Raw genomic sequence first — 57538 nt, forward strand, 5'->3', positions numbered from 1 at the left:
AGTAGCCCGGCGTTGTGGCAGGACCTGCAGCGCCCGGTAGGCGGGCGGCGGCGGGGTGCAAATCAGCTATGCCGTAGCTTCAAACTGATCTGCGATGAGACAAAAAAATCCATCACTTCCCGGTACCTGCCTTACCCACAGATTACTGCCCACGGACTCGTCCGAGCCCAGCGCCACGTGAGCGATTCCATCACCACGCTGCGCTGGGTGTTGTACCAGGGAATTGTGATGGTCTTATACAGTAGACGGCGATATTTTTGACACAATAGTACTAGCTCATGATGCAGGGGATGCCAGATCCTGGTGGACTGGGCGCCGCGACTGACACCAGGCCACCAGGGCCATGGCCAACAGGCCGACACCGCTGGTCAGCGGCTCGGGAACCACCATGGCCAGTCCGGCCGCCAACAGTACCAGGCGTTCCCAGGGCAGGGAATCTCTGACGAAATGCCCGATCAGGGCGCTGCTGACGCCCATGATGCCGAGCAGCGAGAAGAGCACCGCCGCCAGCAGGCCGGGCAGGGTGGCATCCACCATCACCAGCATGGGGTTATAGATAAAGGCGTAGGGGATGATAAAGGCGCCGATGGCCAGCTTGACGGCGGTAAAGCCGGTCTTCATGGGGTTGGCGCCGGCGATCCCGGCGCCGGCGAAGGCCGCCAGGCAGACCGGCGGGGTGATATCGGCGATGATCCCGAAGTAGAACACGAAGAGGTGCACCGCCATGGGCGGCAGGCCGAACTCGTTGATCAGGGCGGGCGCGGCGATGGTGGCGGTCACCACGTAGTTGGCCGTGGTGGGCAGGCCCATGCCCAGCACGATACAGGCCACCATGGTGAACAGCAGCGCCAGGATCAGCACGCCGTCGGCCAGGCTGATGATGCCGGCGGCGAACTTGGAGCCCAGGCCGGTCATGCCGACGACCCCGGCGATGATGCCGGCGCTGGCGACGGCGGCAATCACCGGCAGGGCCACCCGGGCGCCTTGCTCGAAGATCTTCACCAGGCCGGCCAGGGAGGGGCGGGTCTCCTTGCGGATCATGCCCACGGCGAAGGCGCAGGCGATGCCCAGCAGGGCGGCACGCTGGGCGGTGAAGCCTAGGCTGATGGTGCCGACGATCACCAGCAGCGGCAGCAGCATATAGCCCTTCTCCAGCATCAGCTTGCGCTTGCTGGGCAGTTGATCCTTGGGCAGGCCGAGGATACGGTGACGCCTGGCCTCGAAGTGCACGCCGATAAAGATGCCGGCGAAGTAGAGCAGCGCGGGAATCAGCGCCGAGAACATGATCTCCCGGTAGGAGACGCCCACGTACTCGACCATGATAAAGGCGGCGGCCCCCATCAGCGGTGGCATGATCTGGCCGCCGGTGGAGGCGGAGGCCTCGGCGGCGCCGGCGACTTCGGGCTTGAAGCGGGCATTCTTCATCATCGGGATGGTGAAGGAACCGGAGGCGACGGTGTTGCCGATGGAGCTGCCGGAGATCATGCCCTGGAAGGAGCTGGCCATGACCGCGGCCTTGCCGGCGCCACCGGTGAAGCGGCCGGTGACCGCGAAGGCCAGGTCATTGAAGAAGCGGCCCACCCCGGTGTGCATCAGCACCACGCCGAAGAACAGGAACAGGAAGATAAAGCGCGCCGAGATTTGCAGGGGCGTACCGAAGACGCCGCTCTCGCGGAACCACAGGTAGGGCGACACCTCGCCGAGGGAGAAGCCCGGGTGCGAGAGCATCTGGCTGGGAATATGGTTGCCGAACAGGGCATAGCCGATGGCCAGGGCGGCCATGATCACGATGGGAACCCCCACGGTGCGGCGGGTGGCCTCCAGCACGAAGAGCACCCCCAGCAGGGCGGTGGCCAAATCGAGGGTCGAGTAGCCGGTGACCCGGGCGCGCAGCACCTCTTCGTAGAAGAGGATCTTGTAGTAGGCGGTAAAGGTGGCGGCGAAGGCGAGGATCACGTCATACCAGGGGACGCGGGCGCGACTGCCGCTGCCCCGGGTGGCGGGGAAGAGGATAAAGATCATGCCCAGGGCCAGGCCCAGGTGAACGGCGCCCTGTTGCTGGGAGGGCAGGGTCCCGAAGTAGCCGGTATAGAGGTGGAAGCCGGTCAGCGAGACCCCCATCAGGGTCACCAGCCAGGCCCACTTGCCGAGATGAAGGCGGGTAGCGGATTCGCGATCGTACTGATCTAGTACGGACGCATCGTCAGCGGTTTTTTTTTAACCACGGTTCAAGGCCTCACGAAAGGCGGCGCCGCCGGAGGGCCCGGCGGCGCCGCGGGGGGATCGAATCAGTTGGCGAGATCGTCGAAGGCGGTGAAGTCGGAGCCTTCCCGGGAGACGATCTGGAGGACTTCCGGATAGATGTGGCCGATAAAGGCGACGTTATCCACCTGGGCACCCTCGAATTCGCCCTGGCCGGCCACGGCGTCCTGTGCCGGGGCATGCACGGTCATGCCCAGGTCCATGCGACCGTCGCGGATGCTGACCAGGTTCTCGATGGAGGCGCCGGTCTCGATATTGGTGAAGTTCTGCTCATCCAGGTAGCGATTCCAGATGGTGGCCATCTCGCCGCCCAGCGGATAATAGGTGCCGCCCTGGCTGCCGGTGCCGAGGATGAACTCGCGCTTCTCCTCGCTCTCACCCAGCTCGGCCACCGGATTGGTCACGGTCAGGCCCTGCTCCTCATAGTAGCGTTTGGCGCCCGGGTGGATCGGCAGGCCCTCGGAGCCGTTGAGGGCGTTCTCCAGGGTCATGAAGGCCGACTGGGCGTGGGTGTTCTCTTCGGCATGCTCATGCATCAGGCGCGCCAGCTCGTAGCCCAGCTCCTCGCCGATGGTGTCGGTGCTGCCCACCAGCACGGCATAGGCGGTGACGGTATCGACGTCCTCTCCCTGGAAGGCGTAGCTGCCGGCGGGAATGGTAAAGCGGCGATAGGCGCTGTTGGTCTCGAGGTAGTCGATGGCCGCATCGCTGAGGCCGATCAGGCGCGCATCGCCGCTGGCAGCTTGAAGGTTCTCGATGCTTCCCGAGGGCAGGCCGAGTAGGCCGATAGAGACATCGATATTGCCATCCTGCACGCCGTCCAGGGCGGCCCCGAAGCCTTCCTGATAGGTGGTGTAGGCGTCTTCGCCGATACCGTAGGCATCGAGGATCAGCTGTGACACATTCTGGGCAGTGCTGGCGGGCGGGCCGATGGCGATATTTGGCTTGCTGCTGGTGTCATCGCCGCAGCCGACCAGCAGGGGGCCGGCGGCGAGGCCGACCATGGCCAGGGGGAAAGAGGGCTTCATATCGTCTCTTGTTACCTGAAATATCTTTCTTATATCTCCCCACGAGGAGATATCGTAGAAGGTGATTGGCTTGCCGTCCTCTATGGACTAACTGGCTAGTTAGCAGCGGTAATCCTCGCCATCCCGATCGAGCAGCCTAAGAAGGGCCGTCCATTCTCGGTCCAAATGCACTGTATCTAAGTAAGCATAGTCGTCATGTTGCTTAGCAGCGTGCTCGCAGACTTCTTGGGAGGGGATGGTGACCTGCTTGCCCATCGATAGCGTTTTGACTTGAATGTCACAAGCCTTGTCCAAGTAAAACATTCGTGTAAAGGCTTCTGCGACAGACCGGCCTGTTGTTAAAAGCCCATGGTTCCTCAAGATCAAGAAATTCGAATCGCCTATCGATGATACGATGCGCTCACGCTCGTCTAGGTCCAGTGAGATTCCTTCGTAATCATGGTAAGCAACACGATTGTAGAATTGCATGCTAATTTGGTTGAGAGGTAAAAGCCCGCATTCGAGCGCTGCAACAGCCATACCAGCTGTCGTATGTAAATGCACAACACACTCAACATCATGCCTGGCCTGGTGAAGGGCACTATGAATTGTGAAGCCCGCTGCATTGACCTCAAATCGTTGGTCGTCAATTGGCCTTCCCTCAGTATCAATTTTTACGAGGCTAGAGGCCGTGATTTCATCGAAGAACCATCCATGGGGGTTGATCAGGAACTGATCTGTTGTCCCCGGTACGCGTACGGACAAGTGCGTATAGATGAGATCAGTCAAGCCAAACCTGGCTGCTAACCTGTAGGCTGCGGCAAGCTGGACGCGAGCTTCCCATTCGTCAGGGCTAATATTGCTTGGAATACGATTCCGATTGGGGTCTGTTGAACTAATCATTTTAAAATATCCTTATGCTACTGGGTTCAAGCAGAATGGGCTGCGTTGCCCGGCTTCAGATTGGCTATACGCTGGGGGTCACCAATATTTTTAGTTACTGCTCGTTCGTCTCTGTCCTCGGAATGATTGCTCATCAGCGGAGTCAGAGCCTCGGGCGATATGTTCACATCGGGAAAATTGCCTTGGTTCCGATATGGGCATGAGCAGCAGTATCTGTATGCTTTGGAGCTGATCAGCCTCCGATCACCATCACGCGGCGTTACCCGATCGTTTTCGTTTCACTAGATCTTGCGCCCAGGCCGGGAAGTGGATAAATCAAGAAAATCCGCATTTTGACAAGTTTTTCTTGTCGTTGTTGTGGCCCGATTAAAGCCTGTCAACGCGGTACTCAGGGATGGCGAGGTCATCACCTGCCGGGTACACATCAAGAATAACTGGCTTATCTTAGCGTCGTGCACCAAGCGGCGAGCCACGGCGCCGCTTGCTGGCGGGACGCTTGAATGAGTCGAGGGCGGGAAGGAGGCGCGGATATGGAGCGCGCACGGCCTGAGACAGAGGACGATCGCTTGACAGGAGATATCACTAGCGGGAAAGACCCGCCCCGGCCGATGGTGTGGCGGCTGTTTGAGGGAGCCTGGTGACTTGATCCCATCTCGAATCCACTACACCCGATGGCCTAAGTATCAGATTTGACTACATGCTCGCTGGCGTAAGCTTCCAGGTGTTGCCAGTCTTCGCCTAGCTGATCGTCCCCCCTTGTCAGGCTGAAGCGGATGAAGCCTGCGTCGGTGGGGAATAGGGCCTCGACGGCATGCCCGGCACGCCGTCCTGATGGAGAAGCCTGGGGCGGCCACACGACATGCAGCTGGATGAAGTACACAAGATCGTCTATCAAGGGGCAGGGAGCCATGGCCCATAGTTAGCCGCCGATGATTACTGACTCAAGCCTTGCCAGGGTTTGATTAGTCACGGGAACGTAGTGTGATCTTGCCAACGAATTTGGACACTTCCTGGGTTAATGCTTTGAGTCGTGTGGGTAAGCAGCGTCGAAAAAATCCCTGTCAGAAATTTAAAAACCTAGATCTCATCTGTCGGTCGTCTGTACTTGGCGGTATCTACCGTTTGACTTGTGTGTTCACACGTGCCGTTTGTGTCCTCTGGTTTGTTTTTAGGGCAAGATATTCTTTCCTAATTGTAGGGTTAATTGATTTATTCCCTTTTTCGACTTCGCCAGGGTTTAAGGAGTGATGCCGCCAACCTGAAGAGCGCTGCGCTAAATACTATTCTATCAACAGCGCCCTTCGAGGTGTCGGCATCCCCCATCGCTTATTACTTCAATAACTCATAGATGGAGATTCTAATGACTTTCCTGCCCCTGTTGCGTTCCGTGACGCTGGCGGCTGCCGCTTCCCTGGCAGCTTTCCCCGCCCTTGCCGATACCACCTGGATCATGGCGTCGGGCTACCCCGAGAGCAGTTTCTTCACCCAGAACCTGCGTCAGTTCACCGAAGCCGTCGAAGCTCGCACCGATGGCCGACTGAAGATCGACCTGCGTTCGAATGACAGCTTGATCAAGCTCGATAGCATCAAGCGCGCCGTCCAGGCGGGCCATATACAGGCCGGCGAGATTCGCCTCAGCGTCTACGGGAACGAAGACGAGCTTTACAACCTCGACAACATCCCCGGAGTGGCGACCACCCTGGAGGAGGCCCGGCAGTTGATGGAAGCCCAGGCCCCCCTATTCGATGAGCGTTTCGCCCAGGATGGCATGCGCATTCTGGCCTATGAGCCCTGGCCGGGGCAGGGGTTCTATACCAGCGAGTCCATCGACTCCCTAGAGGACCTTGAGGGCATCAAGCTGCGGATCTATTCGCAGCAGACTCAGCAGTTGGGGGAGGGGCTCGGCGCCGATGCCATCATTCTGCCGTTCGCCGAGGTGCCTCAGGCCTTCGCTACCAACATGATCGAAGCCTTGTGGACCTCCGCTCAGACCGGCACCGACATCCAGGCCTGGGAGTATCTCGATGTGTTCACCTATACCGGCACAATGCACCAGAAGAATGCCGTTATCGTGAACGAGCGGGCCTTCCGCTCGCTGCCCGAGGACGTACGGCAGGTGGTGCTCGAGGAGGGCCGACGTGCCACCGAACGAGCTTGGGAGATGGCCGAAGCCGCTGGAGAGGAGCGCGTTCGGGTGCTCGAGGAACATGGCATGCAGATCGCCGAAGCCCCGGAAGATGTACTGGCGCGCATCGATGAGATCGGTGAGGAGCTGATCGCGGAGTGGCTCGAGGATGCCGATCCCGATGAGCAGGCTGTCTACCGAGCGTATCGGGCGTCGCTCGACTGATACCTTTACCTGCCACGGGAGGCTACGACGATGAGACATACTCTGGATAGGCTCTACTCGGCGGCGGGCTTTCTTGCCGCACTCTTTTTGGTCGGGATCGGCGTGACCATCGTGATCCAGTTGGGTTGTCGGATGCTGGGTGTGACCTTCGAGGCCACCGAGCTGGCCGGTTTCTGCCTGGCCGCCGCGACTTTCCTCGGTCTCGCACATACTTTCCGCGCCGGAGGCCACGTGAGGATCACCCTGACGCTGGATCGTCTGCCGCGACGTGCGCGCCGTGTCGTTGAGATCGTCAATTGCACCCTGGCCATCGTGGCCATCGCCTTCCTTGCCTGGCACGTCCTCACGCTGACGGTGCAATCCCATCGCTTCCACGATGTGAGCCCCGGACTACTGGCCATCCCGTTCTGGATTCCCCAGGCCGGGGTGACGCTGGGCATCACGCTCTTCGCCGTCGCTCTACTCGAAGAGTTGATTGGTATGTTGCTGGGGCGTGCCCCTTGCTACGACACGGATGGCGATTCCCCTCTTTCCGAGTGAGGACAATGATGGATACCACGGCACTTGCTGCAATCATCCTTGCGGTGTTCGTTTTCGGCTTTCTCGCCTCCGGGATCTGGGTATCGGTGACCCTGCTGTCGGCTGGGATGGTTATGATGGCGCTGTTCACGCCCGCCCCGATGGGGGCATTGATGGCATCGACCCTTTGGGATGCCAGTTGGAGCTGGGCGTTGACCTCGCTGCCGCTCTTCGTCTGGATGGGAGAGATCCTGTTCCGCTCCAATCTGTCACGCCACATGTTCCAAGGGCTAGCCCCCTGGGTCGGGCGGCTGCCGGGCGGACTGCTGCACGTCAACATCCTGGGCTGTGGCGTGATGGCGGCGATCACCGGCTCCTCGGCGGTGACCTGCGCGACCATTGGCAGGATGAGCGTGCCAGAGCTCAACCGGCGAGGCTACCCGATCCGTCAGACGATCGGCACTCTGGCCGGCTCCGGTACCATGGGGCTGCTGATCCCGCCCTCAATCATCATGATCGTCTACGGGGTCTCGGCGGAGCAGTCGATAGGCCGCCTGTTCATGGCTGGCATCGTGCCCGGTCTACTGCTGATCGTCCTCTATATGGGCTATGTCGCGATCTGGAGTCGGCTGAATCCGGATGGCATGCCCGAGCGGGATCAGCGCACGAGCTGGCGCAGTCGACTCGCGGTTCTGCCCCAGTTGCTGCCCTCGATCGGGCTGGTTGTCTTTGTGATCGGCTCGATTTATACCGGTATCGCCACCCCGACCGAGGCGGCAGTCATCGGCGTGATCGGGGCACTGATGCTCTCCACCCTCTACCGGACCCTGAACTGGACTAGCTTCCAAGAGGGCCTGATGGCAGCGGTCAGGACCTCGTGCATGATCTCTTTTATCATCGCGGCCGCTTCCTGCCTGTCGATCGCCGTCGCCTTTATCGATCTGCCCCGGGAGCTGGCCGGCTGGGTGGGAAGCTTCGGCTTCTCGTCTTACACCTTGCTGCTGGTGATGGCGCTGTTAATCCTCATCATGGGGTGCTTCCTCGAGGGCATTTCCATCATCGTGCTGACATCTTCCGTGATGTTGCCCCTAGTGGAGGCTGCCGGCCTCGACCTCATCTGGTTTGGTATCTTTGTCGTGATTCTCATCGAGGCTGCGCAGATTACCCCGCCCGTGGGATTCAACCTGTTCGTGATGCAGAGCCTGACAGGCGAGAACATCCTGCTCATCGCCCGGGCGGCCCTGCCGTATTTCCTGCTGCTAATCGTGCTGCTGGTCACGATCACTCTATTCCCGGCCCTGGTGTTGAGTTTGCCCGAGATGATGCGCTAGCGCGTCGCCGTTTCCCGGGGACGGGCTTGTCAGGGACGCTGCGGCGAGCCGCGACGATCAATCACTGGCGATGAAGGGAAGCGCCACTCTTACCACGGGCCGCTCGAGCGGCCCGTGGCTCTGGCTGGCTTCGTGGTCGTTTTCAGTGGCTCGTCTGAGCGGAGCACGATGACGATGGCCGTGAGCCGGCTTGGCGGTCCGGACGAGAGCATGAAAGGCTATGACAAGAAATTCTTGTGTGTCACAGCGGAATGTTGATAGAGGGGCTCTGAGCGTGTGGCTAGCATTGGCGGGGAATCCCTGGCACAGGAAGGAGTTCAAGAATAATGAAGGCTCTGGTCCCAGTTAAACGTGTAATTGACTACAACGTGAAGGTGAAGGTAAGGCCGGATGGCGAAGGGGTGGATCTCTCCAATGCCAAGATGGCCATGAACCCCTTCGATGAGATTGCCGTCGAGGAGGCGGTTCGCCTCAAGGAGAGCGGCGTCCTGGAAGAGGTCGTGGCGGTCTCCATCGGCGTCAAACAGGCCCAGGAAACCCTGCGTGCAGCCATGGCAATGGGCGCCGACCGCGCCATCTTGGTGCTGGCCGAGAGCGGTGAGGCCCAGGATATCGAACCCCTGGCGGTGGCCAAGATCCTCGCCAGGGTGGCCGAAGAAGAGCACCCGGACCTGATCATTGCCGGCAAGCAGGCCATCGACAATGACATGAATGCTACCGGCCAGATGCTGGGCGCGCTGCTTGGCTGGGGGCAGGCCACCTTCGCCTCCCGGGTCGAACTCCAGGATGGCAAGGCCAACGTGACCCGTGAGGTCGACGGTGGCCTGCAGGTGGTATCCGTGGACTTGCCCGCCATCATTACGACCGACCTGCGGCTTAACGAGCCGCGCTACGCTTCGCTTCCCAACATCATGAAGGCCAAGAAGAAGCCCCTCGAAGAGAGGACGGCCGCCGACTTCGGTATCGATCTCATGCCGCGCCTCCGGGTTATCAAGACGCGTGAGCCCTCCGCTCGTGCAGGGGGTGTCCTGGTCGGCTCGGTCGACGAGCTGGTGGGTAAACTGAAAGCTGAGGGGGTGGTGTAATGGCGGTTTTGCTGCTAGCTGAGGTGGTCGAGGGTGCGCTGGCGATCGATGCCACGGCCAGGGCGCTGACTGCCGCGAGGCAACTCGACGATGAGGTTGTGGTGCTGGTGGCCGGCGACGGCGTCGGCGAGGCTGCCGCAGTGGCGGCCCGGCTGGGTGGGGTCTCGCGAGTGATTCGCGTCGACGATCCGCGCTATGCCCATGGCCTGGCGGAGCCGATGGCCGAGCTGGTCCGTGCGATGGCCGGCGACTTCAGTCACGTAATCGCCCCCGCCACGACGACGGCCAAGAACATCATGCCGCGGGCGGCCGCGCTGCTCGATGTCATGGTGATCACCGACATCACCGCCGTCATCGACCCGGCGACCTTCGAGCGTCCGATCTATGCGGGTAATGCCCTTCAGACTGTGACTTCCAGCGATCCGATCAAGGTCGTGACGGTGCGAACCACGGCTTTCGAAGCCGCCCAAGAAAGCGGTGAGGCCTCGGTGGATGATGGCCAGGTGGTCGCAGTGTCGGACTCCTCCCCGAGTCGCTGGGTCGAGGACTACTTCGATCACAGTGATCGGCCAGTGCTGACGTCTGCTCGCGTGGTGGTGTCCGGTGGTCGAGGCGTGGGCTCCAAGGAGAGTTTCAGCGTTCTCGAACAACTGGCCGATCGTCTCGACGGGGCCCTCGGCGCGTCGCGGGCGGCTGTGGATGCGGGGTATGCCCCCAATGACTGGCAGGTCGGCCAGACCGGCAAGGTCGTGGCGCCGGAGCTCTACATCGCCTGTGGTATCTCCGGCGCGATCCAGCATCTGGCTGGCATGAAGGACAGCAAGATCATCGTCGCCATCAACAAGGACGAGGAGGCCCCGATCTTCCAGGTGGCCGATTACGGCCTGGTGGGCGACCTCTTCGATGTCGTTCCCGAGCTGACCAAAAAGCTCGGCTGACGATGCCAAGACGGGCCACGCCTGGCGTGGTCCGCACCCCCTCGGGGCGCAGACGATCATTTCCTGGCGATAAAGCCGTGGCGCCTCGATCCCACCTCGAGTCATCAAGCGTGCCTCCGGTACCGGGGCTCCATCGAGTCGGAGTGCCTCGTTCGCCGGGGCGACGCTTCACGGGCGACTTAAGTAAGGCTATCGCCCCCGACTCGCGGATAACAGGCTTCCAAAGACTCCCAACAAGAAGGGGGAAGGTATGACCGATCCTCAGCGAGAATCGATGGAATGTGACGTGCTCATCGTCGGGGCCGGACCCGCGGGGCTGTCGGCATCCATCCGCCTCAAGCAACTGGATGGTGATCTCAACGTCATCGTTCTGGAGAAGGGCTCTGAAGTCGGGGCTCACATCCTTTCCGGCGCCGTGCTGGATCCGGTTGGCCTGGAGGCGTTGCTACCCGACTGGCGTGAGCGGGGCGCTCCGGTATCCGTTCCCGTGACCGATGACCGCTTCTATGTGCTGAGCGAGACCGGGAAAACGCGGCTGCCTAACTGGGCCATGCCGCCATCAATACACAATGAGGGCAACTATATCGTCTCGATGGGCAACGTCTGCCGCTGGCTGGCCGAGCAGGCCGAGGCGTTGGGTGTCGAGGTGTTCCCCGGGATGGCCTGCTCCGAGCTGCTCTATGGTGCCGATGGTGAGGTCAGTGGCGTGGTGGCCGGAGAGTTCGGCAAGCAGTCCGACGGCACACCGGGGCCGGCCTACGAGCCCGGCATGGAGCTTCACGCCAAGTACGTCTTCCTGGGCGAGGGAGTGCGGGGCTCGCTCTCCAAGGAAGTGATTAACCGCTATGGACTCTCCGAGGGACGTGAGCCTCAGAAGTTCGGCCTCGGCATGAAGGAGATCTGGGAAATCGATCCCGCCAAGCATCGTGAGGGGACGGTGATCCATGGCATGGGGTGGCCGCTGGGCGACAACGCCGGTGGCGGCGCTTTCCTGTACCACGGCGAGAACCACCAGGTCTTTCTCGGCTTCGTGGTTCATCTTAACTATAAGAACCCGCACCTCTATCCCTACATGGAGTTCCAGCGTTTCAAGCATCACCCGATGGTGGCGGCGCTGCTGGAGGGCGGTCAGCGCGTGGCCTACGGGGCGCGGGCCATCTCGGAGGGCGGCTGGCAATCGATGCCCAAGGCGGCTTTCCCCGGCGGCGCCCTGCTGGGCTGTTCGGTGGGCCTGGTCAACGTGCCACGTATCAAGGGCAACCACAATGCGATGCTGTCTGGCATGGCGGCCGCGGAGGCCGCCCATGAGGCGATCCAGGCGGGTCGGCAGGGCGATACCCTGACGGCCTATGAACAGGCTCTGCGTAACGGTCCGATCGCCGACGACCTCAAGCCGGTGCGTAACGTCAAGCCGTTGTGGACGCGCTTCGGCTGGAAAGGCGGGTTGGTGCTGGGGGGGATGGAGCTTTGGTTGCAGCGGCTGTTGGGTCGCTCACCGTTCGGCACGCTCGGTCACGGCGGAAGCGATGCCGAGGCCACCGGCAAGGCGGTGGACCATGCGCCGATCGACTACCCCAAGCCCGACGGCAAGCTCTCCTTCGACCGGCTTACTAGTGTCAGTTACGCCATGACAAACCATGAAGAGCGTCAGCCCTGCCACCTGAGACTTGCCGATCCGGATATTCCCGTACGTCGTAACCTGCCCGACTTCGCCGGGCCATCCGCCCGTTACTGCCCGGCAGGCGTCTACGAGTTCACCGGAGAGGGCAGCGAGACACGATTCCAGGTCAACTTCGCCAACTGCGTGCACTGCAAGACCTGCGACATCAAGGATCCCGTGCAGAACATCACCTGGACCGTGCCTCAGGGCGGCGATGGTCCCAACTACCCGAATATGTGATGACGATGGCAAGTATTTCTTGTGGGTTTCGGGTGTCTTCTTCGCTGTCCGGGGCATGTCGATATGGCAGCCTGGCTCGTAGTGCAACGGTGTTTGGAGGCCATGGCGATGGAGGAGACGCATGGGGGGCTGGTCGGAGGTGCCTGGCGCCAGGCCGAGCACGGGCAGGGACGCTCGAAGTTGGCCCTGGTGGAGCGCCTGCGAGAGCCGGTCGAGGGTCAGTCGATGCCCTGCATCAAGCAGGCCGTTGACCCTCAGTGAATCATGAATCCCGGGGTCGGTACGGTTTCCGGGTGATCTCGACCTTGGGGGTGACCATGAGTGAAATCCTGATCGTCAAGGAGTCGATGGTGAACGTTTAATGAGGTAGAGAATTTTTCTCGTGAGACTATTCAACAATAAACAATCGAGAGGTGGGTTATGAGTAGTATTGCTTCTAACCAAGACAAGAAACAGATATCACTGTTTATGGCCATCGTGCCTATCGTTTTAACGCTTTCCCTTCTGATAATACAGATATTCATCTTTCATGGGGATCCGCATATCCCATTAGTGATCGGTGTGGCGATCACCGCGACCATTGGCTTGGGCCTTGGCTTGAGTTGGAAGGAGGTTGAGGAGGGGATGATCCATGCGGTCAAGCCGGCGATTCCCGTCATCGGCATACTGATGACGATAGGAATGCTAATCAGTACCTGGATCGCCGCCGGTACCGTCCCCTACCTGGTCATCGTCGGTGTCGACCTGATCTCGCCACTGTTTTTCCTGCCGATTGCTTGCCTTATCTGCTCCATTGTGGCCCTGCTGACGGGAACTTCCTGGGGGACGACCGGTACGATTGGCCTCGCGTTGATCGGCATCGGGGAAGTACTTGGCGTGCCGGCCGCTTATACGGCGGGGGCCGTCATCTCGGGGGCCTTCTTTGGTGACAAGATCTCTCCGTTGTCCGATACGACCAATGCCGTCCCTGTCATGGTGGGAACCGATCTCTGGACCCATATTCGCAATATGCTTCCCTCCACCGTGCCGGCCATGCTGATCGCCTTCATTGCCTATGCTGTGATCGGCTATGGTGCAGTAGATGAGCAAGCGAGCCTGGCTCGGGTGACGGAAATAAAAGACGCCATCAATGGATTCTTCAACCTGAACTTGGTGCTTTTGCTTCCGGCCATCGTGACGGGGGGAATGTGCTTCAAGAAAATGCCGGCATTGCCTGGAATGTTCTCCGGGGTCCTGGTGGGCGGCATCGTGGCACTGTTCGCGCAGGGTATTTCTATCGGAGCGCTCTTTGATGCCATGTTGAATGGCTATCAGGTCCAGACCGGCATGGAGTATCTCGATGCTCTTCTTAGCCGAGGCGGCCTGATGTCGATGATGTATATCATTTCCCTGATGATCATCGCGCTGATGTTCGGGGGCCTGCTGCTGAAAATCGGCAGCATCGAGAGAATCGTCATTGCCATCGTGTCCAAGCTCAACACCCGGGGCAAGCTGGTGACGGGGACGGTATTGACGTCACTTGGACTCACCGGGGTCAGCGACCAATGGGTGGCCTATACCATTGCGGGACAAGCCTTCTCTCCTGCTTTCCGAGGGCAGGGGCTGTCGACCTCCAACGTCTCCCGCATCGTGGAAGACACGGGGACGCTGTGTGCCCCGCTGTTTCCCTGGACGTCTGCGGGCCTCTTCATCGCCGGCGTGACCGGCGTGCAGACGATTCTCTATGCTCCGTTCGCCTTCGCTTGCTGGCTGAGCCCGCTTTTCGATCTGCTGTGGGGATGGACGGGATGGTTTGTTCCCAAGGCAACGCCTGAAGACCTTGCGCGATGGGAAGAGAACGAAGACCCCGTCCTGGTGGACGGCGAGTGGCAGTCTGGCAAGGTCGACTCGGAACTGGCCGACTATATCCACGATGTCTCACGCTCGCGCCTCTAAACAGGTGTCGCAATGAACGGCCTGTTACGGTGTGAAATGGCGGCATGTGTTCGATGTGAACAAGCCGCCTAGGACAGGCGAAGCGATGGCGGCCCCCATGAGGGCCGCCATTGGGTGATACGGCAAAGGAGGCGGCCATGAGCAAGGCGTTAGTGACGGGGGCTACCAGCGGCGTGGGTCATGCCATCGCCATCGAGCTGGCGCGGCAGGGGCACCAGGTGATGGCCTTGGGGCGCAATGCCGAGGTGTTGGCACGGCTCCGGCACGACCACGGGATCACTCCGGTGGCCGCGGACCTGACCGACCGCGAGGCGGTGCATCAGGCGTTGGATGCGGTGGAAATCGACATCCTGGTCAACAACGCGGGCATGATGCCGCCGCTGGGGGCGTTTCAGGATGCCGATCCGGTGGATACCGAACGGGCCATTACGATCAATTTCAGTGCCCAGGTGGCGCTGACGCACTTGATCGTTCCGGGCATGTGCCGGCGCGGCCATGGGCATGTGTTCTTCACCGGCTCGACGGCGGGGCATACCGCCGTGGCCAAGATGGCGGTCTATTGCGCCACCAAGGCGGCAATCGGCAGTTTCGCCCAGGCCCTGCGGCTCGATGTGGCCGACCATGGCGTGCGGGTCACCGAGATCGTGGCTGGTCGTATCGAGACCAATCTCTACCGCGACATCCTGCCGGAAGACACACGCGCCGCCATGTATGCAGGTCATTCGGCGGTACAACCGGAGAATGTGGCCGAGATGATCAATGCCGTGCTGGCGATGCCAGCGACGGTAGATGTCTCGCGCTTCGATATCGTGCCGACTCGGAAAGTGGCTGCTGCCGGTCAACAGAAATAGGGAGCTGATCAAGATGAAAGGCTTATCAATCGTCGTCGTCGGTGGTGGCGCGGGGCTGGGTGCCCTGATCGCGGAAATGGCGGTGGAGGCCGGCGCCGCCGCACTGGGTATTATCGACCTGAACCCCGAGGCGGCCGAGGCGGCCTTGGCCCCGGCCAGGGAGAAGGGGGTGCCGACGGCATGGACCAGTTGCGACATTCGCCATGGTAAGGCGGCGAGAGAGGCATTCAATGAGGTTGCCGAAGCCCTGGGGCGCGTCGATACCTTGATCAACTCCGCAGCGATCTTCCCGCGCAAGCCGATGCTCGAGATTACCGACGACGACTGGGATGCCCTCAACGGCGTCAACGTCAAGGGCACTTACCACATGGCGGTGGCTGCGATTCGCCATATGCGTGAGCAGCCTCCTCTCGACCGGGTGCGCGGACGGATCGTCAACATCACCTCGGTAGATGCCTTCAAGGCGCATCCTCAGAATGCTCACTATGCCGCCACCAAGGCCGCGGTGGTCAGTCTCACGCGCAGCTTTGCCCAGGAGGTGGCGGCGGACGGCATCCTGGTCAATTCCGTCGCGCCCGCTGGCATGGCCACGCAGCAGGCCAGGGAGCAGGGGTTCCTCGACGAACTGGCCAAGGCCAGCCCGCTCGGCCGGGGCGGCGAACCTCGGGAAATGGCGGAATGGGTGCTGATGGCGGGAGGGCCGAAGAACACTTATATGACGGGGGAGAACATCATCGTGTCGGGCGGCTACATCTATGCTTGATGTCCCGCGTTTTGAACGCTCGGCTTTCCCGGCAATGGCCGTGTGTCGATAGGTGACGAGCCGCACTGGCGTTCGCGGTCACATCGACAGACGCTAGACGCCCGTTACGCATGAGGCATGACCATAGGTCACGCCTGATGTTGTCTGAGCCCTTCGGCAGCCCGCTCCCTCTGGAGCGGGCTGTCTTCACTTCTGTTCCGAGGCTGTTTGCCCATCCGCGATCACCCAAAAGCGAGGCTGGGGGCACGCGGCGATGGTTCTCCATTGCGACGGTGCAACCCCCGATGGCCTAACTCCATCGGTCAGTTCTACTTGATGGATAACCGACTGTTTTTCCCGCTGTAGCCCCGAAAGGCCTGTGGATGAAGAGCTTTAGGAACTCTTTAAGGGCAAGAAAAAATTGTCAAAGGGCGGATTTTCTTGATTTCTCCGCTTCCCGCCTCGGGCGCATGATCTAGTGAAACGAAAATGATCGGGTAGCGCCGTGTGATGGCGATCGAAGGCCGATTGATTTCCTGGTTCGGGTTGCCTGCAAGGCACGGTTTTATGACAGCGAATCACAAAGGACAAGAGCACATGATGCGCAACGGAGGACAGTTACTTGTCGACAGTCTGTTGGCGCTGGGGGGCAGCGTCATGCAGGCCGGGGCTCAGCCCATCGTGCTGGTCCTCAACAATGGCATCTACGGCACCATTCGTGCCCATCAGGAGCACCACTATCCGACGCGGGTCGTCGGCACCACCATGGAGCAGGACCCGGATTTCGTCACGCTGGCGCAGGCCTATGGCTTTCATGCCGAACGCGTCGAGCAGACGGACGATTTCCCGGCGGCCTTCGAGCGCGCGCTGGCGTCTACCAGCGGCGCGCTGCTCGAGTTGACCATTTCCCTCGAAGCGCTAACCCCTCGCCAGACGCTCAGCCAGATGCGTCAGGCGTCCCTCGACGCAAAGGACTTCGTATAATGACAAATCAAGATATCCGTTTGGGTGCCGATATCGGTGGCACCTTTACTGACATCGCCTTGGACGTGCGCGGCACGCTCTACTCGACCAAGGTGCTGACCAACTACACGGCCCCCGAGCAGGCCATCCTGGATGGGGTGGAGATCGTCACTCGCGATGCCGGCATCTCGGCGTCGGACATTGACATCATCATCCATGGCACCACGCTGGCCACCAACGCCCTGATCGAGCGGCGCGGTGCCAAGACGGCCTTGGTGACTACCGAAGGCTTCCGGGACGTAATCGAGATGCGGACCGAGAACCGCTTCGAACAATATGACCTGGACCTGGTGCTGCCGACGCCGCTGATCTCCCGCGAGGATCGTTTCCCCATCGCCGGTCGTATCGGGGCCCAGGGCCAGGAGCTGGCTCCGCTGGACGAGGAGGCCCTAGAGCGGTTGGCCGATACCCTGGTCGAGCGGGGCTATGGGGCGGTGGCCATCGGCTTCATCCACTCCTACCTCAACCCGGAGCACGAAAAGCGTGCCCGCGAGATCTTGTCGCGCAAGGTATCCGTGCCGATTTCGATCTCGGCCGAGGTGTCGCCGCAGATGCGCGAATTCGAGCGCTTCAATACCGTCTGTGCCAACGCCTATGTGCGTCCGCAGATGGCCGATTATCTGTCGCGCCTCCAGGATCGACTCAAGGAGATGGGCGCCGGCTGCCCGGTGTTCATGATCCATTCCGGCGGTGGCCTGATCACGGTAGAGACGGCCTCCGAGTTCCCGGTGCGCCTGGTCGAGTCAGGCCCCGCGGGCGGCGCCATCTTCGCCGCCGACGTCGCCAACCGTTTTGACATCGACAAGATGCTGTCCTACGACATGGGGGGCACCACCGCCAAGGTCTGCCTGATCGACGACTTCCAGCCGCAGACCGCCCGCACCTTCGAGGTCGCGCGCACCTACCGCTTCTGCAAGGGCTCTGGCATGCCGATCTCGATCCCGGTCATCGAGATGATCGAGATCGGGGCCGGCGGCGGTTCCATCGCTTCCGTGGATGCCATGGGACGCATCCAGGTCGGTCCCGAGTCGGCCGGTTCCGAACCCGGTCCGGCCTGTTACCAGCGCGGCGGTGAGCGCCCGGCGATCACCGATGCCGATCTGGTCCTCGGCAAGCTGGACCCGAACAACTTCGCCGGTGGCAAGATCAAGCTGTCGGTCGACGGTGCCCGAGAGGCGATTAGCCGCGACGTCGGCAACAAGCTTGATCTGGATGCCAAGGCTGCGGCATTTGGCATCTGCGAGATGGTCGACGAGAACATGGCCAATGCCGCTCGAGTGCATACGGTCGAGAACGGCAAGACCATCGATGAGTACGTGATGACCGCCTTCGGTGGGGCCGCGCCTCTGCACGCCGCTCGCTTGTGCGAGAAACTGGGCGTGTCGCGTTGCCTGATCCCGAAAGGTGCCGGCGTCGGCTCCGCGATTGGCTTCCTCAAGGCCCCGTTCGGCTACGAGGCCCTGGCGTCCAACATCATGAGCCTGTCGTCCTTCGATCCCGCTGCCCTCAACAGTATGCTCGGCGACCTTCGCACTACGGCCGAAGGCTTCGTACGGGCAGGAACCGACGGCGAGGTACTCTGCGAGGTGACCGCCTTCATGCGCTATGCCGGCCAGGGCTGGGAGATCCCCGTGACTCTGCCCAACCGGGATTTCACAGAAGCGGACAAGGAGATGATCGAATCGCGCTTCCGAGAGCGCTATGCCCAGTTCTTCGGTCGCGCGATTGAAGGGCCAGAGATCGAGTTCGTCACCTGGTCGATCAAGGCACAGGACGAACGTCCCGAGCCGACCAAGGTTGCCCTCGAGCACCACGGCCAGCCCGTCGAGGCCGAGACGCATCGGGATGTCTTCGACCCGGCGAAGGGCGCCTATCTACCGACCGCGATCGTACCTCGCGACACCCTCCAGCCGGGGGCGCGAGTCGCGGGTCCGGCTGTCATTGTCGAGCGTGAGACCTCGACCATTGTGACGTCCCCCTTCGATGCCGTCGTGCAGAACGATGGCGCCATTCTTCTTGTTCGTAAAGGGTTTGTGGCATGAGCGATATGGACGAAATCCGTTTGCAGGTGATGTGGAACCGGCTGATCTCGGTGGTCGAAGAGCAGGCCATGACGCTGTTGCGTACGGCCTTCTCGACCTCCGTGCGCGAGGCGGGTGACCTGTCCGCTGGTGTCTACAACGCCAAGGGCGACATGCTGGCCCAGGCGGTGACCGGTACGCCGGGCCACGTCAACACCATGGCCGAGGCGGTCATGCACTTCATCGCCGAGATTCCGCGGGAAGAGATGTATCCCGGGGACACCTACGTCACCAACGATCCTTGGAAGGGCACCGGCCACCTGCACGACATCACCATGGTGTCGCCGTCCTTCAAGGGTGACGAGCTGATCGGTTTCTTCGCCTGCACCGCCCATGTGGTGGACATCGGTGGCCGTGGCTTCGGCGCGGATGGCCAGTCCGTGTACGAGGAGGGCGTCCAAATCCCGATCATGAAGTTCGCCGAGCGCGGCGAGGTCAACCAGGACCTGCTCAAGATCCTGCGCCTCAACGTGCGCGAGCCCAACCAGGTCATCGGTGACTTCTACTCGCTGGCGGCATGCAATGATGTGGGCCACAATCGCCTTATTTCCATGCTAGATGAGGTGGGGCTCGAGAACCTCGACCGCCTCGGCGACTTCATTCTGTCGCGTACGCATACCGCGATCATGGAGCGTCTGGCCGACCTGCCGCGGGGCGCCTGGTCGAACGACATGCTGACCGACGGCTACGACGAGCCCGTCAAGCTGGCCGCCGAGGTCAGCATCGGCGAGGCGGGACTGAACGTCGACTTCACGGGCACCGATGCCATGAGTCGTTGGGGGATCAATGTTCCGCTGATCTACACCAAGGCCTACGCCTGCTATGCGCTCAAGAGCGTGGTCGCCCCGGATATTCCCAACAACGCCGCGTCATTGGCGGTATTCAGCGTCTCTTCGCCGACCAACATCCTGAACGCCGAACGTCCGGCGCCGGTCTCGGTGCGTCACGTGATTGGCCACATGGTGCCCGACCTGGTGCTGGGGGCGCTGGCCCAGGCACTGCCGGGCAAGGTGCTGGCCGAGGGGGCTGCGGCGCTGTGGAACGTTCATATTTCGGCTCGCCCCGCCGGCAACGCCGAGGGCCGTCGCGCCGAGGTGCTGATGTTCAACTCCGGTGGCATGGGCGCGCGCCCGACCCTGGACGGTCTCTCGGCCACCGCCTTTCCCTCTGGCGTGCACACCATGCCTATCGAGGCCACCGAGCACACCGGGCCTATCGTGGTCTGGCGCAAGGAGCTGCGGCCCGATTCCGGCGGTGACGGCAAGTATCGGGGGGGGCTGGGGCAGATCATCGAGATCGCGCCGGCGGATGGCCATGAGTTCAACTTCTCGGCCATGTTCGATCGAGTGAACGCCGCGCCCCGCGGCCGCGACGGCGGCGCCGATGGCGCGCCCGGCAAGGTGTCGCTGGACGATGGCACCAAGCTGCGTCCCAAGGGCTGGCAGCACGTGCCGGCAGGTCGTCGCCTGGTGCTGGAGCTGCCGGGTGGCGGTGGCTACGGCGATCCGGGCGAGCGGCTGGCCGAGGAGCGCGACGCGGACCGTATCAAGGGCTATGTCACTGAGGGTCAGGCATGATCTCTATCGCCGATCGTCTGGCGGTAGTGAAGCCCTCGGCCTCCATGGCCGTTTCCCTGGCCGCCAAGGATCTGGCGGCCACCGGGGGCGACGTGATCGACCTCGGAAGTGGTCCTCAACGAAGCGATTGCTCGCATCGCGGCGGCGATCGCCAAACTCGAACGATAGGAGGCCAATCTGATGGCGAAACCCTACAATCGTATCCTGATCACCGGTGCCGCCGGGCGCCTAGGTAGCGAGTTGCGCAAGGGGCTGGCGCCGCTGGCCAACCACCTGCGACTGACCGACCGGGTCGAGATCGCCGACCTCCAGGATCATGAAGAAGCCCTGGTGTTCGACCTTTCCGATGAGACCGCGGTCCTCGACGCGACCCGTGATGTCGACGCCATCGTGCATTTTGGTGGTGCCCCGCTTGAGCGGCCCTGGCAGGACATTCTGGATTCCAACATCCGGGGCTCCTACCACATCTACGAGGGGGCGCGTCAGCATGGCGTCAAGCGTGTCGTCTATGCTTCCTCGGTGCATGCCATCGGCTATCACCAGATCGATGATCACATCGATTGCGATGCCCGGCCACGTCCGGACAGCCTATACGGGGTGTCCAAGAACTTCGTCGAGTCGCTCTCGAGCCTCTACTGGGACAAGTTCGGTATCGAGAGTGCTTGCGTCCGCATCTTCTCGTCCTTCCCCGAGCCGGCCGATCGCCGCATGCTTTGGTCCTGGCTGTCATTCGACGATTGCGTACGCCTGGTCAAGGCCTGCCTGACCGCGCCGCACTTGGGCCACACCATCACCGCAGGCATGTCCGATAATAAGGTCAAACCGGTCAAGATGGACAATGCCGGTCACCTCGGCTATGTGCCGCAGGATAGCTCCGAGCCCTATCGCGAGGCGCTCGAGGCCAAGACCGCCCCGACTGATCCGATGGACCCTTCGACCCGCTGCATCGGTGGCTGGTTCGTCAACCTGGGCCATCCCGACGACGAGGAGACAAAATGAAAGAGCAATATGATGTCGTGATCGTGGGCGGAGCCGTCATCGGCTCCTCCATTGCCTACTTCCTCGCGGCGAATCCCGACTTCGACGGCTCGATCCTCGTCGTGGAGCGCGATCCGACCTATGTGACTGCGGCAACCTCGCTATCCTCGTCGGCGATCCGCAATCAGTTCTCGAACCCGATCAACGTCAAGATCAGCCAGTTCGGCACCGAGTTCATCAAGCAGTTTGCCCAGACCATGAAGGTCGGCGATGACGAGCCGGACCTCCACTTCCACGAAGGTGGTTACCTGTTCCTGGCTAGCACCCCCGATCAGGTGCAGACCCTCAAGGAGAACCACGACGTCCAGCGCGCCTGTGGCGCGGATGTGGTGCTGTGGAACCGCGATGAACTGGCGGAGGCCTTCCCGCATCTGCGGGTAGAGGATATCGAGCTGGCCTCTTATGGCCGCTCCGGTGAAGGCTGGTTCAACAACACTGGCATGATGCAAGGCTTCAAGGCGAAGGCGCGTGCCCTGGGGGCCGACTATGTCAAGGACCAGGTGGTCGGCATAGAGCGCGAGGGTGATCTCATCACTGGTGTGAGGCTTGAATCGGGAGGCACTGTCCGGGCGGGCACCGTCATCAACGCCTCGGGCACGCGCGCCTCGCTGACTGCTCGGATGGCCGGACTCGACATTCCCGTCGAGCCGCGTAAACGTACGCTGTTCGTCTTCGATTGCGCCCAGACGCCGGAAGGCACGGCCAGGGTCAACCAGGGGCGTTTGCCGCTGATGATCGATCCCTCCGGCGTGTTCTGTCGTCCCGAGGGTCGGTACTTCCTGTCCGGTTGTCCGCCGATCGAGGATCCGGCGGTCGACTGGGATGACTTCGATCCACGCTACGATGAGTTCGAGGAGGTCATCTGGCCAACCCTGGCGGAACGCTCTGAGGCCTTCGAGGCGATCAAAGTCATCAACCAGTGGGCAGGGCACTACGACTTTAACACCCTAGATCACAACCTGGTGGTGGGGCGTCACCCGCAGGTGCGCAACTTCATCTTCGCTAGCGGCTTCTCGGGTCACGGCTTGCAGCAAGCACCGGCCACAGGTCGGGCAGTTTCCGAGCTGATTACCTACGGCAGTTATCGGACTTTGGATCTGTCAGAGGTCGGCTACGAGCGCATCCTCGAGAATCGGCCCTTCCTCGAGAAGGCGGTCATCTGATGCTCCGTGTCCCGTCGCCCAAGGCGGGGCACAAGTGACATCAAGACTGTATAATCATCCGTTGGCACATGAGGAGGGAAACCGAACATGACGGTACGTAATATTCGTTTACCTCCACTCAACTCCCTGAAGGTGTTTTGGATCGTAATGCGCCACGGCAGCTTCAGGGGGGCAGCGGATGAACTGTTGATCAGCCCCCAGGCCGTAAGCCAGCAGATTCGCCTGCTGGAGGACATCCTGGGGGTGCCCTTGTTCGAGCGCAAGGCGCGCGTCATCGAGCCCACCGAGCAGGCAATGATATTGTCTCCTTTCGTGCAGGCGGGTTTTGACGAGCTTAGCGAGGGGGTCAACCGGATCACGCGCTCGACCTACCGCAATCGTATCAACATCAATGTCAGCCCGTTCTTCGCCATGCGCTATCTTATGGAGCGCCTGAACCGCTTCTGCGACAAGCTGCCGGATGCTGACCTGCGTCTTACCACCATGGTGAAGCTGCCCGATTTTGCTGCCGATGAGGTGGATATCTCCATTCAGTGGGGCTTCGGACAGTGGGGCGATTACGATGCTACTCTGCTGGTTAAAGACCCTAAGATTATTTGCTGCTCCCCAGAAGTTGCCGAAAAAATTGATACGGCAAAGGACCTGACACGAGTTCCCTTGTTGCACCCAGTATTAGCCCGTAACTTGTGGTCAAGTGTGCTTTCCTACCTTGGGTTGGGGGAGCATGAGCCTAGTAATGAAATCCAGTTCCAAGATGCCGCCACAATGCGCAGGGGAGCTATTTCCGGACTTGGCGTGGGGTTGATCTCCAAGATCGATGCTATGGATGACCTTAGGGTTGGGCGATTGGTCGCCCCGTTGGGGATTGATGCTTTGGCGGGCATGCCAGAAGAAGAGGTGCCGGGGTTCTATGTTGTTTTGCCGCGTGCTCATCGCCGTGTCAATATCGTCAACAGTTTCTGGGAGTGGATCACTTCCGAGGACTGGGATGATGAGAGTGTGGTGGGGTGAGCTAGTAATCCTTTTGTTTTTTAGAAGAGTCCTCTAAAAAGCATATGCGTCGATAAAGCCTATGAGGGTGCCGATCCAGAAGCGATCAAGAAGTGGCATTCTGAAAAAGACGTAAAAAGCGATGCGCTCATCCTGAAAGAGATCAAGAGATTCCGGCGAAGCAGGGGACAAATCCGTCGTGATGCCCGATCGAATCATCGGTTGCCCCCGCGAGGGGGGCATCGACTACCTGGAAGGGAAAGCAAGTCCAACCTGCCCTTTATGGAATGGACGAGACCGCTGGACGGGAAAGAGGGGTTATCAGAGGTGCATTGGGTCTTCCTTCACCCTGCCTGCGTTTTCAAGGTAGGGGGATAGGGATTCACCCTATTGCTTTTATCCGCCGAAGGCTTGGCGTTATAAATCAAGGAATAGCAGATCATGGAAGTCGTGGCTCAGGAAGAAATCTCGGGATGCGGCATCGCCTCGGTTGCCAATATTCTTGGGAAGTCCTATGCGGAAATAAAGGCCATGGCAAACGCCATGGGCATCCATGCCGAGGATAAATCGCTGTGGTCAGACACCCGGTATGTAAGAAGGCTGCTGGCCAGCGCCGGGGTCGAGGCCTCTGCCGGTGAGACTCCCTTCGAGTCGTGGAGCAAGCTGCCCGATCTGGCCTTGCTGTCTATCAAGCACCACCGGGAGGAGGGGAGAAACTTCTGGCATTGGGTGGTATTCAAGCGCCTGGAGGGGCAGGCCGTGGTGCTGGATTCGGCCGGTTACCTTCCCTCGAATATCCGCACGGACTTCGATGAGATGCAGCCAAAATGGTTTATCGAAGTGAAGCAGTAAGGTCCTTCGCACTTCGGCGTAAGACCATCACACCTCATCCTGGCCAAGTCCCAGGGCGCCTGCGGCGCCCAATCGCGAGGGAGCCCGGGGCGCCGGACCGCCTCGCTCCCACAAAACCCATGGCCACCCTACCTCGGTGCCAGTAAGTCATAGGCAAGCTTGGTCTCTCGGCGCTGAGTGACCCCGCTCCGGCCCTACTGGGCCGGGTAGCGGGTCGCTTGGAGGGAGTCCTTGATCTTCTTCAGGTGGCCGAGGAAGTCTTCGCCGCGGCGCAGGGTCACGCCGGTGGCCAGCACGTCGATCAGCGCCAGGTGGATCATCCGCGAGGTCATCGGCATATAGACGTCGGTGTCCTCCGGGGTGGTGACCTCCAGGGTCTCGGTGCACTCCTTGGCCAGGGGGGAGGCGGGGGCGGTGATGCCGAGCACCACGGCGCCGTTCTCCCGGGCCAGGCGGGCGATCTCCACCAGTTCCCGGGTGCGCCCGGTATAGGAGATGATCACCACCACGTCGCCGGTATGGCAGGCGGCGGCCACCATGCGCTGCATCAGCACGTCTTCGTAGGCCATCACCGGCAGGTTGAAGCGGAAGAACTTGTGCTGGGCGTCCTGGGCCACCGGGCCCGAGGCACCGAGGCCGAAGAAGTGGATCTGCTTGGCCTGGATCAGGTAATCCACGGCGCGCTCGATACGTCTGGCGTCCAGGGCGCGGCGGGCATCGTCGAGCGCGGCCACGGTGGCGCCGAAGATCTTGTCGCCGTAGTCGGCGGCGCTGTCGTTGCGCTCCACGTTGCGGCTCACATAGGGGGTGCCGCCGGCCAGGCTCTGGGCCAGCTTGATCTTGAAGTCCGGGTAGCCCTTGGCGTCGAAGTTGCGGCAGAAGCGGTTGACCGTGGGTTCACTGACCGAGGAGGCCTGGGCCAGGGCGGCGATGCTCATGCCGGTCGCCGAGGCGGGGTCCTGGAGGATGACGTCGGCGACCTTGCGTTCGGAGCGGTTAAGCTCATCGAGGCGGGCGCGGATGCGTTCGATCAGGTCATGGCTGGCCATCGTGGGTCGCGTTCTCTCTGCTGGCTTGGGGCGGTGATTGAGACGTTGAGGCGCGGCCCTGTGACTCGGGCTCGGGCGCGCTATCATGTAGTTATTTCACTACATTGTCTGGCACTATCCTAGACGGTCACTCCTTGGGACGCTAGGCATGGACGCCGGGGAGGCGATCGGGGGTGACACTTTGGTTGTAAAATTACTTAAAATAGTTGCCATTACTGGCATGAATAACGTATTTTTTAGGTAAGTTAACCATTTTCCAGAGGGTGCGGCATGACCCAAGAGACCCGTTCCGTCGCCTCGGCGACACCCAGCGTCGATCTGGCGATGTTCGGCGCACTCGGCGACCTGGCCCTGCGCAAGCTGTTTCCGGCGCTCTATCACCTGGAGCGGGAGGGGCTGCTGGGCGAGACCACCCGCATCCTCGGCCTGGCCCGCCAGACCCTGGAGACCGCGGCCTTTCGCGACAAGGTCACCGCGGCGCTGAAGACCCACCTCAAGGGCGAGACCCTGGACAAGGCCTGCCTGGCTCGCTTCCTGGAGCGGCTGGAATTCCTTAGTGTCGACTTCGCCAAGCCCGAAGGCTATACGACCATCCGCGACTGGCGGGGGCAGGCCCCGGACGCTCGCCCGCTGATGATCTACCTGGCGGTGCCGGCGAGCATCTATGGCGCCATCTGCCATAACCTCAAGGCCGGCGACTGCCTGGACGACAGCGCCCGAGTGGTGGTGGAGAAGCCGATCGGCTATGACCTGGACTCCTCCAACGCGATCAACGACGCCATCGGCGCCGTCTTCCCCGAGTCGCGGGTCTATCGCATCGACCACTACCTGGGCAAGGAGACGGTGCAGAACCTGATCGCCCTGCGCTTCGCCAACCCCCTGTTCGGCACCCAGTGGAACCAGAACCATATCTCCCATGTGGAGATCACCGTGGCCGAGAAGGTGGGCATCGAGGGGCGCTGGGGCTACTTCGACCAGGCCGGCCAGCTGCGCGACATGGTCCAGAACCATCTGCTGCAGTTGCTCTGCCTGATCGCCATGGACCCGCCCTCCAACCTGGATGCCGACGCTATCCGCGACGAGAAGGTCAAGGTGCTCAAGGCCCTCAAGCCCTTCACGCCGGAGGTGCTGGAGCGGGACGTGGTGCGCGGCCAGTATATCGCCGGCTCGGTGGATGGCCAGAGCGTGCCGGGCTACCTGGACGAGGAGGGCGCCAATACCACCAGCCGCACCGAGACCTTCGTGGCCATGAAGACCGAGGTGGCCAACTGGCGCTGGGCGGGGGTGCCCTTCTACCTGCGCACCGGCAAGCGCATGCCGGAGAAGCTTTCGCAGATCGTTATCCATTTCCGCCAGCAGCCGCACTATATCTTCGACCCGGACCAGCGCGGCCTGGCCAGCAACAAGCTGATCATCCGCCTGCAGCCGGAGGAGGGCATCGCCCTGCAGGTGCTGACCAAGGACAGCGGCCTGGACAAGGGCATGCGCCTGCGCCCCGGGCCCCTGGACCTCGATTTCAACAGCGCCTTCCCCAAGTCGCGGATTCCCGATGCCTACGAGCGCCTGCTGCTCGAGGTGATGAAGGGTCAGCAGTACCTGTTCGTGCGCCGCGACGAGGTCGAGTATGCCTGGCGCTGGATCGATCAGCTGATCGGCGCCTGGGAGGCCCGGGACGACGCGCCGCGGCGCTACCCGGCGGGCTCCTGGGGACCGGTGGCATCGATTGCGATGATTACCCAGGATGGCCGTAGCTGGTATGAAGACTATTAAGGGCGGCCGATGGCCCCCTGGGGCCGTCGGCTCTCTCCAGACCGCCATGATCACCCAGGACGGCCGTAGCTGGTACGAGGATTACTAAGATGAGCAATCTCTCCCGTGAACATCTGGCCGCGCAACTGGCCGAGGCGGTAGCCGAGGCGCTGCGCGAGGACCTGAGCCGCCAGGAGCGGGCCCTGCTGGTGGTCTCCGGGGGCTCGACCCCCAAGCCCTTCTTCGCGGCCCTGTCCCGGGCGGAGTTGCCCTGGGAGCGGGTCGACGTGACCCTGGCCGACGAGCGCTGGGTGGCCGAGGACGCCGCCGACAGCAATGCCCGCCTGGTCCGCGAGACCCTGCTGCGGGGCCCCGCCGAGGCGGCCAATTTCGTGCCTTTGACCTGTGACGCCGCTACTCCCGAGCAGGGCGTGGCGGAGGTGGCCGAGCGCCTCGCGGCGCTGAGCTGGCCGGCCAGCGTGGTGATCCTCGGCATGGGCGGCGACGGCCATACCGCCTCGCTGTTCCCCGACAGCCAGGAGCTGGGGCTGGCCCTGAGCACCGCCGAGCCCCTGGTGGCGGTGCGCACCCCCAGCCAGCCCCAGCCGCGCATCACCCTGAGCGCCGACCGCCTGCATCAGGCTCGCCGCCACTTCCTGCACCTCAGCGGCGAGGACAAGCGCAGCGTCCTGGGCCGAGCCCTGGCCGGTGACGACGTCCGCGAGCTGCCGATCCGTGCCTTCCTGGCCTGCCCCCTGGCGATCTACTGGGCGCCCTGATTTTCCGATTTCCCGGCCGGGTATGCCTCGCCCGCCCCGATGTGGAGTTTTCACTATGACCATCGATAAACAGCTGCCTTCCACCCGCACCACCGAGATCGACAGCATCTGCCTCAAGGCGGAGGTGATCCCGGTGATCACCATCGAGCGCCTCGAGGACGCCGTGCCCCTGGCCCGCGCCCTGGTCGAGGGCGGCCTGACGGTGCTGGAGGTGACCCTGCGCACCGACTGCGCCCTGGACGCCGTGGCGCGCATGAAGGCAGCGCTGCCCAAGGCCAGCATCGGCGTCGGCACCGTGCTGACCCCGGCCCAGTATCGCCAGGCCGAGAAGGTCGGCGCCGACTTCGTGGTCACCCCCGGCGCCACCGAGGCCCTCTACCGTTATGGCGTGGAGAGCCCGGTACCCATGCTGCCCGGCGTGGCCACCGTCTCCGAGCTGATGACCGGCTGGCAGTACGGCTACCGTCGCTTCAAGTTCTTCCCCGCCGAATCCAGCGGTGGCGTCAAGGCGATCAAGGCCTTCGGTGCGCCGATTCCCGAGGCGCGTTTCTGCCCCACCGGTGGCATCACCCTGGACAACGCCGGTGACTACCTGGCACTGCCCAATGTGATGTGCGTGGGCGGTTCCTGGCTGACCCCCAAGGCCCTGATCGAGGCCGAGGACTGGGACGGCATCCGCGATCTGGCCCGCCAGGCCGCCGAGCGCTTTCACCACTGAGACTCTGTACCGCTTCTCTCTCGACAGCCCGCTCGTAGCAAAGCTAGTGCTGTGTCTTGACCCGCCACCCGGCGGGTCTTTTTTGTCTGACGAAAACGCCAGCGCCCCGCCCTGAGTGGGCGAGGCGTGGGATCGAGTCGGGGGCTTCAGCGGGCCGCCAGATCCTCCCGGGTGGGCAGGGCGGCGTAGGCGCCGGGCCGGGTTACCGCATGGGCGCCGCAGTGGCTAGCGGTGGTCACCGCCCGGGTCAGGAAGGCGTCGTCCTGGTGCCAGTCGCTGGCGATGCCGGCGCTCTCCAGGTGGGCGGCCAGCTCGGCGAGCAGGCCGCCGATAAAGGCGTCGCCGCCGGCGGTAGTGTCCACCGCCTGGACCCGGGGCGGGGCCACGCTCAGTTCGCGGCCGGCGCCCAGCAGGCGTACCGCGTCGGGGCCGTCGGTGATAACGATGGCCTTGACCCCGGCGGCCAGGCGCTCGGCCAGCCAGGCGGCTTCGGCATGGTCGCCGCGCAGGTCGTCGACCTCCTCCCGGGAGAGCTTGAGCAGGTCGGCGCCATCCAGCAGCCGGGTGACCAGGGGCGCATCGGCGCGGCCGCCCGCCCAGAGGTTGTGGCGCAGGTTGGCGTCGACGCTGACCAGGCAGCCGGCCCGGCGGGCCATCTCGGCCATGGCCAGGGTGGTCTCGGCGATGGCCGGCTCGGTGAGGCTGTTGCTGCACAGGTGCAGGATGGCCGGCTCGGCGAAGACCCCTTGGGGCAGGTGCTCCAGGCGGTAGAGCAGGTCGGCGGCGGGGGGGCGGTAGAAGTCGAATGTGCGCTCGCCGCTGGCATCCCGGGAGACGAAGGCCAGGGCCGTGCGCGCCGCCCGGGTGCGCACCACGCCGCCGGTGTCGACGCCGTGGGCGGCCAGTTCCTCGGCGATAAAGTCGCCGAAGTGGTCGTCGCCGAGCATGCCCAGGAAGCGGCTGGGCACGCCGAGCCGCGCGCAGGCCACCGCCACGTTGGCCGGGGCGCCGCCGGCATAGGGAGTAAAGGTCTCCGGGGCGTCGCCTGCCGCCTCGCCGAGGCGGCTGGAGAGCATATCGACCAGGGCTTCTCCGAAGGCGATCACCGGAATCATTGGGTCTGCTCCTTGCCGCGCTTGGCCTTGCCACCCTTGGTGGGGGCGCCTTGCTCGGGAGTCGTCTTGGCCGACTCGGCCCGATCCGCGGCGCGGGCCGGGTCGCGGCCCGGGAAGTGTTGGCGCACCAGGGCCAGCAGCCCCTGGGTGGAGGCGTCGAAGTCCTGGGTGCGTTCGTCGATGCGCTCGCTGATCTCGCCGGCGATGCGCTTGCCCAGTTGCACCCCCCACTGGTCGAAGGAGTTGATGTTCCAGATCACCCCCTGGACGAACACCTTGTGCTCGTAGAGGGCGATTAGCGCGCCCAGGTTCTTCGGCGTCAGTTCGTCGAGCAGCAGGGTGCTGGAGGGGCGGTTGCCGGGGCAGCTGTAGGGATCGAGCTGGCCGCCCTCCTGGCTGCCCTCCATAAAGGCGTTGGCCTGGGCCAGCATATTGGTGAGCAGGGCGAAGTGGTGATCCTCGAAGCCCGGCTCCGGCTTCAGCGAGGCGATGAAGTCGATGGGCACGAAGCGGGTGCCCTGGTGGAGCAGCTGGAAGAAGGCGTGCTGGCCGTTGGAGCCGGTCTGGCCCCAGACGATGGGCCCGGTCTTGTAGTCGACGGGGTGGCCGAAGATATCCACCGACTTGCCGTTGGACTCCATGTCCAGCTGCTGCAGGAAGGAGGGCAGCTGATGCAGGGCCTGGTCGTAGGGCACGATGGCCTGGGTCTCGGCGCCCTGGAAGTTGATATACCAGATGCCGATCAGCGCCATCAGCACCGGCATGTTCTCGGCGAAGGGGGCGGAGATGAAGTGCTCGTCCATCTCGTGGGCGCCCTCCAGCAGCTCCATGAAGCCGTCGAAGCCGATGGACAGGGCGATGGGCAGTCCGATGGAGGACCACATGGAGTAGCGGCCGCCGACCCAGGCCCAGAATTCGAAGACGTTCTCCTCGCGGATGCCGAATTCCATGGCCGCCTTGCGGTTGGTGGAGGCGGCCACGAAGTGGGCGCCCACGTCGGCGTCCTCGCCGGCGTTGTCGAGGAACCAGCGCCGCGCCGTCTTGGCGTTGAGCAGGGTCTCCTGGGTGGAGAAGGTCTTGGTGGAGACGATGAACAGGGTGGTCTCGGGATTGAGGCCGCTGAGTACCTTCTGAATATGGGTGCCGTCGACGTTGGAGACGAAGTGGAAGCTGAGCTCCGGGTGGCGGTACTTGAGCAGCGCCCGGCAGGCCATGTTGGGACCCAGGTCGGAGCCGCCGATGCCGATATTCACCACGTCCTTGATGCGTTTGCCGCTGTAGCCCTTCCACTCGCCGCTGCGGATCGCCTCGGAGAAGCGCTGGATCTGCTCCCGGGTGCGGTGGATCTCCGGCATTACGTCCTTGCCGTCCACATGGACCGGGGAGTCGCCCAGGTGGCGCAGGGCGGTGTGCAGTACCGGGCGATCCTCGGTGACGTTGATGATATCGCCGGAGAACATCTGGGCGCGGCGCTGCACCAGGGCGGAGTGGTCGGCCAGTTCCAGCAGTTTCTCCAGCACCTCGTCGGAGACCAGGTGCTTGGAGTAGTCGAGGAACAGCCCGCCGACCCGCAGGCTCATCTTGTCGAAGCGCGCCGGGTCGGCGGCGAAGTAGTCGTGGATGCGGTCCTTGGCGGTCTCGCGGCAGAGCCGCTCCAGGGCTTGCCAGGTGACGCTACGGGTCAGCTGAAACATGGGGTCCTCCGGGTCATCGGTATCGTTGTTTGGGGAAACTCAGGCCACGCGGTGGCTGCGTGCCGCCTCCAGCAGGGCATACCAGGCGGGCGGCGACAGCTCGGGGGCCCGTCGCAGGGCGTCCAGGCGTTCGGGATTGAGGGTGCCCACCACCGGGGTGGGGCGACCGGGCAGGCGGCGCAGCCAGGCCAGGGCCAGGGCGCCGGGGCTGCAGTCGTGGGACTCGGCCTCGGCGGCCAGCACCCGGCCCAGGCGGTCCTCGAAGACGCTGCCGCCGCCCAGCGGTGACCAGGCCAGGGGCGTCAGGCCATCCCGCTGCAGGGCGTCGTAGCTGCCGTCGAAGAGTGGCGTGCTATGGCGCAGGGAGAGCTCCAGCTGATGCACCGCCAGCCGCTGGTGCATGGCGCCCTGCAGGCGCCGCCACTGCTCGGGCAGGAAGTTGGAGACCCCGGCGGCGGCGATCTTGCCGGCCGCCACGGCGTCGTCCAGGGCGCGGCCGGTGGCCTCGGCATCCATCAGCGGGTCGGGGCGATGCAGCAGGAAGTGATCGAGGCGCTCCACCCCCAACCGCGTCAGGGCGGCGTCGATGGCCGCGCCCAGATAGGCCGGCGAGGCGTCGTAGTGCTTGACCGCCTGGCCGGAGGCATCGCGCTGGGGGGTGACGATGCTCGCCTTGGTGACGATACGCACCCGCGAGGCCAGGCTCGGGCGGTGTCTGAGGGCGGCGCCGAACAGCGCCTCCCCCTGACCGTCGCCGTAGATATCGGCATGATCGAACCAGTCGAGGCCCTGGTCGAGGCGTGCCTCGATCCAGTCGGCCAGGCGCTCGGGGGCCTGCAGCTCCCGGGCCTCGTGGAGACGCATCATGCCCAGTACCAGGGGCACTTCGACGGCGCTCATGGGGTGTCTTCCGCGAGGGACAGGGTGGTGCCCAGCAGGTGCTGGGCCCCGGGCACCAGCCACACCGGGTCGAGGCGGGTATTGGCGGACTCGACGCAGAGGAAGTGCCGGGCCGCCTCGGCGGCGATGTCCTCCGGCAGGGCCTCGCCGGGGTGCCAGACCACTGCCGAGTCGCTGCCCTGGCGGGCGATGCGCAGGCGGCGCCGGCCATCGTCCAGGGTCAGCTCGGCGTTGCTGTGGTAGATGCGATCCACGGCGCCACGCACCCCCAGCTCGCCTTGCTGGTTGGCTTCGGCGAAGTCGCGGAGCTTGTCCAGGTAACGGGCCCCGGCCAGTCCCTCGACGCGGCAGGCCTGGGCATCGCCGACCGCCAGGTAGCTGTGCAGGGCGCCGCTGAGCTTCACCGGGGTCTCGCCGGTGTGCTCGGTGATCAGTTCCACGTGCAGGCGGTTGGCGTTGGCCTGGACCATCAGCCGCGGGCTGAGCTGGCCATGCAGTCGGGTCTCCGGGGAGAGATGCAGCTCCACGCCGCCTTCGTGCTCGTCCACCGCGTCCAGGCGCCACTCCGCCTTGCGGGCGGTGCCATGGAAGGGGCCGCTATGGTCTTCCGTTTCGTCCGCATAGCGGTCATCGGCGAACCAGGGCCAGCACAGCGGGATGCCGCCGCGGATCGCCCCGGGCATCGCCTGGGGCGTGGGGGTCACCCATAGCCAGCCGTTGCCCTCTTTATTAGACGCCGGCCGGAAATGTAGGACCTGGGCACCCTGGAGGGAGAGCGCCAGCTCCCCCCAGGCCTCGTTGGCCAGCCACACCTCGCGGCCTTGCCAGTGGCTGCGGCGTTGGCCCTGGGTGGCATCCAGCAATTGGCGCAGGGAATCGGGAATCATCGGGGCTCTCCTGGGGGTATTAACAGGGGTCAGTCGACCTCGGGATTGTGGAGGGCCTCGGCGGCGCCGAGCAGGCCGGGCCAGGGGGCGGTGACCACCTGCACCGGGATCGCCCCGGTGTAGTCGCCCATGCGCCCCTTGGCGGCGAAGGCCTCGCGGAAGCGGCTGCGCGGCAGCCAGTCGAGCAACCGCGGCAGGATGCCGCCACACAGGTAGACCCCGCCCCGGGCGCCCATCGTCAGGGCCGCATCGCCGCAGACGTCGCCGAGGATCTTCAGAAACCGCAGCAGGGTATCACGGGCCACCGGGTCCGCTCCCGCGGCCTCGCTGACCTCGGCGGGGCTGGCGTAGCGGGGCGGGGCGCCCTTCAGGGAGCAGTGGGCCAGGTAGAGGTCGAGCAGCCCCTGGCCGCAGAGGATGCGCTCCACGCTGACCCGCCCGTAGCGGTTGCGGAAGTGGCGCAGCAGGTTCTGCTCCCGCTCGTCGGTGGGGGCGAAGGTGACATGGCCGCCCTCGGTGGGCAGCGGGATCCAGGCCCGGCGGCCGGGGAAGAGGCCGGCCACGCCGAGGCCGGTGCCGGGGCCGATCACCAGCCGGGCGGTGTGTGGCAGGGCCTCGCCGGGCTGCACCTCGACGAGGTCCGGCTCGGCCACATGGGGCACGCCCAGGGCCTGGGCGGTGAAGTCGTTGATCACCTTGAAGAGCGTCAGGCCCAGGGCCTGCTGCGTCTCGCGCCGGGAGAAGGCCCAGTGGTTGTTGGTCATCTTGACCCGATCGCCGCGGATCGGGCAGGCGAAGGCCAGGCACGCCTCCCGGGGCGCCTGGGCGCCGGTGGCGCCGACCCGCGTCAGGTAGTCGTTGACCGCCTCCACCAGGCCCGGGTAGTCGGCGCAGGGCAGGCTGAGGATATCGTGGGGCTCGAAGGCGCCAGGGGTCACCAGGGCGAAGCGCGCATTGGTCCCACCGATATCACCGATAAGCGCTGGTCGAATCATTGGGGCGGTCCCCTTAGGCGTCTTCGTCGTGGATCTGGCCGGCCTGCTGGGCCAGGTCGTCGGCCTCGAAACCGCCGAATACCGAGGCGCCGTGCTCGGAGCCGCTGGCCAGATGGCGGAAGCCGGCGAACAGCTCGCGACCCAGCCCCTGGTGGTAGTGCTCCAGGTGGGGCTCGCCCAGCTCGCGCTCGGCCAGGTCATGGGCGGAGACCCTGACCTCGAGGGTGCCGGCGTTGGCGTCCAGGCGAACCACGTCGCCGTCGCGCAGCCGCGCCAAGGGGCCGCCGTCGAGGGCCTCGGGGGTCATATGGATGGCCGCCGGCACCTTTCCGGAGGCGCCGGACATGCGCCCATCGGTGACCAGCGCCACCTTGAAGCCGCGATCCTGGAGCACGCCCAGGAAGGGGGTCAGCTTGTGCAGCTCCGGCATGCCATTGGCCTTGGGGCCCTGGAAGCGCACCACCACCACCAGGTCGCGGTCGAGCTCGCCGGCCTCGAAGGCCGCCTTGAGCTGGTTCTGATCCTCGAAGATGCGTGCCGGGGCCTCGACGACGCGGTGCTCCTCGGCCACCGCCGAGACCTTGATCACCCCGCGACCCAGGTTGCCGTCCAGCACGGTGAGGCCGCCGGTGGGGGCGAAGGGCTCGGCCACGCCGCGCAGCACCTCGGCGTCGAGGCTCTCGGTGGGGCCCTCGCGCCACACCAGCTCGCCGTCCTCGAGGAAGGGCTCCTGGGTGTAGGCGGTCAGGTCGGTGCCGAACACCGTGGGGATATCGGCGTGGATCAGGCCGGCCTGGATCAGTTCGCGAATCAGCAGGCTCATGCCGCCGGCGGCCTGGAAGTGGTTCACGTCGGCCTGGCCGTTGGGGTAGATGCGGGTCAGGCTGGGGGTCACCGCGGAGAGCTCGGTGAAGTCGTCCCAGGTGATGGTGAGGCCCGCCGCGGCGGCCATGGCCACCAGGTGCAGGGTGTGGTTGGTGGAGCCGCCGGAGGCCAGCAGGCCGACCATGGCGTTGACGATGGCCCGGGCGTCGACCTGCTTGTAGAAGGGGCGATAGGTGCCGCCGGCCTCGCTGTTGCGGATCGCCTGCTCGGCGGCGTAGCGGGTCAGCGCCTCGCGCAGCGGGGTGCCCGGATTGACGAAGGAGGCGCCGGGCAGGTGCAGGCCCATGATCTCCATCATCAGCTGGTTGGAGTTGGCGGTGCCGTAGAAGGTGCAGGTACCGGGGCTGTGGTAGGAGGCGGACTCCGCCTCCAGCAGCTCCTCGCGGCCCACCTTGCCCTCGGCATAGAGCTGGCGGATGCGTGCCTTCTCCTTGTTGGGCAGGCCGCTGGGCATGGGACCGGCGGGGACGAAGAGGGTCGGCAGGTGGCCGAAGCGCGCCGCGCCGATAAACAGCCCCGGGACGATCTTGTCACAGACGCCCAGGTAGAGGGCGGCATCGAACATGTTATGGGAGAGGGCCACGGCGGTGGCCATGGCGATCACTTCTCGGGAGAACAGCGACAGCTCCATGCCCGGCTGGCCCTGGGTGACGCCATCGCACATGGCCGGCACGCCGCCGGCGTACTGGGCGGTGGAGCCCATGGCCCGGGCCGCCTCCTTGATGATCTCCGGGTAGCTCTCCAGGGGCTGGTGGGCGGAGAGCATGTCGTTATAAGACGAAACGATGCCCAGGTTGGCGCTGTTCATCAGCTTGAGGCGACCCTTGTCGGTCTCGCCGCAGGCGGCGAAGCCGTGGGCCAGGTTGCCGCAGGAGAGCTCGCCCCGGTGTACGCCGCGGCGATGCTGGGCCTCCATGCGCGCCTCATAGAGGGCGCGGCGTTCGGCGGAGCGTTCGGCGATGCGTTGTGTCACACGATTGACGACGTCATTGAGCGGGGGCGTCTGGGCAGTCATGGCAACCTCGTCTGGGTGAAATGGCGGGGTATCGCCGGCCCGGCGATACCTGATGTTGTAAACTTAGCAAAAAAATACCTTGAAAGCTCCCCGACTTTGGGCCAAATTGGGGGGCATAGATAGTAATCTTTCAGTGTTACGGGCGTCGGCTCCCGATCCGGACCGTCGTCATCGACTCGACAGCACAAGAACGCGAGGATGCCAGCATGACCCTACGTGTCGCGATCAATGGCTTTGGCCGCATCGGCCGCAATGTCCTTCGGGCCCTCTATGAAAACGGTTATCGTGACCGGGTCCAGGTGGTCGCCATCAACGACCTGGGCGATCCGGCCCTCAATGCCCTGCTGCTGCAGCGCGACAGCGTCCATGGTCCCTTCCCGTTCAAGGTCGAGCACGACGAGGAGAGCCTCAGCGTCGACGGCGACCGCATCGCCATCTCCTCCCAGCGCGACCCGGCCCAGTTGCCCTGGTCGGCGCTGAATGTCGACCTGGTGATGGAGTGCACCGGCCTGTTCACCAAGCGCGAGGCCGCCGCCAAGCATCTGGAGGCCGGCGCCGGCAAGGTGCTGATCTCCGCCCCCAGTTCCGATGCCGATGCCACCGTGGTCTATGGCGTCAACGAGGACGTGCTCGAGGCCGGGCATCGGGTGGTCTCCAACGCCTCCTGCACCACCAACTGCCTGGCGCCGGTGGCCAAGGCCCTGCAGGATGCGGTGGGTATCGAGAACGGCCTGATGACCACGGTGCATGCCTACACCAACGACCAGAACCTCTCCGACGTCTACCATAGCGACCCCTATCGGGCGCGCAGTGCCACCCAGTCGATGATTCCCACCAAGACCGGCGCCGCCGCCGCCGTGGGCCTGGTGCTGCCGGAGCTCGACGGCAAGCTGGACGGCCTGGCGGTGCGGGTGCCGGTGATCAATGTCTCCCTGGTGGACCTGGTGTTTACCGCCGGCCGCGATACCACCAAGGAAGAGATCAATGCCATCGTCGCCAAGGCCGCCGAGGCCTCCCCGGTGCTGGCGGTGAATGCCCAGCCGCTGGTCTCCATCGACTTCAATCACGACGCCCACTCTTCCACCTTTGACGCCAACCACACCCGCGTCAATGGTCGCCTGGTCAAGGTCATGGCCTGGTATGACAACGAGTGGGGCTTCTCCAACCGCATGCTGGACACCGCCCTGGCCATGGCCGCGGCGCGCTGATCCGCCCCCGGCACGATATGGCGTCGCCATGCCCACGGCGACTCACGGCTCCGCTCCGGTGTCATGGTGATGTCATGTCCTGCGCTTCACGGGTGCCTTCGGGTACCCGTTCTCGTTTCCGCCGCGATGCTTGACTTCGGCGCTGGCCAACGATGCCTGTCCGGCGCTAAGCTGCTAGGCTTAGGCCCATCAGCGATGGACGCTGAATGGTGACTAACATGGAGCAGCCGCCGTGACTGGCAGAGTGAGATTCCCACCCCCCGTCGATGTGCAGCCCTTGCTGGGGCTCTCGCTTCGCGATACCCAGAAGGGCCGTGAAGGGCGAATCGTGGGCGTCGATCAGGCCCAGGCCACGCCGGTGCTGTGGGTCTGCTGGGCACCCGGCCAGGGTAGCGAGCGTCTCGAGCTGACCCGCGAGCAGTTCGAGGCCCTGCTGGCCGCCTGCCGTCCCCAAGATGCCCCGGCGTCGCGTTCGGCCGCCGAGCCTGCGGCCGGCGACTCCGCTGCTACGGCGGAGGAGCCCGAGCCTAGGCGCCAGGCTGCGCGGCGCTGACGCTGCTGATCTTTCGCGGTATCTGGCGGCGCCCACTTTTCCGGTGGGCGCCGCGTCGTTATGGTCGAAGCCTTGCCATTTGAGAGCGTCCCTCGAGACTCCGCCCTATGCCTGGACCCGTCCGCCCCGCCCTGCGGGTGCAGCCGCTGGCCGCCATCGATGAGGTGGCCGCCCCCCGCTGGAATGCCCTGGTCGGGGAGGATTATCCCTTCCTGCGTCACGAGTACCTGGCCGCCCTGGAGGCGAGCGGGGCGGTCTCTATTGCCACCGGCTGGACGCCGCGGCACCTCTGCCTCTGGCAGGGCGAGCAACTGGTCGGGGCCCTGCCGCTCTATCACAAGAGCCACTCCCGGGGCGAGTATGTCTTCGACTGGGGCTGGGCCGATGCCTGGGAGCGGGCGGGGGGCCGTTACTATCCCAAGGCCCTGAGCGCGATTCCCTTTACCCCGGCGCCGGGGCCACGCCTGCTGCTGGCCCCGCATATCGACCCGGCAAAGGCGCGGCGGCAGTTGGCCGCCCAGTGGGAGGGCAGCGCGCTGTCCGGCTGGCACCTGCTGTTTGCCGAGGCGTCGGAAGTGGACGCCTGGCTCGAGGCCCGGCCCGAGCTGGTCGTGCGTCATGGGGTGCAGTTCCAATGGCGGGATGCGGGGTTCGGCGACTTCGATGGCTTCCTGGCCGCCATGACCTCCAAGCGGCGCAAGGCGATTCGCCGCGAGCGGCGCCGGGTCGCCGAGCAGGGGCTGCAGTTGGAGCGCCTGGAGGGCGAGGCCATCGATGAGGCGGCACTGTCGCACTTCTACCGCTGCTACTGCCTGACCTACCTGGAGCGGGGCCAGCGTCCTTACCTGCCGCTGGAGTTCTTCCGTCGGCTGCGGGCGACCCTGCCCGAGGCACTGCTGCTGGTGCGGGCCCGGCTGGAGGGGCGCCCGGTGGCGGCGGCCCTCAGCCTGCAGGGTGCCCATACCCTCTATGGCCGTTACTGGGGCAGCGAGGTGATGGCCGACAGCCTGCATTTCGAGGCCTGCTATTACCAGGGAATCGAGCACTGCCTGGCCAAGGGACTGAGCACCTTCGATCCGGGCACCCAGGGCGAGCACAAGCTGACCCGGGGCTTCGCGCCGCTGCGGCTGCGCTCCCTGCACCATATCGCCGATCCACGGCTGCGCGATGCCGTGGTGCGCTTCTGTGCCGAAGAGGCCCGCCACCTGAGCGCCTATTGCGCCGATGCCGAGTCGGCCTTGCCGTTCAGGACATAAGGTGCTCCGGCGTCTATAGTTGGTAGGACATGGAGAAATGTTACAGACTGTTTCTAATTGTATTTATCTTTATATGGATTCTTTTATATAACATTTTCGACTGTGCGAAACATCCTTTTCGCCCAGAAACATCAGCCACTTGGGGAGTCATGGGGCCGAAGTGGAGGGAGGACGCATGGAGTCGCTGGCACGGGTGCTGCTATTGGGAGAGAGTTGCGACTATCAAGAAGTGATTCATGAGCTAAAGGAGAAGGGCTGGGCAATTGAGCCGGTGAAGGAGGGCCATGGAGTGGGTGCTGAGGAATCCGGTTCGAGTCTCCGGGTCGGCCTGGTTATCCTCGATCGCTGCACCATGGAGGCCCTGAAGCGAATGGAGGCACTGATGCTGAAAAGCCAGCATCCCTGGGTAGGGCTGTTGACCGAGGAAGCGCTGGAGGCGGCCGGGGTAAGGCGGCTGCTGCTCGATCTTTGTCAAGGTTTTCTTTGTCATCCGGTCGATCCTCCCTGCCTGGAGTTGCTGCTTCATAACGCCTTGGCGGTGGCGAGGCTGCAACAGCAGGAGAGCGAATATCAGGTCCGTAGCGAGGCCGAGTCCGGCGAATATGAGATGGTGGGCACGACGCCGGTGATGTGGCAGCTATTCAAGACGATTCGAAAGGTGGCGGCGGTGGAGGCCACGGTCTTTATCCATGGTGAGTCGGGAACCGGCAAGGAGCTGACGGCCCAGGCGATCCATGAGCGTTCGGTACGGGCTCCCGGTCCCTTCCATGCGGTCAATTGCGGGGCCCTGCCCGATAACCTGATCCAGTCGGAACTCTTCGGTCATGAGAAGGGCGCCTTTACCGGAGCGGCTCAGCGCAAGGTGGGGCGAATCGAGGCGGCCGATGGCGGCACCCTCTTCCTCGATGAAATCGGTGATCTTCCCCTGGAGCTCCAGGTCAATCTCCTGCGCTTTTTGGAAACGCGCCGAATCCAGCGTGTGGGGGGGCTCGACGAGATCGCCGTGGATGTGCGTATCCTGGCGGCGACCCATGTCGATCTGAGTCAGGCGGTCAGAGAGGGGCGCTTCCGGGAGGATCTCTACCATCGACTCAATGTCTTGCAGATCGAGGTGCCCGCCCTGCGAGAGCACCCCGAGGATATCGAGATCCTGGCGCGCTTCTTCTTCCAGCGCTTTTCTCATGAGAAACCGATCTGCCTGAAGGGGTTTTCCAAGGAGGCCCTGGCGGTGATGCGTCAGTACCATTGGCCGGGCAATGTCAGGGAGCTGATCAACCGGGTACGACGAGCCATGGTGATGTGCGAGAACCGATTGATTCAGCCGGAAGACCTGGGTATCGAGCGACGGCGCATTCTCCGCCATGTAATGACGCTGGAGGAAGCCAGGGAGCGAGCCGAGAAGCAGGCCTTGATCGCCGCGCTGGGGCGCAACAAGGCGAGAATCAATTCGGCGGCCAGTGAACTCGGGGTCTCGCGGGTGACCATCTACCGGCTGATGGAGAAGCATGGGGTGTGCCGTGAGTCGTTAGCCTAGCCGGGCTTACCGTCCGGAGTCATAGAAAAGCCCCGCTATCCAAAGGGATGGCGGGGCTTTTCTGTGCCAATCGCTAATGACTCGACCTGCCGCTTCGCCATATCGGCGACGAATCACTATGACGTAAAAATCTCAACGCATTGATTTTTCGATGTTAATTCCCCTTTTTTCGAGTCGCGTCGGTGGCTGGAGCGCCGATCTGTTTCATGGGATTTACATTTCTCGTCGAGCCGATTTTTAAAAATACATAAAAAACAGTGGGTTAAAAGTTGGCACGAGTATTGCTCTAGTAGATTGTGAGGATGCTGTGACAAAAGGTAATCACGGGGTCGTTGGCAGAAACAGGGTAACAGCCATATTGCCTCGCTCGATAAACGCTAGCCGCGAGACCCAGAGATGAAGCTTATGACTCTCCACTACCACCGCCATAAGGTATCCCGCTGGTCCGCCAGTCGCCGGGTGGTGTGCAGTGGCGTGCCGGGACGCTTCTGGGTCGTAAGCCTGGGTAAGGGCCTTATGACCGTGGTAGGGGTGGCCGGTTTTTCCTGTGTTGCCTGGGCCGCTTCCTCGCAGGGCGAAGCGCCGGATATCTGGCACGACTGGCAGGAAAAGAGGAGCCAGGAAGGGATTTCGGTGGCGGTAGCGCCGCTAAGTGATCACCAGTTGGAGCAGTTAAGGGGGAGGTTCGTGGTCCCGGAGGTATCCCACGGGGATGGCGTCATCCTCTGGGACGAAAGGCCGGGACAAACCGGGCAGGGAGGCCGTAGGCCGAGCTCCTCCAACTCGTCTATCGGGACGCTTAATCAACAGGTCACGCGAGTCGAGACGCAAAGGGACAGCAGACCATGAATACCATGACCTCTAAGTCACGTCTTGAGTCAGCCAGGGGCCCGTCGAGTGTCGGGGGGGCGGCCCGCTGGATGATGGCAACGGTTGTCGCGAGCTTTATATCCTTTCCCGTCGGTGCAGACACCCCCCGAGTATTCGAGCGCAACCCCGGCGTCAATCCCGGCGATATCGTCGTGCTGCGTCGTGTCGAGCCTGCCCCCATCGGTCGAGGCGATCGCCACGCCGGGCCCATCGTCTCCAAGGTAAACACTCGAGATGGCGCCATGGAGATTCAACAACGCCTCGAGGGAGGGGATCTCGATGTTAATCACGTTACGGCGCTATCGGATGATCAGGCCGCGGGCGTCAGCAGTGGCGTGACAGGAATGGGTGCCATGCATCGGATTCTTGGCACCGGCAGTCATGCCAGAGCGGGAGCCGAGGGGCATGCCGGCCAGGCATTGAGCCGCGCAGCGGGAAGCCTGGGGGGCGGTGGCGTGGCGGGAGGCGTCTCCGCGGCGACGTCCAATATCTCTGGCACGGTCGGGCAGGCGCTCGCACCGCTAAGCGGTAGGAACTGAGCCATGAATAAGCGAAACAACAGGGTGATGATCGGGCTGCTTTCCCTGCTCGGAGTGATGACCGCCTTAGACGCCTATTCCCAGGAGTTGGGCGGGTTGCACAACGGCACGGTATTGGGGGGAAGTGCCCTGAGCCATATCCACGGGGTCAGTGCCACCAATATGGCGGCAGGAAGCAATAACCTGCAGAGCAATAGTGGGGTGATCGCCCTGGGACAGCAGGCCTCGACCGGGCAGCTGATCTCTCAACGCGTTCATCTCGATAACAGGGGAATCCAATCGATCAATGATGTGGTTATCGAAGACCGCGCCTATCGCCAGGCAGAAGGCTGGCTATCCATCAACCAGGCGGCGGGTCTCGGAAATGTGCAGAGCAACACCTTCAGTGTGGCTCTGGGCATCGCGGCCAGCGACCTCAGCGATGCATCGCTGCAGCGGGTCCAGGCCGGAAGGGAGGGGCTGAGCGGGACCGAGGAGAACGATTCGGGGAGTTCACGTCGAGTCGAGATCGATGCGTCGACCTTCGTGGATGCCCGGGGTGTGATTCAGGTCAGCCAATCAGCCGGTACGGGAAATGCGACGCGCAACAGCTTCCGCATGAATATGACGCTGTCGCCGTAGCATTGATAAGCAACAGGAAGGACGATTCGGTTCATTCGGGAGAAAGATCATGAAAACGTTCCAAAAAGCTCCGTTGGCCCTGGCAATCACCGCCCTGATGGTGGCTCCCTATGCGCTGGCCGAGGGTGACCACACGCATATTCTCTACACCGAGCTGGATACTCACTTCGAGAACGATATCACGGTGGATCTAGAGCATAACTCAACTACAAATAAGTACTTCGATGTCGATATTGATGTCTACGATGCTAGCGGCAACTCCTACTCCGGTGCCCTGGTCGATAGCAAGCAGGTGATCGACTATAACGTGGTGGATAACCAGCACTCGGAGAATAATGCCACCGTGGGGGGTAGTGCCGGGAGAAATCTCGGTGGTGTAGGCGATGACGCCTCCGGGAATATCGGGATTAACGTGGCCGCTGGCGATAATAATGCCCAGGCCAATGATGCGGCCCTGTCCGCCTCCGATGCCCATCGTGTCTTCGGTCAGGCCGAGGCCTATTCCGCCCAGTCGGCGACCACTAATACCGTTACTAATGCGGGCAGCCCCAACACCGCCCATATGGGCAATAGTGCCCTGCGCGGAGCCACCGGTAATATCGGGGTGAATATCGCCGCCGGCGTAGGCAATATCCAGCAGAACTCCCTGGCGGCTTCCTCCAATACCAGTGCCGGTTCCGCCCGGGCCACCGCCGCCGGTCAGCAGACCGCCTATGCAAACGATACCGATAACGTTCCTTATGCTCGTGAAAGGTATAGTGTTGCCAACGTGGATCTGGACTTTGAACTGGATGTCAGCGACTTGATCCTGGATCAGGAGTACAACCTCTATCCGGATGATTGGGAAGAGGGGGGTAGCCATTTTCACCCTGAGGGAAGTGCTAGTGGTCATCTGGATCTGGATGATCAGGTACAGGCAACCAGAGATGATAATACTCCTGTAGCTGTCCCGGATTATAATAACGATGGTGGTGCCCTGGCCTTCCGGACCGCCGGTGACACCATGCTGGAAGCCACCATCAGTGGCGAGGTGCCGGTGGTGCAGTCTGTCAATACCTGGCATAGCAATGATGCCACCCTGGACGGCAATGCACTGCGCGGTGCCAGCGGTAATATCGGCGTCAATATCGCCGCTGGTACCAATAATATGCAGCGTAACTCCCTGGCGATTGCCTCTTCTACCGGTAATGGTGGCGGGGAACCCCGGTAATTAATCCCAAGGTGTGATGGATTCTCCCGGCCCGCTTCGGTGGGTCGGGAGCCATCTTGGGCAGCGGCTAAATGCCAGGTGCCAGGGAGGACAGGGAGGAGAGTGGACAATGGAGCTTATAAGATCCTGTGCCGCCGTCTCGGTGGCCTTGCTCTGTTCGGGATCATGGTTCTTCGATGCCCAGGCGGCGGGAGTGCGCCTGGGCACCGTCGTGCCCGGGACGATGGTGACCAAGAGCGTCGAGTCGATTCGCGAGCGACGCTTCGCCAATCTGATCGAGCAGCAGACCGACTTTTCCTGCGCGGCGGCCTCGCTGGCCACCATCCTGCGCTACGCCTACCAGCACGACGAGATGACCGAGGCGGATGTCCTGGAGGGCATGCTGGAGGTGGCCGACCCCGAGCTGGTGCGAGTGCAGGGTTTTTCGCTGCTCGATATCAAGCACTATGTCGAGGGGCTCGGCTTTCGCGGGCGCGGCTATGAAGTGGCCGAGGATACCCTGGACTCGGTCTCCATTCCGGTGATCGTGCTACTGGACCTGGATGGCTACAAGCATTTCGTGGTGATGAAGCGGGCCAGTGGCGATCGCGTCTATGTGGGCGACCCGGCCCTGGGCAATCGCGTGATGCGTCGCGATGAGTTCCTGGAGGCCTGGAACGGCGTCATCTTCGCCGTGGTGGGCGAAGGCTTCGACCGCGATACCGTCTTGTTGAGCCCCAGGCAGCCGCTGACGGCGCATCGCATGCAGGATGTTTTCGCGCCTTTGACCAATCAGAACCTACTCGATTTCGGTTTTCGCCATGCCGACCTGCTATAGCGGGCCTGTAGCGCGTGAGGCATGACCCTACGTAATGAGGGTACCGTCATGAACTGCAAGGAGAATAGAACGTATCAGGGGGTAGCAAGAACCCTCGCCCTGACGGCAATGGCTTCCAGCCTTGCGCTGGGCGGGCTAGCCCATGCCGAAGTGACCAGCTTCGACGACTTTTCGTCGGGACGCCAACTGAGCGATCAGGAGCTGGGCCAGCTCAGGGGGCGTTTCGTCGAGCGCGGCCGCTTGGTGTACTTCGGCGTGCAAATGCGCAGCGAGTGGCACACCAGCGGAGGAGACTATCTGCGCGCCGAGACCCACTTTCGCGGGGATCTGAGCGGTACGGCCCCAAGGGTCACCTTCGAGCCGAACCTGACCATGATAGAGGTGGATAGCGGCGCGGCCCTTCCGCCCGGCAATGGGGCCATGGTCGCCAATGCCGGGACCGACAATGCCTATGGCGTCGTTCAGACGATACAGGCCGGAGGGGACTTCAATTCGGCGACCAATGATTTTCAGGTCGATGTGCTGAGTGCCGAACAATTCAGTGGCTTGGGTCAGCCGGGGCAGGCCAGCGTGGAGCGGCGCCTCGATTCCGGGATCCGCCTGGCCGTGAATCAGGGGCAGTTGGGCCCCGGTGTCGAGTTGAATATACCGGGGGTGGGACGCATCGAGCAGCGCATCGCCCCCCGACTAGGGGTGCGTCAGTCGATTCAGTTAAGCAGCAGCGGGCAACAGGTCCATAACCTGGCTCGGCTGGAGCTTTATATGCAGCGGCAGCCGGCCGGTTCGGGCAATGTGGGAATGCGCCATGCCGTTGAATCGGTTCGTCATCTTGGAGTGCGCTAGCACGCGGTATCAACGAGGCGCTTGACTACACTTAGCCTGCCCGGTGGCGATGCTTGGCTGTCAATCGTTGAAGGGCGGCACCATGGACAACCTAGCCTCTTGGTACCAAGGAGAGCCCAGTGGATAAATGCAAGCCGATCATTCGTAAGGGAACATCATCGCTGTGTCTTGCCATTGCCACCCTGGCTGGAATGGGGACGGCCACCGCTCAGGAGAGGGCCGAGGGAGAGGTGGTACGCGAGGCTCGGCCGAGCCAGAGCGTGGAAAACGTCCTGCGTGAGGAGCATGCCCTGTTTTCCGACAGATTGACCATCGAGCCCGGTATCAACTACTCCTACTCGGATCGCTCTCAACTGGCCCTGCGAGGGTTCCTGGCCCTGGATGCGATCTTCCTTGGCGAAATTAACGTCGATACCGTACAGAGTCACATTACCACCTTTGATATCAATACGCGTTATGGCCTGACGGATCGTCTCGAAGTGGGGTTGGGGTTGCCCTTCGTCTACCGTTCCAGTACTTATCAATCCATCGGCGATGAGTTTTCCACCGAGCGTAATAGCGAGGCCTCGGTCTCCGAGGCCGATATCGGTGATATCAGCCTGTCCCTCTCCTATCGCCTCCTGCCCGAGACGCTGACTCGCCCCGATGTGGTGGTGAGCCTCGGCGTACGGGCTCCCACCGGGACCGACCCCTATGGCATCGCCCTGCGTGAGGATCCCAATACAAACCTGAACATTCCCGATGAATTGCCGACCGGTAACGGGGTCTGGGGCGTCAGCCTGGGGGCCTCGGTTCTCAAGACGCTGGACCCCGCCATCGTCTTCGCCAACCTGGGGTATACCTACAACTTCGAGGAGAGCTTCGACGATATCTCGGCGACCGATGGCGCCCAGCCGGGCGATGTCAAGCTGGGGGATACGATCCGCCTGGGCATGGGGACGGCCTTCGCCCTTAACGAGCGACTGAGCCTGTCGCTCTCCTACTCCCATGAATATATCCGCCAGTCGGAGACCACCCAGAATGGCGTGACCAATAAGGTCGTGGGCAGTGAGGCCAATGTCGGGGTGTTCAATATCGGCGGTACCTATGCCCTTAGCGAAGACGTGTCTGTCGTCACGAACTTCGGGTTTGGCCTGACCGACGATGCCTCTGATATCAGCCTGACCTTCCGTATGCCCTTCCAGATTTAAGTTCGCTTACTGCGCGTGATCTTGCGACAGCGAGGCCCTCGGGGTCTCGCTGTTTTGCTGTGCCTGAGGTCATGGCTCGAGAGCGGGAGGGCGCCTCGACACGACTCGCCGCCACGCCGGCGATAATGGCATAATCGGCGCCGACCTTTTCGTGGATGGGATGACCCGATGCTCAAGTGGCTGGCCGGCGTGCTGCTGGTGCTGATCGTCTTGCTCCAGTATCGCCTCTGGCTCGGCGAGGGCGGCCTGCGCGAGCTCGCCGAGACCCGTGCCCGGGCCGATGCCATGGAGACGGCCAATGAGCCCTTGAGGGCCCGCAACCAGCGCCTGGCCGCCGAGGTGCGCGACCTCAAGACCGGCCTCGATGCCATCGAGGAGCGGGGGCGCAGTGAGCTGGGCATGGTACGCCGCGACGAGCAGTTCTTCTGGGTGCCCGGGGTGGTGATCGAGTCCGCCCTGATCGAGCAGAATGCCCTGTCCCAGGACACCGGGGAGGGCCGCCCATGAGTCCTCGTCTCTGGTTGATCGTGCCCACCCCTTGTGATTCAGAGATGGCTAAGGGGCGCTGGGGGCAGGTTGGAGCAAAGCGTCTTTTTCATGGACGAAAAAGTCGAGCGCCCAGGGATGGGTTCACAGCGTCTTTGCGAAGTGCCTGCCCCCAGGGTAGCCCCGGACCACAGCGCTTGAGGGTAGTTCCCTGCGTTAATCGCTACAGAGGGGAGGGCCGCCCATGAGCCGTCACCTCTGGTTGATCGTGCCCGCCGCCGGGCAGGGGAGAAGGATGGGCGCGGATCGCCCCAAGCAGTACCTGGAACTGGCCGGGCGGCCGATCCTGGCACGCACCCTGACGCGGTTGCACCAGGCCTTCCCCGAGGCGCGCCTGTGCCTCTGCCTCGATCCCGACGACGACTGGTTCGATGCCCGCTGGGTGCCCTTCGCCGACTGGCGACGCACGCCGGGCGGTGCCGAGCGGGTGGACAGCGTGGCCGGAGCCCTGGCAGCCATCGCCGAAGAGGCCGGTGCCGACGACCTGGTGCTGGTCCATGACGTGGCCCGTCCCTGTGTCACCGTCGATGACCTGCATCGGCTCAGAGATGCCGCCCTGGAGGCCGCCGCGGGAGCCATCCTGGCCGCCCCGGTGGCCGATACCATGAAACGCGACGATGGCCAGGGCCATATCCGCGCCACCGAGCCCCGGGAAGGGCTCTGGCATGCCCTGACGCCTCAGGGGTTCGGCTATGCCCTGCTGTGCCGCGCCCTCGAGGCGGCGCGGGCCCAGGGCGTAGCGATCACCGACGAGGCCTCGGCGGTGGAGGCCCTGGGGCTGGCCCCCCGGCTGGTGAGCGGGCGCCGCGACAACCTCAAGGTCACCCATCCCGACGACCTGAGCCTGGCGGGATGGATCCTCGCCGGTCAGGACGACCCTTATCGCAACCCCGGAGAACCTGCCTGATGCGCCTGAGAATCGGCCACGGCTTCGATGTCCATCGCTTCGGCGAGGGCGATCACCTGATGCTGGGCGGGGTACGCATCCCCTTCGACCACGGCTTCGTGGCCCATTCCGATGGCGATGTGCTGTTGCACGCCATCTGCGACGCCCTGCTCGGCGCCTGTGCCCTGGGTGATATCGGCCGTCATTTCCCCGACACCGATGCCGCCTGGGCCGGCGCCGATAGCCGCGACCTGTTGCGCCATGTTTATCGCCTGGTGATCCAGGCCGGCTACCGGCTCGGCAACCTGGATGCCACCCTGATCGCCCAGGCCCCCAAGATGGCGCCCCACCTGGCGGCCATGGTGGACCACCTGGCCGAGGACCTGGCGGCACCACGGGAGGCCATCAACCTCAAGGCCACCACCACCGAGCGGCTGGGCTTCACCGGCCGTGGCGAAGGCATCGCCGCCGAGGCGGTGGTGCTGCTGGAGCGTCATGAGGGCGACGCATGAGCGAGATTCGCTGGCCACCGAACTGGCCGCGGGCCCTGGAGGCGCGCCTCGGCACGCCGCCGCCGGGAGAGTATCGCGCCACCCCCGAGGCCTTCCTGGTGGAGGAGCTGCTCGACTTCGCCCCGGAGGGTGAGGGGGAGCACCTCTGGCTATGGGTGGAGAAGCGCGACCTGACCACCCTCGAGCTGGTCAAGCGCCTGGCTCGAGCCTGCGAGGTGCGGCCCCGGGATATCGGCTACGCCGGCCTCAAGGATCGCCAGGCGGTGACCCGTCAGTGGCTGTCGGTGCACCTGCCCGGCCGCGAGGCCCCGGAGGACCTGGCGGCGCGCCTGGGGGAGACCCCGGTGCGGCTGCTCAAGCTGTGCCGCCATCCGCGCAAGCTCAAGCGCGGCGTGCACAAGGGCAACCGCTTCCGCCTGCGCCTGACCGGCGAGGCCTGCGAGACCGCCGACTTCGATGCCCGCTGGCAGGCGCTGGTGGAGCAGGGCGTACCCAACTATTTCGGCCCCCAGCGCTTCGGCCACGAGGGGCGCAACCTGGGGCGCGCCGAGGCCCTGCTGGCGCGAGGCTGGCGCAAGCGCGCCGACCCGGAGGGCCTGCTGCTCTCTGCGGCGCGCAGCTACCTCTTCAACGAGTTGCTGGCGACGCGCCTCGCCGAGGGGAGCTGGGCCACGCCGCTGCCCGGCGAGCTGGTGATCCTGGATGGCACCGCCAGCCAGTTCCTGGTGGAGACCCCGGATGAGGCGCTCCTGGCCCGGGCCGAGCGCCTCGACCTGCACCCCAGCGGCGTGCTCTGGGGCAAGGGGCGCCTGGGCAGCCGCGACCAGGCGGCGCTGCGAGAACAGGCCCTGACGACGGCGGCGCCGGCGCTGTGTGCCGGCCTCGAGGCCGCCGGGGTCAGCCTGGGGCGGCGCGCCCTGCGCCTGCGCCTGGGCAATCCCAGTCTGCAGCGCGATGCGCATGGGGTATGGCTCGCCTTCGACCTGCCCCGGGGCGGCTTCGCCACCGCCGTGCTTCGCGAACTGATGACTCACCCGACCCTATAGCCCCCGAATCCGACGGCGCTGCGCCGAGGAAGCATCCGCGCGGCCATTGGACAAGACGAGGACCAAGGATGCGACGACTGCTGCTCTCCAATGACGATGGCGTCCACGCCCCGGGCCTGCGGGCCCTCTACGATGCCTTGACGGGGATCGCGCGGCTGCGAGTGGTGGCCCCGGACCGCGACAAGAGCGGGGCCAGCAACTCCCTGACCCTGACCCGGCCGCTGGCCCTCAATGCCCTGGACAACGGCTTCTACAGCGTCGACGGCACCCCTGCGGACTGCGTCTACCTGGGCGTCAGCGACCTCTGGGAGGAGACCCCGGACCTGGTGATCTCCGGCATCAACCACGGTGCCAACCTGGGCGACGACGTCCTCTACTCCGGCACCGTGGCGGCGGCCATGGAGGGGCGCAACCTGGGCCGGCCGGCCATCGCCATGTCGCTGGTAGGGCATCGCCACTTCGAGACCGCCGGCCGGGTGGCGGCGAGCCTGGTGGGGGCCGCCGATACCCTGTCGCTGCCGCCGCGCAGCCTGCTCAATGTCAATGTGCCCGACCTGCCCTGGGACCAGATCCAGGGGTTCCGGGTGACGCGGCTGGGCTTTCGCGGTCCCGCCGCCCGCCCGCTGCGGGTGCAGGACCCCCGGGGCCGCGAGCGCTACTGGATCGCCGCCGTGGGGGAGAGTGCCGACGATGGCCCCGATACCGATTTCGCCGCCGTGGAGGCGGGCTATGTCTCCATCACGCCGCTGCAGGCCGACCTGACCCGGCAGGCGGCCCTGGCCGACGTACGAGGCTGGCTGGATGCACTCGCTTGAATTACGCGGTATCGGCATGACCTCCCAGCGCACCCGGGATCGCCTGGCGCGGCGCCTGGCCCGGGCCGGTATCGACGAACCCCGGGTGCTGGAGGCGATGGCCGCCGAGCCGCGTCACCTCTTCCTCGACGAAGCCCTGGCCCACCGCGCCTACGAAGATACCGCCCTGCCCATCGGCCACGGCCAGACGCTCTCCCAGCCGTGGATGGTGGCACGCATGAGCGAACTGGTGGTCAGAGAAGCGCCACGGCGAGTGCTGGAGATCGGCACCGGGTCCGGCTACCAGACCCTGATCCTGGCCCGACTGGTGCCCGAGGTCTGGTCGGTGGAGCGTATCGCCGCCCTGCACCGCCGCGCCGCGGAACGCCTGCGGCGCCTGGCGGCTCATCAGGTGCACCTGCGCCTGGCCGATGGCGGCCATGGCTGGCCGGAGGCGGCGCCCTTCGACGTGATCCTGCTGACCGCCTGCGCCAGCGAGCTGCCCGAGGCGTTGCTGGAGCAACTGACGGAGGGCGGGGTGCTGATCGCCCCGCTGGAGGATGGCGATGGCCAGCAGTGGTTGACCCGGGTTCAGCGCCAGGGGCAGGGTTATGAATATCAGCGGCTCGAGCGGGTTCGCTTCGTGCCGTTACTGGAAGGAGTCATTCGTTGAAGTCCAAGGTTACCCTCTTCCTCAAGGGCGCCGGCATGGGGGCCGCCGATGCGGTTCCCGGCGTCTCCGGAGGCACCATCGCCTTCGTCACCGGCATCTACGAGGAGCTGATCCACACCATCAAGCAATTCGGCCCCGAGGCCTTCGGTGCCTGGCGCCGCGGCGGCCTCGGTGGCCTGGTGGCGCACCTCAACCTGGCCTTCCTGCTGCCGCTGCTGCTGGGGATCGCGATCAGCCTGGTCAGCGTGGCGCATCTGGTGACCTGGCTGCTGGAGACCCAGCCGCTGCTGCTGGATGCCTTCTTCTTCGGCCTGGTGGCCGCCTCGGCCCTGGTGGTCAGCCGCAGCCTGCGCCACTGGCGCTACTGGCATATCCTGCCGTTGATCGGCGGCCTGCTGCTGGCCCGCGCCCTGCCGGGGCTGATGCCCATCGTGGCGGAGCTGGGGGTGGAGCCGTTGATGCTGGTGGTAGCCGGCGCCATCGCCATCAGCGCCATGCTGCTGCCGGGGGTCTCCGGGAGCTTCCTGCTGCTGACCATGGGGCTCTATGGCACCGTGATGGAGGGCATCAAGAGTTTCGATCTGGCCTTGATCGCCCAGTTCGGAGTGGGCTGTGCCATCGGCCTGTTCTGCTTCTCGCGGCTGCTCTCCTGGTTGCTCCGGCATGCCCGTACCGGCACCCTGCAGCTGATGATCGGCTTTATCGTCGGCGCCCTGCCGCTGCTGTGGCCCTGGCGGGAGCTGGTGAGCTATCAACTGGGGCCCGAGCAGCAGATGATTCCCCTGGATTATCGCTACCTGCTGCCCCATGACTATGCGCTGCTGACCGGCGAGTCGGCGCAGCTTATTCCCGTCCTGGCGTTGATGCTGGCGGGCTTGATTCTGGTGCTGGCGATCAGCCGTCAGGCCGGTTCCCAGGCATCTCAAGGAGGACACTGATGCGTAAGGCACTCTTGGTATCGGCGGTGGCCCTGGCCATGGCGGGCTGTGTCGCCCAGCAACCCGCGGGACAGGTCACCGTACGCGACCTCTCCATGGCCCGGGAGACCACGACCCCGGCCAGCTATACCGTGGCGCCCGGCGATACCCTCTATGGTATCGCCTGGCGCCACGACATGGATTATCGCGAGCTGGCGCGGCTCAACGCCATCGGGCCTCCCTATCAACTGCAGCCGGGCCAGCAGCTGCGCCTGGGCGGCGGTGAGGGGGGGCAGGCCCCGGCCGGCGGCGCCGATGTGGTCGCCTCCTCCGGCGTGCGGGTCACCCCCCTGGGCGAGGCGCCGGCGGATGGCGAGAACGACTGGCTGGCCCCGGACGAGGCCGCCATCGAGCGCAATCGTCGCCTGACCGCCACGCCCCTGGGCGAGGAGACGGACGCGGCGACGAGCCAAGCCGAAGAGGACGACGCCCTGGTCGCTCCCGGCCCGGTGGTCAACCCCGACAGCCCCGGCGCCGATGGCCGCCTCAGCGAGCGTGACCTGGCGGAGCGCGAGGCCCGCGAGGCGCGTCAAGCCCAGGAAGCGGCCGCCCGTGAACCCGCCGTTGAGAGCTCAAGCACCGCCAGCCGGGATACTGGGGCCGAGGCGGTCGCCGACACGCAATCGTCATCGGCGCCAGAGGATACTGGGGCCGGGGAGAGCGAGGCGGCCGACGCCGCGACTCCTGCCGAGACGGCCGCGCCGGCCGACGAGACGCGTCGCCAGCGCACCTACACGCCGGTGGCCGAGGTGCCCTGGCAGTGGCCGGTCGATGGCGAGGTGGTCGGCAATTTCGGCGACGCTGGCAACATCACCGCCGGCATTGATATCGCCGGACAAAAGGGGCAACCTGTCAAGGCGGCCGGGCCGGGGATCGTGGTCTACGCGGGCAGCGGCGTCAGGGGCTACGGCAACCTGATCCTGCTCAAGCACAACGACGACTTCCTCAGTGCCTATGCCCACAACGACAGCCTCAACGTCAGCGAAAACGACGTGGTGGAGGCGGGCGAGGTGATCGCCACCATGGGCGATACCGACGCCGACCGGGTCAAGTTGCATTTCGAGGTACGGCGTAACGGCCAGCCTCAGGATCCCCTGACATTCCTGCCGCCGCGCTGAGGCGACAGAGCGAATAACAACAAGCAAGGATCGAGGGCGGGTGCCGCCGGCACCCGCTGTTCCAGGGTCTGATGAATGGGGTAGTACCATGAGCATGCTCGAACGCGATCTGCAGGACATGGGCATCGAGTCCGTCGACGAGGCCATCCAGGAAGACGCGGAGGTGGTCGACGATGACAAGGCGTCCGATGAGTTCGAGAAGGCCCTGAGCCGGGAAGAGAACACCTACCACCACAGCCTGGACGCCACCCAGATCTACCTCAACGAGATCGGCTTCTCGCCGCTACTGAGCCCCGAGGAAGAGGTTCACTACGGGCGCCTGGCCCAGGCCGGGGATCCCGCCGGGCGGTCGCGGATGATCGAGTCCAACCTGCGCCTGGTGGTCAAGATCGCCCGCCGTTACCTCAACCGGGGGCTCTCCTTGCTCGACCTGATCGAGGAGGGCAACCTGGGCCTGATCCGCGCCGTGGAGAAGTTCGACCCGGAGCGGGGCTTCCGCTTCTCCACCTATGCCACCTGGTGGATTCGCCAGACCATCGAACGGGCGCTGATGAACCAGACCCGCACCATCCGGCTGCCGATTCATGTGGTCAAGGAACTCAATATCTACCTGCGGGCGGCCCGGGAGCTGACCCAGAAGCTTGATCACGAGGCCACCCCGGAGGAGATCGCCGACTTCCTCGACAAGCCGGTGGCCACGGTCAAGAAGATGCTCGGCCTCAACGAGCGCGTCTCCTCGGTGGATTACCCCATGGGCAGCGAGAGCGACAAGCCGCTGATCGAGACCCTGGCCGACGACAACGAACAGGGGCCGGAATCCTGGTTGCTGGACGTGGACGTCAAGCAGCACGTGGATGACTGGCTGGCGGAGCTCACCGACAAGCAGATGGAAGTGGTGGTGCGGCGCTTCGGCCTGCGCGGCCACGAGGCCGCGACCCTGGAAGAGGTCGGCGAGGAGATCGGCCTGACCCGTGAGCGGGTCCGCCAGATCCAGGTGGAGGCCCTGAAGAAGCTGCGTCGTGTGCTGGAGAAGCAGGGCCTGGATCTGAACGCCATCTTCGAATAGATCGATGAGGCCATCGGAGACTCCCGAAGGGGCGGCGCCTGGCGTCGCCCCTTCTCGTTGGGGGATATCACTCGCCTTTCGTCGATGGGTTAGAGCTTATTTCTGAACTCATGCCTTGTGACAAATAAAGTTAATGAAATTCATGCCATATTTGGTGATTAGATGGCGTGAAATCGGGGCTTTTCTGGCAAATAATCATGTTTTCTTGACGACTTGCCGACAGCCCCCCTGGAGACACCCATGGCACGCCCCCTGATCGCCGATATCGACCTCGAGGCCCTGCGCCACAACTACTGCCTGGCCCGTGACCTGGCGCCCGACAGCCAGGCGGTGGCGGTGCTCAAGGCGGACGCCTATGGCCATGGTGCCGTGGCCTGTGCCCGGGCCCTGGAGGATCTGGCCCCGGCCTTCGCGGTGGCCTGCATCGAGGAGGCCATCGCCCTGCGCGAGGCGGGAATCGCCACGCCCATCGTGCTGCTGGAAGGCATCTTCGAGGCCGGCGAGCTGGAGCTGGTGGATGCCCATGGACTGTGGGTCGCCGTCCACAGCGACTGGCAGCTGGAGGCGCTGCTCGCCTATCGTCCCCAACGGCCGATCCCGGTATGGCTCAAGGTCGACTCCGGCATGCACCGCCTGGGCTTCGCCCCGGAGCAGGCCGAAGCGGTCTGGGAGCGGTTGGCGGCGGCCCCCGAGGTGGTCGGAGAGATGCAGCTGATGAGCCACTTCGCCACCGCCGATGCGGCGCATCCGGCCTATTTCGAGACCCAGTTGCTGCGCATGCGCGCCCTGGCCGAGCGGCTCGACGCGCCCCTGTGCCTGGCCAACTCCCCGGCGACCCTGGCCCACCCGGAGGCCCACGGCGCCTGGAATCGCCCCGGGGTGATGCTCTACGGCAGCGACCCCCTCGAGGTGGCCAACGAGGCGAGCCGCGGCCTGCAGCCGGTGATGACGCTGCGCTCCGAGATCATCGCCGTGCGCGATCTGGCCCCCGGCGAGCCGGTGGGTTATGCCGGGCGCTGGAAGGCGCCGCGCCCGGCGCGGATCGGCGTGGTGGCCTGCGGTTATGGCGATGGCTACGACCGCCACGCCGTGGATGGTACCCCGGTGCTGGTCGATGGCCGGCGCACCGCCATCGCCGGCAAGGTCTCCATGGACATGCTGACCGTGGACCTTACCGAGCTGCCCGAGGCGCAAATCGGCAGCGAGGTGGTGCTCTGGGGCCGTGCCGCGAATGGGACCCTGCTCTCGGTGGACGAGGTGGCTCGTCACTGCGACACCATCAGCTACACCCTGCTCACCGGGGTGCTGCCTCGGGCCCCGAGGCGCTATAATCGCGGCTGATTCTACGCAGGTTGCCGCTATGCCCAAGGACGATGCCCAGACCTCCTTCGCCCATCCCCGCTACTGGCCCGCCTGGCTGGGCATCGGCGCCATGCGCCTCGGGGCCTGGTTACCCTGGCGCCTGAAGATGGTGGTGGGCCAGGGGATCGGCCTGCTGGCCTGGCGCCTGGCCAGGCGTCGGCGGCATATCACCGAGACCAACCTGCGGCTGTGCTTTCCCGAGCTCACCGAGGCGCGGCGTGCCGAGCTGGTCCGCGAGACCTTTATCGCCAACGGCATCGGCCTGCTGGAGACCGCCACCGGCTGGTGCCGCGATCCCGAGCATCTGCGCCACCGGGTCACCTTTCAGGGCCAGGAGCATATGGCGCGGGTGCAGGCTCAGGGCAAGGGCGCGCTGATCCTCGGCATTCACTTCTCGACCCTGGACCTGGGCGGGGCGCTGCATTCGCTGTTCTTTCGCGCCGATGCGGTGCAGCGTCCCCATGACAATCCGCTCTTCAACCGCTTCATGGCACGTGCCCGGGCACCCTACTTCGATGCGGTCCTCGACCGTCATGACCTGCGCGGCGTGGTCAGGCGCCTCAAGGCGGGGCATAACGTCTGGTACTCGCCGGACCAGGACTTCGGCCGCGAGGCCAGCGTCTTCGCCCCCTTCTTCGGCATCGAAGCCGCCACGGTGCGGATGACCTCGCGCATCGCACGCCTGACCGGGGCCCCGGTCATCCCGCTGATCTTCCATCGTAACCCGGATAATCGTACCTATACCCTGGAGTATCTGCCGCCGCTGGAGGACTTTCCCTCCGGCGACGAGGTCGCCGATGCCACCCGCGTCAACGCCGTTATCGAGCAGGCGATCCGCCGGCACCCGGAGCAGTACCTGTGGCTGCACCGGCGCTTCAAGACTCGCCCGGAGGGCGCCCCCGGGGTCTACTGACCGCGGTGCCCCCCGGCCCCTTCACTCAGCTATCGCCGAGGCTGGCGGGCAGGCTGAGGCGATGCTGGCCGTGTCGCAGGCGCTCGGTGATAAAGGCGCGATCCATGGGATGTCGGTTGTTGGCATCCAGTGCCTCGACGATGCGATCCGCCATGGACTGAAGGCTGCTCAGTTGCGCCTCGTCGGCCAGCAGCGATAGGGACTTGGTGGCCTTGAGCAGGCCGAGCAGGGCGCTCTGATCCTCGGCACCATAGTGCAGCAGCGGCACGAACAGGCGGTGCAGCAGGCTGTCGAAACGCTCCACCGGCCAGGTCACGAGGCGCCGACCGTCGTCGTCCACCAGGGTATTGGCGGGTTGCCAGCTTTGGTACTGACCGAGCAGGTCGGTCAATCGGTGCAGGCATAGCCGTGCGGTGCCGGGATCATTGATGCCCGGCGAGAGCGCCTTGATCGCCACTTCCATCAGCTGAGTCATGCCGTGAACGAAGTGTTCGTCGATGGATTCCCCGCTCAAGTAGGTCATGGTCTCGCACACCGCCTGGCACCACTCCTCGTTGGGGGCGTCCTCGCACTCGAGGATGATGATGGGCAGTCCCTCCACTACGTAGTCGCCGAAGCGGAAGGTCAGGTGAATGACGCCGCCGATGCCCTCGGCGAGCCTGGCCAGCTTC

The 57538-nt window shown here is 64.1% G+C and carries 51 protein-coding genes (1 of these 51 running past the window's edge); 40 read left to right on the forward strand and 11 right to left on the reverse strand.

The annotated features are described in order from the left end of the window. Positions 1–276: 276 nt before the first annotated feature. The 3 genes from NFU04_RS04855 to NFU04_RS04865 form a co-directional block, all read right to left on the reverse strand. The gene (locus tag NFU04_RS04855) at positions 277–2130 is read right to left on the reverse strand and encodes a TRAP transporter permease (RefSeq protein WP_285835116.1); all 1854 of its coding nucleotides are present in this window, start codon (positions 2128–2130) and stop codon (positions 277–279) included. Positions 2131–2288: 158 nt separating this feature from the next. Continuing rightward, the gene (locus NFU04_RS04860) at positions 2289–3290 is read right to left on the reverse strand and encodes a TAXI family TRAP transporter solute-binding subunit (RefSeq protein WP_251308372.1); all 1002 of its coding nucleotides are present in this window, start codon (positions 3288–3290) and stop codon (positions 2289–2291) included. Between the two features lie 99 nt (positions 3291–3389). Beyond that, a complete protein-coding gene (locus NFU04_RS04865; protein ID WP_251308373.1) occupies positions 3390–4172 on the reverse strand; it encodes a class II aldolase/adducin family protein in 783 nt (260 codons plus the stop codon). 1360 nt (positions 4173–5532) lie between these two features. On the opposite strand from NFU04_RS04865, the gene NFU04_RS04870 reads away from it, so the two are divergent. The 16 genes from NFU04_RS04870 to NFU04_RS04945 all read left to right on the forward strand — a co-directional run bounded on the left by NFU04_RS04870 (position 5533) and on the right by NFU04_RS04945 (position 24547). Then, on the forward strand, positions 5533–6522 hold the full coding sequence (locus NFU04_RS04870; RefSeq protein WP_251308374.1) for a TRAP transporter substrate-binding protein: 990 nt from the start codon (positions 5533–5535) through the stop codon (positions 6520–6522). Positions 6523–6552: 30 nt separating this feature from the next. After that, positions 6553–7062 carry a TRAP transporter small permease gene (locus tag NFU04_RS04875; RefSeq protein WP_251308375.1) on the forward strand — a complete coding sequence of 170 codons (510 nt, stop codon included), beginning with the start codon at positions 6553–6555 and terminating at the stop codon, positions 7060–7062. 8 nt (positions 7063–7070) lie between these two features. Continuing rightward, the gene (locus tag NFU04_RS04880; protein WP_251308473.1) at positions 7071–8372 is read left to right on the forward strand and encodes a TRAP transporter large permease subunit; all 1302 of its coding nucleotides are present in this window, start codon (positions 7071–7073) and stop codon (positions 8370–8372) included. A gap of 326 nt (positions 8373–8698) precedes the next feature. Next, positions 8699–9457, forward strand: coding sequence for an electron transfer flavoprotein subunit beta/FixA family protein (locus tag NFU04_RS04885; RefSeq protein ID WP_251308376.1), 759 nt, complete (start codon positions 8699–8701; stop codon positions 9455–9457). Next, positions 9457–10395, forward strand: coding sequence for an electron transfer flavoprotein subunit alpha/FixB family protein (locus NFU04_RS04890; protein WP_251308377.1), 939 nt, complete (start codon positions 9457–9459; stop codon positions 10393–10395). Before NFU04_RS04885 ends, NFU04_RS04890 begins: the two co-directional genes overlap by 1 nt. A gap of 250 nt (positions 10396–10645) precedes the next feature. Next, positions 10646–12295, forward strand: a complete 1650-nt coding sequence (locus NFU04_RS04895) for an electron transfer flavoprotein-ubiquinone oxidoreductase (protein WP_251308378.1) — start codon at positions 10646–10648, stop codon at positions 12293–12295. Between the two features lie 420 nt (positions 12296–12715). Beyond that, the gene (gene nhaC, locus NFU04_RS04900) at positions 12716–14230 is read left to right on the forward strand and encodes a Na+/H+ antiporter NhaC (protein ID WP_251308379.1); all 1515 of its coding nucleotides are present in this window, start codon (positions 12716–12718) and stop codon (positions 14228–14230) included. A gap of 137 nt (positions 14231–14367) precedes the next feature. After that, on the forward strand, positions 14368–15081 hold the full coding sequence (locus tag NFU04_RS04905) for an SDR family oxidoreductase (RefSeq protein ID WP_251308380.1): 714 nt from the start codon (positions 14368–14370) through the stop codon (positions 15079–15081). 13 nt (positions 15082–15094) lie between these two features. Continuing rightward, positions 15095–15844 carry an SDR family NAD(P)-dependent oxidoreductase gene (locus NFU04_RS04910; protein WP_251308381.1) on the forward strand — a complete coding sequence of 250 codons (750 nt, stop codon included), beginning with the start codon at positions 15095–15097 and terminating at the stop codon, positions 15842–15844. Positions 15845–16420: 576 nt separating this feature from the next. Next, a complete protein-coding gene (locus tag NFU04_RS04915) occupies positions 16421–16807 on the forward strand; it encodes a thiamine pyrophosphate-dependent enzyme (protein ID WP_251308382.1) in 387 nt (128 codons plus the stop codon). Further along, a complete protein-coding gene (locus tag NFU04_RS04920) occupies positions 16807–18888 on the forward strand; it encodes a hydantoinase/oxoprolinase family protein (RefSeq protein ID WP_251308383.1) in 2082 nt (693 codons plus the stop codon). Before NFU04_RS04915 ends, NFU04_RS04920 begins: the two co-directional genes overlap by 1 nt. Beyond that, complete coding sequence (locus tag NFU04_RS04925; protein ID WP_251308384.1) at positions 18885–20504, forward strand: hydantoinase B/oxoprolinase family protein; 1620 nt, start codon at positions 18885–18887, stop codon at positions 20502–20504. Before NFU04_RS04920 ends, NFU04_RS04925 begins: the two co-directional genes overlap by 4 nt. A 180-nt stretch (positions 20505–20684) precedes the next feature. Next, positions 20685–21503 (forward strand): NAD-dependent epimerase/dehydratase family protein, encoded by an 819-nt coding sequence (locus NFU04_RS04930; protein WP_251308385.1) that lies wholly within the window; start codon positions 20685–20687, stop codon positions 21501–21503. Further along, positions 21500–22705 carry an NAD(P)/FAD-dependent oxidoreductase gene (locus NFU04_RS04935; RefSeq protein WP_251308386.1) on the forward strand — a complete coding sequence of 402 codons (1206 nt, stop codon included), beginning with the start codon at positions 21500–21502 and terminating at the stop codon, positions 22703–22705. The genes NFU04_RS04930 and NFU04_RS04935 overlap by 4 nt, the downstream gene beginning before the upstream one ends. A gap of 87 nt (positions 22706–22792) precedes the next feature. Continuing rightward, positions 22793–23716, forward strand: a complete 924-nt coding sequence (locus tag NFU04_RS04940) for a LysR substrate-binding domain-containing protein (RefSeq protein WP_251308387.1) — start codon at positions 22793–22795, stop codon at positions 23714–23716. Positions 23717–24136: 420 nt separating this feature from the next. Continuing rightward, positions 24137–24547, forward strand: a complete 411-nt coding sequence (locus tag NFU04_RS04945) for a hypothetical protein (RefSeq protein WP_251308388.1) — start codon at positions 24137–24139, stop codon at positions 24545–24547. 194 nt (positions 24548–24741) lie between these two features. Here NFU04_RS04945 and NFU04_RS04950 read toward each other — a convergent pair whose 3' ends face one another. Next, positions 24742–25596: a MurR/RpiR family transcriptional regulator gene (locus tag NFU04_RS04950; protein WP_251308389.1), complete on the reverse strand. Its 855-nt coding sequence runs from the start codon at positions 25594–25596 to the stop codon at positions 24742–24744. 270 nt (positions 25597–25866) lie between these two features. Between NFU04_RS04950 and zwf the strand changes: the two genes are divergently transcribed. The 3 genes from zwf (at position 25867) to NFU04_RS04965 (ending at position 28842) form a co-directional block, all read left to right on the forward strand. Then, positions 25867–27366, forward strand: a complete 1500-nt coding sequence (gene zwf, locus NFU04_RS04955; RefSeq protein ID WP_251308390.1) for a glucose-6-phosphate dehydrogenase — start codon at positions 25867–25869, stop codon at positions 27364–27366. An 89-nt stretch (positions 27367–27455) separates the two neighbouring features. Further along, on the forward strand, positions 27456–28124 hold the full coding sequence (gene pgl / locus NFU04_RS04960) for a 6-phosphogluconolactonase (RefSeq protein WP_251308391.1): 669 nt from the start codon (positions 27456–27458) through the stop codon (positions 28122–28124). Between the two features lie 55 nt (positions 28125–28179). Continuing rightward, positions 28180–28842, forward strand: coding sequence for a bifunctional 4-hydroxy-2-oxoglutarate aldolase/2-dehydro-3-deoxy-phosphogluconate aldolase (locus NFU04_RS04965; RefSeq protein WP_251308392.1), 663 nt, complete (start codon positions 28180–28182; stop codon positions 28840–28842). A 146-nt stretch (positions 28843–28988) separates the two neighbouring features. On the opposite strand, the gene NFU04_RS04970 is transcribed toward NFU04_RS04965, so the two are convergent. From NFU04_RS04970 to edd, 6 genes are read right to left on the reverse strand one after another with little or no spacing between them, the layout of a single operon-like run. Beyond that, entirely contained in the window at positions 28989–29957 is a 969-nt protein-coding gene (locus NFU04_RS04970) for a carbohydrate kinase family protein (protein WP_251308393.1), read from the reverse strand. Further along, positions 29954–31651 carry a glucose-6-phosphate isomerase gene (gene pgi / locus NFU04_RS04975; RefSeq protein ID WP_251308394.1) on the reverse strand — a complete coding sequence of 566 codons (1698 nt, stop codon included), beginning with the start codon at positions 31649–31651 and terminating at the stop codon, positions 29954–29956. The genes NFU04_RS04970 and pgi overlap by 4 nt, the downstream gene beginning before the upstream one ends. A gap of 39 nt (positions 31652–31690) precedes the next feature. After that, positions 31691–32551: an aldo/keto reductase gene (locus NFU04_RS04980; protein ID WP_251308395.1), complete on the reverse strand. Its 861-nt coding sequence runs from the start codon at positions 32549–32551 to the stop codon at positions 31691–31693. After that, positions 32548–33438, reverse strand: a complete 891-nt coding sequence (locus NFU04_RS04985; protein WP_251308396.1) for a D-hexose-6-phosphate mutarotase — start codon at positions 33436–33438, stop codon at positions 32548–32550. Before NFU04_RS04985 ends, NFU04_RS04980 begins: the two co-directional genes overlap by 4 nt. Positions 33439–33467: 29 nt before the next feature. Continuing rightward, on the reverse strand, positions 33468–34433 hold the full coding sequence (gene glk, locus NFU04_RS04990) for a glucokinase (RefSeq protein WP_251308397.1): 966 nt from the start codon (positions 34431–34433) through the stop codon (positions 33468–33470). A gap of 13 nt (positions 34434–34446) precedes the next feature. Further along, positions 34447–36333 carry a phosphogluconate dehydratase gene (gene edd, locus NFU04_RS04995; protein WP_251308398.1) on the reverse strand — a complete coding sequence of 629 codons (1887 nt, stop codon included), beginning with the start codon at positions 36331–36333 and terminating at the stop codon, positions 34447–34449. 206 nt (positions 36334–36539) lie between these two features. On the opposite strand from edd, the gene gap reads away from it, so the two are divergent. The 21 genes from gap to lpxL all read left to right on the forward strand — a co-directional run bounded on the left by gap (position 36540) and on the right by lpxL (position 56867). Further along, on the forward strand, positions 36540–37541 hold the full coding sequence (gap, locus tag NFU04_RS05000; protein WP_251308399.1) for a type I glyceraldehyde-3-phosphate dehydrogenase: 1002 nt from the start codon (positions 36540–36542) through the stop codon (positions 37539–37541). A 244-nt stretch (positions 37542–37785) separates the two neighbouring features. Next, complete coding sequence (locus NFU04_RS05005) at positions 37786–38094, forward strand: hypothetical protein (RefSeq protein WP_251308400.1); 309 nt, start codon at positions 37786–37788, stop codon at positions 38092–38094. 107 nt (positions 38095–38201) lie between these two features. Beyond that, positions 38202–39350, forward strand: coding sequence for a GNAT family N-acetyltransferase (locus NFU04_RS05010; protein WP_251308401.1), 1149 nt, complete (start codon positions 38202–38204; stop codon positions 39348–39350). Between the two features lie 175 nt (positions 39351–39525). Continuing rightward, positions 39526–40884, forward strand: a complete 1359-nt coding sequence (locus tag NFU04_RS05015) for a sigma-54 interaction domain-containing protein (RefSeq protein WP_251308402.1) — start codon at positions 39526–39528, stop codon at positions 40882–40884. An 845-nt stretch (positions 40885–41729) separates the two neighbouring features. Continuing rightward, a complete protein-coding gene (locus tag NFU04_RS05020) occupies positions 41730–42293 on the forward strand; it encodes a hypothetical protein (protein WP_251308403.1) in 564 nt (187 codons plus the stop codon). 3 nt (positions 42294–42296) lie between these two features. Further along, entirely contained in the window at positions 42297–42914 is a 618-nt protein-coding gene (locus NFU04_RS05025) for a hypothetical protein (RefSeq protein ID WP_251308404.1), read from the forward strand. 49 nt (positions 42915–42963) lie between these two features. Continuing rightward, positions 42964–44124 carry a hypothetical protein gene (locus NFU04_RS05030; RefSeq protein WP_251308405.1) on the forward strand — a complete coding sequence of 387 codons (1161 nt, stop codon included), beginning with the start codon at positions 42964–42966 and terminating at the stop codon, positions 44122–44124. A 109-nt stretch (positions 44125–44233) separates the two neighbouring features. Next, a complete protein-coding gene (locus NFU04_RS05035) occupies positions 44234–44941 on the forward strand; it encodes a C39 family peptidase (protein WP_251308406.1) in 708 nt (235 codons plus the stop codon). 21 nt (positions 44942–44962) lie between these two features. After that, a complete protein-coding gene (locus NFU04_RS05040; RefSeq protein WP_251308407.1) occupies positions 44963–45784 on the forward strand; it encodes a hypothetical protein in 822 nt (273 codons plus the stop codon). A 119-nt stretch (positions 45785–45903) separates the two neighbouring features. Beyond that, on the forward strand, positions 45904–46974 hold the full coding sequence (locus NFU04_RS05045) for a transporter (RefSeq protein WP_251308408.1): 1071 nt from the start codon (positions 45904–45906) through the stop codon (positions 46972–46974). 168 nt (positions 46975–47142) lie between these two features. After that, complete coding sequence (ftsB, locus tag NFU04_RS05050) at positions 47143–47481, forward strand: cell division protein FtsB (protein ID WP_251308409.1); 339 nt, start codon at positions 47143–47145, stop codon at positions 47479–47481. A gap of 223 nt (positions 47482–47704) precedes the next feature. Beyond that, complete coding sequence (ispD, locus tag NFU04_RS05055) at positions 47705–48427, forward strand: 2-C-methyl-D-erythritol 4-phosphate cytidylyltransferase (protein ID WP_251308410.1); 723 nt, start codon at positions 47705–47707, stop codon at positions 48425–48427. Continuing rightward, complete coding sequence (ispF, locus tag NFU04_RS05060) at positions 48427–48918, forward strand: 2-C-methyl-D-erythritol 2,4-cyclodiphosphate synthase (protein WP_251308411.1); 492 nt, start codon at positions 48427–48429, stop codon at positions 48916–48918. The genes ispD and ispF overlap by 1 nt, the downstream gene beginning before the upstream one ends. Further along, positions 48915–49964 carry a tRNA pseudouridine(13) synthase TruD gene (gene truD / locus NFU04_RS05065; RefSeq protein WP_251308412.1) on the forward strand — a complete coding sequence of 350 codons (1050 nt, stop codon included), beginning with the start codon at positions 48915–48917 and terminating at the stop codon, positions 49962–49964. The genes ispF and truD overlap by 4 nt, the downstream gene beginning before the upstream one ends. Before the next feature lie 68 nt (positions 49965–50032). Beyond that, positions 50033–50779, forward strand: coding sequence for a 5'/3'-nucleotidase SurE (gene surE / locus NFU04_RS05070; protein ID WP_251308413.1), 747 nt, complete (start codon positions 50033–50035; stop codon positions 50777–50779). Beyond that, a complete protein-coding gene (locus tag NFU04_RS05075; RefSeq protein ID WP_251308414.1) occupies positions 50766–51431 on the forward strand; it encodes a protein-L-isoaspartate(D-aspartate) O-methyltransferase in 666 nt (221 codons plus the stop codon). Before surE ends, NFU04_RS05075 begins: the two co-directional genes overlap by 14 nt. Beyond that, positions 51428–52369, forward strand: a complete 942-nt coding sequence (locus NFU04_RS05080) for a DUF368 domain-containing protein (protein ID WP_251308415.1) — start codon at positions 51428–51430, stop codon at positions 52367–52369. The genes NFU04_RS05075 and NFU04_RS05080 overlap by 4 nt, the downstream gene beginning before the upstream one ends. Then, positions 52369–53526, forward strand: coding sequence for a peptidoglycan DD-metalloendopeptidase family protein (locus NFU04_RS05085; RefSeq protein ID WP_251308416.1), 1158 nt, complete (start codon positions 52369–52371; stop codon positions 53524–53526). Before NFU04_RS05080 ends, NFU04_RS05085 begins: the two co-directional genes overlap by 1 nt. Before the next feature lie 88 nt (positions 53527–53614). Continuing rightward, positions 53615–54592 (forward strand): RNA polymerase sigma factor RpoS, encoded by a 978-nt coding sequence (gene rpoS / locus NFU04_RS05090; RefSeq protein ID WP_251308417.1) that lies wholly within the window; start codon positions 53615–53617, stop codon positions 54590–54592. 240 nt (positions 54593–54832) lie between these two features. Further along, the gene (gene alr, locus NFU04_RS05095; RefSeq protein WP_251308418.1) at positions 54833–55933 is read left to right on the forward strand and encodes an alanine racemase; all 1101 of its coding nucleotides are present in this window, start codon (positions 54833–54835) and stop codon (positions 55931–55933) included. Between the two features lie 19 nt (positions 55934–55952). After that, positions 55953–56867, forward strand: a complete 915-nt coding sequence (gene lpxL, locus NFU04_RS05100) for an LpxL/LpxP family Kdo(2)-lipid IV(A) lauroyl/palmitoleoyl acyltransferase (RefSeq protein ID WP_251308419.1) — start codon at positions 55953–55955, stop codon at positions 56865–56867. 25 nt (positions 56868–56892) lie between these two features. On the opposite strand, the gene NFU04_RS05105 is transcribed toward lpxL, so the two are convergent. Then, positions 56893–57538, reverse strand: the end of a protein-coding gene (locus NFU04_RS05105) for a DUF2254 domain-containing protein (protein WP_251308420.1). The gene runs 686 nt beyond the window's last position; 646 of the gene's 1332 nt are visible here — the last part of the coding sequence; its start codon lies beyond the right edge, outside the window — the gene reads right to left on this strand; its stop codon occupies positions 56893–56895.

The sequence above is a fragment of the Halomonas sp. NCCP-2165 genome, assembly GCF_023708045.1.
In the GTDB taxonomy this organism is placed as follows: domain Bacteria; phylum Pseudomonadota; class Gammaproteobacteria; order Pseudomonadales; family Halomonadaceae; genus Bisbaumannia; species Bisbaumannia pacifica.

Excerpts from the sequence above, each read along its gene's own strand:
- NFU04_RS04920 (WP_251308383.1), top strand. The coding sequence starts at position 16,807 with ATGACAAATCAAGATATCCGTTTGGGTGCCGATATCGGTGGCACCTTT.
- NFU04_RS05075 (WP_251308414.1), top strand. The coding sequence starts at position 50,766 with ATGCACTCGCTTGAATTACGCGGTATCGGCATGACCTCCCAGCGCACC.
- NFU04_RS04875 (WP_251308375.1), top strand. The coding sequence starts at position 6,553 with ATGAGACATACTCTGGATAGGCTCTACTCGGCGGCGGGCTTTCTTGCC.
- NFU04_RS04865 (WP_251308373.1), bottom strand. The coding sequence starts at position 4,172 with ATGATTAGTTCAACAGACCCCAATCGGAATCGTATTCCAAGCAATATT.
- NFU04_RS04980 (WP_251308395.1), bottom strand. The coding sequence starts at position 32,551 with ATGAGCGCCGTCGAAGTGCCCCTGGTACTGGGCATGATGCGTCTCCAC.
- NFU04_RS04870 (WP_251308374.1), top strand. The coding sequence starts at position 5,533 with ATGACTTTCCTGCCCCTGTTGCGTTCCGTGACGCTGGCGGCTGCCGCT.
- NFU04_RS05030 (WP_251308405.1), top strand. The coding sequence starts at position 42,964 with ATGAAAACGTTCCAAAAAGCTCCGTTGGCCCTGGCAATCACCGCCCTG.
- truD (WP_251308412.1), top strand. The coding sequence starts at position 48,915 with ATGAGCGAGATTCGCTGGCCACCGAACTGGCCGCGGGCCCTGGAGGCG.
- zwf (WP_251308390.1), top strand. The coding sequence starts at position 25,867 with ATGACCCAAGAGACCCGTTCCGTCGCCTCGGCGACACCCAGCGTCGAT.
- rpoS (WP_251308417.1), top strand. The coding sequence starts at position 53,615 with ATGAGCATGCTCGAACGCGATCTGCAGGACATGGGCATCGAGTCCGTC.
- edd (WP_251308398.1), bottom strand. The coding sequence starts at position 36,333 with ATGACTGCCCAGACGCCCCCGCTCAATGACGTCGTCAATCGTGTGACA.
- NFU04_RS05040 (WP_251308407.1), top strand. The coding sequence starts at position 44,963 with ATGACCCTACGTAATGAGGGTACCGTCATGAACTGCAAGGAGAATAGA.
- NFU04_RS04970 (WP_251308393.1), bottom strand. The coding sequence starts at position 29,957 with ATGATTCCGGTGATCGCCTTCGGAGAAGCCCTGGTCGATATGCTCTCC.
- gap (WP_251308399.1), top strand. The coding sequence starts at position 36,540 with ATGACCCTACGTGTCGCGATCAATGGCTTTGGCCGCATCGGCCGCAAT.
- NFU04_RS05085 (WP_251308416.1), top strand. The coding sequence starts at position 52,369 with ATGCGTAAGGCACTCTTGGTATCGGCGGTGGCCCTGGCCATGGCGGGC.
- NFU04_RS04985 (WP_251308396.1), bottom strand. The coding sequence starts at position 33,438 with ATGATTCCCGATTCCCTGCGCCAATTGCTGGATGCCACCCAGGGCCAA.
- nhaC (WP_251308379.1), top strand. The coding sequence starts at position 12,716 with ATGAGTAGTATTGCTTCTAACCAAGACAAGAAACAGATATCACTGTTT.
- pgl (WP_251308391.1), top strand. The coding sequence starts at position 27,456 with ATGAGCAATCTCTCCCGTGAACATCTGGCCGCGCAACTGGCCGAGGCG.
- ftsB (WP_251308409.1), top strand. The coding sequence starts at position 47,143 with ATGCTCAAGTGGCTGGCCGGCGTGCTGCTGGTGCTGATCGTCTTGCTC.
- NFU04_RS04945 (WP_251308388.1), top strand. The coding sequence starts at position 24,137 with ATGGAAGTCGTGGCTCAGGAAGAAATCTCGGGATGCGGCATCGCCTCG.
- NFU04_RS05020 (WP_251308403.1), top strand. The coding sequence starts at position 41,730 with ATGAATACCATGACCTCTAAGTCACGTCTTGAGTCAGCCAGGGGCCCG.
- NFU04_RS04885 (WP_251308376.1), top strand. The coding sequence starts at position 8,699 with ATGAAGGCTCTGGTCCCAGTTAAACGTGTAATTGACTACAACGTGAAG.
- NFU04_RS05010 (WP_251308401.1), top strand. The coding sequence starts at position 38,202 with ATGCCTGGACCCGTCCGCCCCGCCCTGCGGGTGCAGCCGCTGGCCGCC.
- NFU04_RS05025 (WP_251308404.1), top strand. The coding sequence starts at position 42,297 with ATGAATAAGCGAAACAACAGGGTGATGATCGGGCTGCTTTCCCTGCTC.
- NFU04_RS05015 (WP_251308402.1), top strand. The coding sequence starts at position 39,526 with ATGGAGTCGCTGGCACGGGTGCTGCTATTGGGAGAGAGTTGCGACTAT.
- NFU04_RS04965 (WP_251308392.1), top strand. The coding sequence starts at position 28,180 with ATGACCATCGATAAACAGCTGCCTTCCACCCGCACCACCGAGATCGAC.
- NFU04_RS04915 (WP_251308382.1), top strand. The coding sequence starts at position 16,421 with ATGATGCGCAACGGAGGACAGTTACTTGTCGACAGTCTGTTGGCGCTG.
- NFU04_RS04890 (WP_251308377.1), top strand. The coding sequence starts at position 9,457 with ATGGCGGTTTTGCTGCTAGCTGAGGTGGTCGAGGGTGCGCTGGCGATC.
- lpxL (WP_251308419.1), top strand. The coding sequence starts at position 55,953 with ATGCCCAAGGACGATGCCCAGACCTCCTTCGCCCATCCCCGCTACTGG.
- glk (WP_251308397.1), bottom strand. The coding sequence starts at position 34,433 with ATGATTCGACCAGCGCTTATCGGTGATATCGGTGGGACCAATGCGCGC.
- NFU04_RS04925 (WP_251308384.1), top strand. The coding sequence starts at position 18,885 with ATGAGCGATATGGACGAAATCCGTTTGCAGGTGATGTGGAACCGGCTG.
- NFU04_RS04940 (WP_251308387.1), top strand. The coding sequence starts at position 22,793 with ATGACGGTACGTAATATTCGTTTACCTCCACTCAACTCCCTGAAGGTG.
- pgi (WP_251308394.1), bottom strand. The coding sequence starts at position 31,651 with ATGTTTCAGCTGACCCGTAGCGTCACCTGGCAAGCCCTGGAGCGGCTC.
- surE (WP_251308413.1), top strand. The coding sequence starts at position 50,033 with ATGCGACGACTGCTGCTCTCCAATGACGATGGCGTCCACGCCCCGGGC.
- NFU04_RS04930 (WP_251308385.1), top strand. The coding sequence starts at position 20,685 with ATGGCGAAACCCTACAATCGTATCCTGATCACCGGTGCCGCCGGGCGC.
- NFU04_RS04935 (WP_251308386.1), top strand. The coding sequence starts at position 21,500 with ATGAAAGAGCAATATGATGTCGTGATCGTGGGCGGAGCCGTCATCGGC.
- NFU04_RS04905 (WP_251308380.1), top strand. The coding sequence starts at position 14,368 with ATGAGCAAGGCGTTAGTGACGGGGGCTACCAGCGGCGTGGGTCATGCC.
- NFU04_RS04950 (WP_251308389.1), bottom strand. The coding sequence starts at position 25,596 with ATGGCCAGCCATGACCTGATCGAACGCATCCGCGCCCGCCTCGATGAG.
- NFU04_RS05035 (WP_251308406.1), top strand. The coding sequence starts at position 44,234 with ATGGAGCTTATAAGATCCTGTGCCGCCGTCTCGGTGGCCTTGCTCTGT.
- NFU04_RS04910 (WP_251308381.1), top strand. The coding sequence starts at position 15,095 with ATGAAAGGCTTATCAATCGTCGTCGTCGGTGGTGGCGCGGGGCTGGGT.
- ispD (WP_251308410.1), top strand. The coding sequence starts at position 47,705 with ATGAGCCGTCACCTCTGGTTGATCGTGCCCGCCGCCGGGCAGGGGAGA.
- NFU04_RS04895 (WP_251308378.1), top strand. The coding sequence starts at position 10,646 with ATGACCGATCCTCAGCGAGAATCGATGGAATGTGACGTGCTCATCGTC.
- ispF (WP_251308411.1), top strand. The coding sequence starts at position 48,427 with ATGCGCCTGAGAATCGGCCACGGCTTCGATGTCCATCGCTTCGGCGAG.
- NFU04_RS04880 (WP_251308473.1), top strand. The coding sequence starts at position 7,071 with ATGGATACCACGGCACTTGCTGCAATCATCCTTGCGGTGTTCGTTTTC.
- alr (WP_251308418.1), top strand. The coding sequence starts at position 54,833 with ATGGCACGCCCCCTGATCGCCGATATCGACCTCGAGGCCCTGCGCCAC.
- NFU04_RS04860 (WP_251308372.1), bottom strand. The coding sequence starts at position 3,290 with ATGAAGCCCTCTTTCCCCCTGGCCATGGTCGGCCTCGCCGCCGGCCCC.